61 protein-coding genes, 1 other RNA gene and 1 pseudogene are annotated in these 57,671 nt (G+C 40.5%); 6 read left to right on the forward strand and 57 right to left on the reverse strand.

All coding sequences use genetic code 11. From position 1 onward, the window contains the following. Positions 1–63 precede the first annotated feature (63 nt). The 32 genes from K1I67_RS02910 to K1I67_RS03065 form a co-directional block, all read right to left on the reverse strand. Positions 64–558: a PTS system mannose/fructose/N-acetylgalactosamine-transporter subunit IIB gene (locus K1I67_RS02910; protein WP_223338684.1), complete on the reverse strand. Its 495-nt coding sequence runs from the start codon at positions 556–558 to the stop codon at positions 64–66. Between the two features lie 14 nt (positions 559–572). Continuing rightward, complete coding sequence (locus tag K1I67_RS02915) at positions 573–1,010, reverse strand: PTS sugar transporter subunit IIA (RefSeq protein WP_000876218.1); 438 nt, start codon at positions 1,008–1,010, stop codon at positions 573–575. 140 nt (positions 1,011–1,150) lie between these two features. Beyond that, positions 1,151–2,449: an ABC transporter substrate-binding protein gene (locus K1I67_RS02920; protein WP_223338685.1), complete on the reverse strand. Its 1,299-nt coding sequence runs from the start codon at positions 2,447–2,449 to the stop codon at positions 1,151–1,153. Continuing rightward, positions 2,446–3,129: a response regulator transcription factor gene (locus tag K1I67_RS02925; RefSeq protein WP_004251853.1), complete on the reverse strand. Its 684-nt coding sequence runs from the start codon at positions 3,127–3,129 to the stop codon at positions 2,446–2,448. The genes K1I67_RS02920 and K1I67_RS02925 overlap by 4 nt, the downstream gene beginning before the upstream one ends. A gap of 6 nt (positions 3,130–3,135) precedes the next feature. Then, complete coding sequence (locus K1I67_RS02930) at positions 3,136–4,452, reverse strand: sensor histidine kinase (protein ID WP_004251849.1); 1,317 nt, start codon at positions 4,450–4,452, stop codon at positions 3,136–3,138. Beyond that, entirely contained in the window at positions 4,452–5,396 is a 945-nt protein-coding gene (locus tag K1I67_RS02935; RefSeq protein ID WP_398577643.1) for a substrate-binding domain-containing protein, read from the reverse strand. Before K1I67_RS02935 ends, K1I67_RS02930 begins: the two co-directional genes overlap by 1 nt. A 229-nt stretch (positions 5,397–5,625) precedes the next feature. Next, on the reverse strand, positions 5,626–6,021 hold the full coding sequence (locus K1I67_RS02940; RefSeq protein ID WP_006144984.1) for a single-stranded DNA-binding protein: 396 nt from the start codon (positions 6,019–6,021) through the stop codon (positions 5,626–5,628). Positions 6,022–6,096: 75 nt separating this feature from the next. Continuing rightward, positions 6,097–6,858 (reverse strand): SDR family NAD(P)-dependent oxidoreductase, encoded by a 762-nt coding sequence (locus tag K1I67_RS02945; protein ID WP_070677048.1) that lies wholly within the window; start codon positions 6,856–6,858, stop codon positions 6,097–6,099. Positions 6,859–6,899: 41 nt separating this feature from the next. Beyond that, a complete protein-coding gene (gene ytpR, locus K1I67_RS02950; RefSeq protein WP_223338686.1) occupies positions 6,900–7,526 on the reverse strand; it encodes a YtpR family tRNA-binding protein in 627 nt (208 codons plus the stop codon). 9 nt (positions 7,527–7,535) lie between these two features. Next, positions 7,536–7,853, reverse strand: coding sequence for a thioredoxin family protein (locus tag K1I67_RS02955; RefSeq protein WP_006144978.1), 318 nt, complete (start codon positions 7,851–7,853; stop codon positions 7,536–7,538). After that, complete coding sequence (locus tag K1I67_RS02960; RefSeq protein ID WP_223338687.1) at positions 7,850–8,140, reverse strand: DUF4651 domain-containing protein; 291 nt, start codon at positions 8,138–8,140, stop codon at positions 7,850–7,852. The genes K1I67_RS02955 and K1I67_RS02960 overlap by 4 nt, the downstream gene beginning before the upstream one ends. 235 nt (positions 8,141–8,375) lie before the next feature. After that, complete coding sequence (locus K1I67_RS02965; protein ID WP_004251830.1) at positions 8,376–8,630, reverse strand: DUF1912 family protein; 255 nt, start codon at positions 8,628–8,630, stop codon at positions 8,376–8,378. 9 nt (positions 8,631–8,639) lie between these two features. Further along, the gene (locus tag K1I67_RS02970; RefSeq protein WP_223338688.1) at positions 8,640–9,974 is read right to left on the reverse strand and encodes a DUF438 domain-containing protein; all 1,335 of its coding nucleotides are present in this window, start codon (positions 9,972–9,974) and stop codon (positions 8,640–8,642) included. Beyond that, complete coding sequence (locus tag K1I67_RS02975; protein WP_000368732.1) at positions 9,974–10,207, reverse strand: DUF1858 domain-containing protein; 234 nt, start codon at positions 10,205–10,207, stop codon at positions 9,974–9,976. Before K1I67_RS02975 ends, K1I67_RS02970 begins: the two co-directional genes overlap by 1 nt. 101 nt (positions 10,208–10,308) lie before the next feature. Beyond that, the gene (locus tag K1I67_RS02980) at positions 10,309–11,088 is read right to left on the reverse strand and encodes a hypothetical protein (RefSeq protein WP_223338689.1); all 780 of its coding nucleotides are present in this window, start codon (positions 11,086–11,088) and stop codon (positions 10,309–10,311) included. Positions 11,089–11,241: 153 nt separating this feature from the next. Continuing rightward, positions 11,242–11,592 carry a 30S ribosome-binding factor RbfA gene (gene rbfA, locus K1I67_RS02985; protein ID WP_004251823.1) on the reverse strand — a complete coding sequence of 117 codons (351 nt, stop codon included), beginning with the start codon at positions 11,590–11,592 and terminating at the stop codon, positions 11,242–11,244. A gap of 250 nt (positions 11,593–11,842) precedes the next feature. Continuing rightward, positions 11,843–14,596 (reverse strand): translation initiation factor IF-2, encoded by a 2,754-nt coding sequence (infB, locus tag K1I67_RS02990; protein WP_223338690.1) that lies wholly within the window; start codon positions 14,594–14,596, stop codon positions 11,843–11,845. A 16-nt stretch (positions 14,597–14,612) separates the two neighbouring features. Then, positions 14,613–14,912, reverse strand: coding sequence for a YlxQ-related RNA-binding protein (locus tag K1I67_RS02995; protein WP_045614517.1), 300 nt, complete (start codon positions 14,910–14,912; stop codon positions 14,613–14,615). Further along, positions 14,905–15,198 carry an RNase P modulator RnpM gene (gene rnpM, locus K1I67_RS03000; protein WP_006144965.1) on the reverse strand — a complete coding sequence of 98 codons (294 nt, stop codon included), beginning with the start codon at positions 15,196–15,198 and terminating at the stop codon, positions 14,905–14,907. The genes K1I67_RS02995 and rnpM overlap by 8 nt, the downstream gene beginning before the upstream one ends. Positions 15,199–15,219: 21 nt before the next feature. After that, on the reverse strand, positions 15,220–16,356 hold the full coding sequence (gene nusA, locus K1I67_RS03005) for a transcription termination factor NusA (protein ID WP_006144963.1): 1,137 nt from the start codon (positions 16,354–16,356) through the stop codon (positions 15,220–15,222). A gap of 42 nt (positions 16,357–16,398) precedes the next feature. Then, the gene (gene rimP / locus K1I67_RS03010) at positions 16,399–16,887 is read right to left on the reverse strand and encodes a ribosome maturation factor RimP (RefSeq protein ID WP_045614519.1); all 489 of its coding nucleotides are present in this window, start codon (positions 16,885–16,887) and stop codon (positions 16,399–16,401) included. Positions 16,888–17,005: 118 nt separating this feature from the next. Continuing rightward, the gene (gene trmB / locus K1I67_RS03015; protein ID WP_223338691.1) at positions 17,006–17,641 is read right to left on the reverse strand and encodes a tRNA (guanosine(46)-N7)-methyltransferase TrmB; all 636 of its coding nucleotides are present in this window, start codon (positions 17,639–17,641) and stop codon (positions 17,006–17,008) included. Beyond that, on the reverse strand, positions 17,638–18,432 hold the full coding sequence (gene ccrZ / locus K1I67_RS03020) for a cell cycle regulator CcrZ (protein WP_000362994.1): 795 nt from the start codon (positions 18,430–18,432) through the stop codon (positions 17,638–17,640). Before ccrZ ends, trmB begins: the two co-directional genes overlap by 4 nt. Before the next feature lie 225 nt (positions 18,433–18,657). Continuing rightward, a complete protein-coding gene (locus K1I67_RS03025) occupies positions 18,658–19,347 on the reverse strand; it encodes a CPBP family intramembrane glutamic endopeptidase (RefSeq protein ID WP_223338692.1) in 690 nt (229 codons plus the stop codon). 214 nt (positions 19,348–19,561) lie between these two features. Then, complete coding sequence (locus tag K1I67_RS03030) at positions 19,562–19,873, reverse strand: role in replication (protein ID WP_223338693.1); 312 nt, start codon at positions 19,871–19,873, stop codon at positions 19,562–19,564. Between the two features lie 329 nt (positions 19,874–20,202). Further along, complete coding sequence (locus tag K1I67_RS03035; RefSeq protein WP_223338694.1) at positions 20,203–20,805, reverse strand: CPBP family intramembrane glutamic endopeptidase; 603 nt, start codon at positions 20,803–20,805, stop codon at positions 20,203–20,205. 438 nt (positions 20,806–21,243) lie between these two features. Continuing rightward, positions 21,244–21,624 carry an immunity protein gene (locus tag K1I67_RS03040; RefSeq protein WP_223338695.1) on the reverse strand — a complete coding sequence of 127 codons (381 nt, stop codon included), beginning with the start codon at positions 21,622–21,624 and terminating at the stop codon, positions 21,244–21,246. Next, positions 21,621–21,773 carry a hypothetical protein gene (locus K1I67_RS03045; protein WP_223338696.1) on the reverse strand — a complete coding sequence of 51 codons (153 nt, stop codon included), beginning with the start codon at positions 21,771–21,773 and terminating at the stop codon, positions 21,621–21,623. The genes K1I67_RS03040 and K1I67_RS03045 overlap by 4 nt, the downstream gene beginning before the upstream one ends. A 188-nt stretch (positions 21,774–21,961) precedes the next feature. Then, the gene (locus tag K1I67_RS03050) at positions 21,962–22,318 is read right to left on the reverse strand and encodes a hypothetical protein (protein WP_070460213.1); all 357 of its coding nucleotides are present in this window, start codon (positions 22,316–22,318) and stop codon (positions 21,962–21,964) included. A gap of 101 nt (positions 22,319–22,419) precedes the next feature. After that, positions 22,420–23,769, reverse strand: coding sequence for a sensor histidine kinase (locus K1I67_RS03055; RefSeq protein ID WP_223338697.1), 1,350 nt, complete (start codon positions 23,767–23,769; stop codon positions 22,420–22,422). Between the two features lie 13 nt (positions 23,770–23,782). Beyond that, positions 23,783–24,520 (reverse strand): response regulator transcription factor, encoded by a 738-nt coding sequence (locus tag K1I67_RS03060; protein ID WP_223338698.1) that lies wholly within the window; start codon positions 24,518–24,520, stop codon positions 23,783–23,785. Positions 24,521–24,524: 4 nt separating this feature from the next. Continuing rightward, entirely contained in the window at positions 24,525–24,863 is a 339-nt protein-coding gene (locus K1I67_RS03065; RefSeq protein ID WP_223338699.1) for a LytTR family DNA-binding domain-containing protein, read from the reverse strand. Between the two features lie 278 nt (positions 24,864–25,141). On the opposite strand from K1I67_RS03065, the gene K1I67_RS03070 reads away from it, so the two are divergent. Further along, positions 25,142–25,471: a helicase BlpT gene (locus K1I67_RS03070; protein WP_223338700.1), complete on the forward strand. Its 330-nt coding sequence runs from the start codon at positions 25,142–25,144 to the stop codon at positions 25,469–25,471. A 150-nt stretch (positions 25,472–25,621) separates the two neighbouring features. Here the strand turns inward: K1I67_RS03070 and K1I67_RS03075 are convergent, their stop codons facing one another. Both K1I67_RS03075 and K1I67_RS03080 read right to left on the reverse strand, forming a co-directional pair. Next, on the reverse strand, positions 25,622–26,698 hold the full coding sequence (locus tag K1I67_RS03075) for an ABC transporter permease (protein WP_223338701.1): 1,077 nt from the start codon (positions 26,696–26,698) through the stop codon (positions 25,622–25,624). Continuing rightward, complete coding sequence (locus K1I67_RS03080) at positions 26,695–27,426, reverse strand: ABC transporter ATP-binding protein (RefSeq protein ID WP_049508263.1); 732 nt, start codon at positions 27,424–27,426, stop codon at positions 26,695–26,697. Before K1I67_RS03080 ends, K1I67_RS03075 begins: the two co-directional genes overlap by 4 nt. A gap of 67 nt (positions 27,427–27,493) precedes the next feature. Here K1I67_RS03080 and K1I67_RS03085 point away from each other — a divergent pair, with 67 nt between their 5' ends. The 3 genes from K1I67_RS03085 to K1I67_RS03095 all read left to right on the forward strand — a co-directional run bounded on the left by K1I67_RS03085 (position 27,494) and on the right by K1I67_RS03095 (position 28,941). Beyond that, entirely contained in the window at positions 27,494–27,904 is a 411-nt protein-coding gene (locus K1I67_RS03085) for an HIT family protein (RefSeq protein ID WP_223338702.1), read from the forward strand. A 9-nt stretch (positions 27,905–27,913) separates the two neighbouring features. After that, entirely contained in the window at positions 27,914–28,201 is a 288-nt protein-coding gene (locus K1I67_RS03090; protein ID WP_223338703.1) for a hypothetical protein, read from the forward strand. 86 nt (positions 28,202–28,287) lie between these two features. Continuing rightward, a complete protein-coding gene (locus K1I67_RS03095; RefSeq protein WP_223338704.1) occupies positions 28,288–28,941 on the forward strand; it encodes a hypothetical protein in 654 nt (217 codons plus the stop codon). A gap of 75 nt (positions 28,942–29,016) precedes the next feature. Here the strand turns inward: K1I67_RS03095 and dnaJ are convergent, their stop codons facing one another. From dnaJ to recJ, 22 genes and pseudogenes are all read right to left on the reverse strand, one after another. Beyond that, entirely contained in the window at positions 29,017–30,153 is a 1,137-nt protein-coding gene (gene dnaJ / locus K1I67_RS03100; RefSeq protein ID WP_223338705.1) for a molecular chaperone DnaJ, read from the reverse strand. Positions 30,154–30,648: 495 nt separating this feature from the next. After that, positions 30,649–31,281 (reverse strand): DJ-1/PfpI family protein, encoded by a 633-nt coding sequence (locus tag K1I67_RS03105; RefSeq protein ID WP_223338706.1) that lies wholly within the window; start codon positions 31,279–31,281, stop codon positions 30,649–30,651. Positions 31,282–31,472: 191 nt separating this feature from the next. Next, complete coding sequence (dnaK, locus tag K1I67_RS03110; protein WP_223338707.1) at positions 31,473–33,296, reverse strand: molecular chaperone DnaK; 1,824 nt, start codon at positions 33,294–33,296, stop codon at positions 31,473–31,475. 240 nt (positions 33,297–33,536) lie between these two features. Next, a complete protein-coding gene (gene grpE / locus K1I67_RS03115) occupies positions 33,537–34,052 on the reverse strand; it encodes a nucleotide exchange factor GrpE (RefSeq protein WP_223338708.1) in 516 nt (171 codons plus the stop codon). A 26-nt stretch (positions 34,053–34,078) separates the two neighbouring features. Next, on the reverse strand, positions 34,079–35,113 hold the full coding sequence (hrcA, locus tag K1I67_RS03120) for a heat-inducible transcriptional repressor HrcA (protein WP_223338709.1): 1,035 nt from the start codon (positions 35,111–35,113) through the stop codon (positions 34,079–34,081). A gap of 161 nt (positions 35,114–35,274) precedes the next feature. Continuing rightward, positions 35,275–35,787, reverse strand: coding sequence for a DUF2812 domain-containing protein (locus K1I67_RS03125; protein ID WP_223338710.1), 513 nt, complete (start codon positions 35,785–35,787; stop codon positions 35,275–35,277). Positions 35,788–35,808: 21 nt separating this feature from the next. After that, positions 35,809–36,384 (reverse strand): DUF2812 domain-containing protein, encoded by a 576-nt coding sequence (locus K1I67_RS03130; RefSeq protein WP_263284462.1) that lies wholly within the window; start codon positions 36,382–36,384, stop codon positions 35,809–35,811. Next, on the reverse strand, positions 36,384–36,704 hold the full coding sequence (locus K1I67_RS03135) for a PadR family transcriptional regulator (protein WP_000423982.1): 321 nt from the start codon (positions 36,702–36,704) through the stop codon (positions 36,384–36,386). The genes K1I67_RS03130 and K1I67_RS03135 overlap by 1 nt, the downstream gene beginning before the upstream one ends. Positions 36,705–36,976: 272 nt before the next feature. Beyond that, on the reverse strand, positions 36,977–38,323 hold the full coding sequence (glnA, locus tag K1I67_RS03140; RefSeq protein ID WP_223338711.1) for a type I glutamate--ammonia ligase: 1,347 nt from the start codon (positions 38,321–38,323) through the stop codon (positions 36,977–36,979). 35 nt (positions 38,324–38,358) lie between these two features. Beyond that, the gene (gene glnR, locus K1I67_RS03145; protein WP_000659543.1) at positions 38,359–38,715 is read right to left on the reverse strand and encodes a transcriptional repressor GlnR; all 357 of its coding nucleotides are present in this window, start codon (positions 38,713–38,715) and stop codon (positions 38,359–38,361) included. An 83-nt stretch (positions 38,716–38,798) separates the two neighbouring features. After that, positions 38,799–39,317, reverse strand: coding sequence for an FUSC family protein (locus K1I67_RS03150; RefSeq protein ID WP_223338712.1), 519 nt, complete (start codon positions 39,315–39,317; stop codon positions 38,799–38,801). A 129-nt stretch (positions 39,318–39,446) separates the two neighbouring features. Continuing rightward, a complete protein-coding gene (gene mraY / locus K1I67_RS03155) occupies positions 39,447–40,427 on the reverse strand; it encodes a phospho-N-acetylmuramoyl-pentapeptide-transferase (RefSeq protein ID WP_223338713.1) in 981 nt (326 codons plus the stop codon). 1 nt (position 40,428) lies between these two features. After that, the gene (gene pbp2x / locus K1I67_RS03160; RefSeq protein WP_223338714.1) at positions 40,429–42,684 is read right to left on the reverse strand and encodes a penicillin-binding protein PBP2X; all 2,256 of its coding nucleotides are present in this window, start codon (positions 42,682–42,684) and stop codon (positions 40,429–40,431) included. 3 nt (positions 42,685–42,687) lie between these two features. Next, a complete protein-coding gene (ftsL, locus tag K1I67_RS03165; RefSeq protein WP_223338715.1) occupies positions 42,688–43,005 on the reverse strand; it encodes a cell division protein FtsL in 318 nt (105 codons plus the stop codon). Positions 43,006–43,014: 9 nt separating this feature from the next. After that, on the reverse strand, positions 43,015–43,965 hold the full coding sequence (gene rsmH, locus K1I67_RS03170; RefSeq protein WP_223338716.1) for a 16S rRNA (cytosine(1402)-N(4))-methyltransferase RsmH: 951 nt from the start codon (positions 43,963–43,965) through the stop codon (positions 43,015–43,017). A gap of 71 nt (positions 43,966–44,036) precedes the next feature. Continuing rightward, positions 44,037–45,857 carry an excinuclease ABC subunit UvrC gene (gene uvrC, locus K1I67_RS03175; RefSeq protein ID WP_223338717.1) on the reverse strand — a complete coding sequence of 607 codons (1,821 nt, stop codon included), beginning with the start codon at positions 45,855–45,857 and terminating at the stop codon, positions 44,037–44,039. A 70-nt stretch (positions 45,858–45,927) separates the two neighbouring features. Next, positions 45,928–46,629 (reverse strand): matrixin family metalloprotease, encoded by a 702-nt coding sequence (locus tag K1I67_RS03180; RefSeq protein WP_075230641.1) that lies wholly within the window; start codon positions 46,627–46,629, stop codon positions 45,928–45,930. Positions 46,630–46,735: 106 nt separating this feature from the next. Then, positions 46,736–47,515, reverse strand: coding sequence for an alpha/beta hydrolase (locus K1I67_RS03185; RefSeq protein WP_223338718.1), 780 nt, complete (start codon positions 47,513–47,515; stop codon positions 46,736–46,738). 67 nt (positions 47,516–47,582) lie between these two features. Further along, positions 47,583–49,244, reverse strand: a complete 1,662-nt coding sequence (locus K1I67_RS03190) for a ribonuclease J (protein ID WP_223338719.1) — start codon at positions 49,242–49,244, stop codon at positions 47,583–47,585. Between the two features lie 243 nt (positions 49,245–49,487). Then, positions 49,488–49,544, reverse strand: a pseudogene (locus tag K1I67_RS09990) (hypothetical protein); the annotation flags it as partial. A gap of 225 nt (positions 49,545–49,769) precedes the next feature. Then, on the reverse strand, positions 49,770–49,931 hold the full coding sequence (locus K1I67_RS03200) for a hypothetical protein (protein WP_223338720.1): 162 nt from the start codon (positions 49,929–49,931) through the stop codon (positions 49,770–49,772). A 67-nt stretch (positions 49,932–49,998) separates the two neighbouring features. After that, a complete protein-coding gene (recJ, locus tag K1I67_RS03205; protein ID WP_223338748.1) occupies positions 49,999–52,224 on the reverse strand; it encodes a single-stranded-DNA-specific exonuclease RecJ in 2,226 nt (741 codons plus the stop codon). 207 nt (positions 52,225–52,431) lie between these two features. Between recJ and ssrA the strand changes: the two genes are divergently transcribed. Next, positions 52,432–52,779: a transfer-messenger RNA gene (ssrA, locus tag K1I67_RS03210) on the forward strand. 664 nt (positions 52,780–53,443) lie between these two features. Continuing rightward, positions 53,444–54,646 carry an IS110 family transposase gene (locus tag K1I67_RS03215; RefSeq protein WP_223338721.1) on the forward strand — a complete coding sequence of 401 codons (1,203 nt, stop codon included), beginning with the start codon at positions 53,444–53,446 and terminating at the stop codon, positions 54,644–54,646. A gap of 207 nt (positions 54,647–54,853) precedes the next feature. Here the strand turns inward: K1I67_RS03215 and ileS are convergent, their stop codons facing one another. Beyond that, positions 54,854–57,646, reverse strand: a complete 2,793-nt coding sequence (ileS, locus tag K1I67_RS03220) for an isoleucine--tRNA ligase (protein ID WP_223338722.1) — start codon at positions 57,644–57,646, stop codon at positions 54,854–54,856. Between the last annotated feature and the right edge of the window lie 25 nt (positions 57,647–57,671).

The following is a 57,671-nucleotide window of genomic DNA, read 5'->3' on the forward strand; positions in this document are numbered from 1 at the left end:
CTGACACACTTGAAAGCTTATTTGATTAACACTCCGCAACTTTACTTGAGTGTTTACACAAAATTATTGACAGAATCTAGATTTGAAATCATCCCAGTAACCAATTGAAACATCCGGCAACAATTGGAATTTAACCTTGTAACCTGCTGCCTGAATTGCCTGAAAGGCTTCTGCTTCTTCCTGGGTGATGGATTGGTTATTGCCCAATTTCACTGCACCAGGTCGATCATTTGCAGGGCCAACGATGATTTCTTTAACATCTCCTGGGACAAAACCTTGATCCACCAAAATTTCCTTCATATCGATTGGGTTTTTGGTAATCAAGAAGTACCGACTGTCAGATTCCGTTACTTTTGCTGACTTTTCTTTAAAGGCTTCTTTTGTCCATACAAAGGTTTTCTTGTCTGATGCTCCTTTGTAAGCTTGGATCAAAACCTTGTTTGATGCTGCTGCATCGTTTACGGCAATCAAACCATCACATGGTTTTTCTTTTGCCCAGCGTGTGACTGTTTGACCGTGAATCATGCGGTCATCAATCCGTACAAATGTTACTACCATAAGGTACCTCCCTATTAAATATCGTCATCATCTTCTTCAGCACTAGTGGCTGAAACTTCAAAAGGTTGTAGTGCAGACTGTGCTTCTGATAAGATAGTTGCTGACAAATCGTCTCCATCCAACACATCCTTCATCACAACTGCTGTCAAAGCCATGGTCAGGTTCATCCCACCAAGGATCAAAGCTCCATCTAGCTTTCCAGCTTCTTCTAGGACAGTGGCTGCCGTGGTTAATGGACTACCACCTACAATATCTGCCAAGACCAGCACAGAATCATCTGCTGTCAATTCTGAAATGCTCTCTCTAAAGTCAACTGCAAAGTCATCGACCGATTTTCCTTCTTTAAGTCCAACTGCAATGACCTGATTTATCTTGTCACCAGCAAACATAGCTAGCGATGTTTTTAGTCCTTCTGCCAATCCACCATGACTGACTAAAATGAGATATTTCATTTTGCTACACCTCCTTTATTTGACTCTATTGTAGAATATTTGGAAGCGCTTTTATATTGTCAAATGTCACATGATAAACATGACATTTAGCAACAAAAAAATGACATCTGTCACTTGACACAATGTCATCTTATTTTTCTTTAAACTCCTACCTGAAGACTACTTTCAATTTCCCTCTGAATTTGAGGCAAGCGATTCTCGACATCTTGATCGCGCAAAGCATTGCCAATCAAGTAGTCCAGCTTTTCCAACATTTCTTTAGAGACATTCTTGGGACTACTTTCAACAGCTTGTTCCATGATACGATTCAAGGTCTGATTGGTCAAGGAATCCGTGCCAAAATCATCTACCTGTAGAAGATCTTTACTAGATTGACTTTGGACCACCTGTGGCATAACGGAAATCCCTTGAGATTGAGCAAAGAGGAGTTGTTGAATTTCTGGATCTTCTGTCAACAATTGCATCAATTCCCAAGCTAACTTGGAATGAGGAGTCCGAGCAGACATGGCAAAAGAAGTCGTCGTAACCAAAGTCGCCTTGGTAGTTTTTGACTTAGCAGGCATAGGAATACAGGTCCAGGTGAAGTTTGAATATTTTGAAACATGGTAAGGATAAGGTTTATAGGTTCTATATTGAGCCAAAGTCATGGGATAAAAAGCGACTTTCCCCTGGTCAAAATCTTTGGAACTCACCTTATAGTTCTTATTCAACTCTTCCAATTTTTGTAAAAAAGTCAAAGACTCTTTGACTTCTGGAGCCGTAAGTTTAAGCATCCCTCCTTGAAAAAGACTACCCCCATTTGCTGCCAAAGCTTCTTTCCATGTATATTCTGTACTCCCAAACTGATCCAATTGACCATCTCCATTGGTATCTTTGGTTAGTTTTTTACAAATTGTATAGAACTCTTCCAAGCTCCAACCTTCCTTGGGAACCTCAATGCCTTCTTTGTCTAGCAAATCTTTATTGACACACATCAAAATAGGATTACTTTCATAAGGTAAGGCATAGGATTGCCCCTGATAGACGCCTGATTCAAATGCAACAGGATAAAAAGCAGCTTGGTCTTCTTGATTCATATAGCCATTTAACTTTTCTAGAACGCCACGTGCCGCCAATAAGGACAGATCTTGCTCAGAAACCATAAACACATCAGGGGTCTTTCCTGATACAATTTTTTCTGAGAGCCAGTTTGAATATTCCGACTGCGGAATTCCATTTTCATATTCCACACGGACATTAGGATGGGACTTTTCAAATTTTTGGATCGCAAGATCCAATGCATGAGAACGTTGACTGGTCGGTACATCCCAACTAGAGCCTGCATAAACTCCTATATGAAGGACGGTCGGTTGCTGTTTCCACCAATAAAAACCAGCACTCAAAGAGAGCATAAAAAGGAGACAAATCCCTAAACAAAGTTGCTTTCGCTTCAATTTCATTCCGTATTTCCTTTTGAAAAATCACGTCGGGTCACTCCTGTTTGGACTGACCAAATCGCTAATTGCGTTCGATCTCTTAGGTTTAATTTCGACAAAATCGTTGATAAGTAATTACGAACAGTTCCTTCTGATAAGAAGAGTTTAGCCGCAATCTCTTTATTTGACTCACCATAGCCAATCTCTTGGATAATGCGCCATTCCGTCGTGCTCAAATCCTTAACGTTATCCTCATCCACAGCAATAGAGAAATTTGATTTGGCCATTTGCGAGAAAATTTGAAAGACCTTGCTTGCGATATCAGGGTTGATCATTGCTCCTCCCTGATGCACCACCTTAATAGCTTCATAAAGCTCCTCTGTCGAGGCTCCTTTTAAGAGATACCCTGAAGCACCATACTTGAGCGCACTATAGATAAATTCATCATCGTCAAAGGTTGTTAAAATAATAATTTTGATATCCGGATAGTGCTCTTTTACTTCTTTTGTAGCCAAAACCCCATCCATGCCTGGCATCCGAATATCCATTAAGATTAAATCCGGATGCGAGTGTGGAATGCTAGACAAGACATGATTCCCATCTTCCACTGTGGCTACCACTTCAATATCTGAGTAGGCCGACAAAATAATTTTCAGAGATTCTCGAATCAAGGACTGGTCATCCGCCACCATTACTTTTATCATCATCTATTATCTCCCTTCTTTATATTTTGGTAAACTAACACGTGTGAAAAATCCATCGCGACTTTCAAATTGAAGCTGGCCTCCTAGAATTGAAATACGCTCCATCATCTGTTTGAGTCCGTAGCCATAGGTCAAGGTTTCAAACCCAACTCCATTATCCTGCAACTCAATCATGTAATCTTCTTCGTCCTCAAAAAAATGGAGGTCCATGTGGCTGGCATGACCGTGGCGAACCGCATTAGTCATAGACTCTTGTATCACACGAAAGATTGTATCTTCAATCATGACGTCCATATCGACATCGATCCATTCATAGTTGAGATCAACTTGCAAGTTTGAAAGAATTTGGTACTCGCGGATTGTCTTTTCTAAAGCATCTTTGAGAGTTCGCTCCTCAAGGGCTCCTGGACGAAGGCGATTGAGAGAGCCTCTCACATCCTGGATTCCTTCACGGACGACTTCTGATACGTTTTTTACCTGCTCTTTGGCACGACTTGGATTGATATCAATCAAGACCCCGACAGCATCTAAACCTGCTGAAATCCCTGTTAACGCGTGTCCCAAGGTATCGTGAATCTCCCGAGCAATCCGCTTGCGCTCCCGATCCTCTGCAATCTTCTCAGATAAGGCCATATAGTTGTTCAACTCGGTATTAACCTTGGACACCATGGCCAGCTCTTGTTCAACTTCATGGTTTTCCGCAAGGACATTCATGATATAAAATAAAAGTGAAATAATGAAGAGTACCATATTCAAGGCGTAGAGGGAATTCTTTAAGAAAAAGGCCAAAATACGGATAGATTCAGGATAAAAATGAATATAGGTATCAAGAGAAGGAATTGGGAAGAAAAGCGAAAAGACGTCTGAATTGGTTACAAGGAGCATCAAGAAGCTCACTAGGATAAAGGCAAACCAATACTTCCGATCTCTCTTGGTATTCAACTCTTTGGAGCCATAGAAGATATCTGCAAAAACCAAGAGAATGAGCCCGTTATAAGCTATGTTCTGAACCCACATCAACAGTAACATCAGGAGAATCTCTAGAAGATTCCTCTTATCAAAAATGGACCATCGACTTGTTTGAGGTCTATAACGACTCATTGAGATTAAGGCAATCCCAGCAAATAAGATTGCTGACAACCAAAAAGTCGTAGATGGAGCAAAAGGAATACGCTCTAGGCGCTCCAATAATAGAGAGGCTTGGCGTTGAGCAATGATATAGTTGGTTGCTTGAAGATAGATGATGCTGTTGAGCATAACAGCAATAAAATTCACGACCATAAGAATGGCCAAACTGTATCGAACACCTCTAAACTTTCTCATTACTGCCACCCATTCACATCAAACTGATCAATGTTTTCCTTTGTCATCATTTCAACTGGAATGATCACCTCTTTGGTATAGCTCTTCCCTTCAGAAATATCTTGGATAACTTCCATAACACGGTCTCCCATCTTCAAGGGAGATTGAGCAACGGTTCCCACTACATCATCCGTCGAGTGCAACAAGGATTTCATATCTGGTGAGCCATCGATTCCATAAATTGCAATGGACTGGCTATTTCCTTGCTCCTTAATTGCAGCTAAAGCTCCTATAGCCGAGCGGTCATTTAAGGCAACCAAGGTATCAATTTCAATCCCTGATTGTAAAAAATTCTGGACAGCCGGCATGGCAATCTCCGTTTGCCCCTTGGTTTCTAGTTCCGATACAATCTGATAAGAACTGTGCCCCTCTATAGTGTCTTTAAACCCCTGAATCCGCGTATCTGCTGAGACAGTCCCTTTATGCTCCAAAAGGAGGACTCGAGCGCTAGAAGAACGTTTCATGAGCTCTTTAGCAATCATTACTCCCGCTTGGTAGTTATCAGATACAATACTTGCATCGGGCTTAAAATTTTTCAATTGGGTATCGACTGCAATGATTTTAATTCCTTGTTTTCTAGCTTTTTCAAGAGCAGTTAAAATGGACTGGCTATCCCCCTTGACCGGATTGATCACAATCACATCAACTTTTTGAGCACAAAAATCATCAATCTGCTGGCTCTGCCTTTCTTCATCCAATTCTGGATCTCGGACGCAAACAAGAGCTCCTCTTTCATCGGAAATTCGACTAATTTCCGAATGAATACTTTTATAGAACTCATTGTTCATGGTCATATAGGTTACACCAATTTTAGTCTGATCCTTGATGCCACTTGTTTGACAACGGCCAAAAATCCAAAAGAGAATACAGACAACTGGAATCAGCAGTAATATACGCTTTATCATCCATTTCAACAATTCTTTTTTCTCTTTATTTTCCTTCAAATTTCATTCCTTTTCTGAAAATTTTGAATATATATTACTTTATTCTACTACTTTTTCAAAAAAAATGCTTGATTTTATTGTACAAGGACATTTATTTGACCTATTTTAAGAAGTAATTTCCGAACAATAAAACTAGAAACAATAGAAAAAGCCAGTCTATAAACGAACCAGCTTTTTTCTATAATTGATTCTAGAAAGGAAGCTCCTCCTCTTCCAAAACCAGATCTGCTAAGTCTTGACCAGCATTATTTTCACGCATAGCACGTTGAGCACGACTTTCCAAAAGTTGGAAGCCTGTAGCGAGAACTTCGGTCACATAGTTGGTCTGACCATTTTTCTCGAACTTACGGGTACGAAGCTCCCCATCGACAGAAATGAGACTGCCTTTAGTCGCGTAGCTAGCTAAGGTTTCAGCAAGTTTCCCCCAAACAACAATATTGATGAAGTCAGCTTCACGTTCCCCATTTTGGTCCTTGAAACGACGATTAATAGCAATAGTCGCACGAGCCACTGACTTGTCATTGTTGGTTTTGTGCAATTCTGGTGTAGACGTTAAACGTCCAATCATAATAACTTTATTATACATTTTTCATCCTCCTACTTATCTATTCGAAGGAAAAGAAAAAAAGTTACAAGATTTGTAACTTTTTTAAAAATAATATTAATCTCTATGAATCATAAATCCAGTTGCTTGTTGATTGGCCATGATGGTCATATCTGTGATTTGTACTCGTCGTGGTTGACTGGTCACATAAACTACAGTATCTGCGATATCTTGCGCCTGTAAGGCTTCAAGTCCCTGATAGACCGTCGCCGCCCGTGCCTCATCTCCATGGAAACGAACTTTTGAAAAATCAGTTTCTACAATTCCTGGCTGAATAGTGGTCACCTTGATATCTGTCGCAATGGTGTCAATCCGAAGCCCGTCTGAAAAGGTTTTGACTGCAGCCTTGGTTGCTGAATAGACTGCTGCACCAGCATATGCGTAAATCCCTGCAGTAGAACCCATATTGATAATATGCCCTTGATTAGTTGCTACCATGGAAGGCAAGAGACAGCGTGTAACCGCCATTAAACCCTTGACATTGGTATCCAGCATGGTCAATATATCCAACTCTTCATAATCCTGATAAGGAGCCAAGCCTAGAGCCAGTCCAGCATTATTGACCAAGATATCAACCTGACCAACAGTTTCTAAAATTTCTGAACAAACAGTTTTTACCATGCACATATCTGTAACATCTAACGGAAAGGTCCAGATTTTTTGATTTGGAAAGGCTTCTGTAAACTCGTTTTTTAGAACCTCGAGTCTTTCTGTTCGACGCCCTGTGAGTACAACATTCTCACCTTTTTCTAGATAGGCACGCGCAATTGCTTCACCAATACCTGATGTTGCACCTGTAATGACTACATTTTTTGCCATCTTATTTCCCTCAAGCAAAGATTATAAACCACTTTTAGTGATTAAGCAGTCCAGTGTGTAGCTGGGTCAAAGGGTGTTCCAACTACCTGGTCGTCTGATAATTCAATGACACCACGTTTTTGGGGAGCATTTGGCAAGGCAAGTTCACGAGGACTACACATCATCCCAAAACTCTTTTCCCCACGAAGTTCCCCTGGAAAAATGAGATTTCCTTTTGGCATCATGGCTCCAGGAAGAGCAACAATGGTTTTCAAACCAACACGTGCATTGGGAGCACCAGCAACGATTTGTACTGTTTTGTCATTCCCAACAGCAACTTGGCAGATATTGAGGTGGTCACTATCTGGATGCGCAACCATTTCTACAATTTCTCCAACCACAAATTTGGGTTCCTTGTCGTTGATGATTTCTTCAGCAAATCCTTGAACCTGCAATTCTTGGTTCAAACGTGCTACTTGCTCGTCAGTTAAAAAGACTTGACCGCGCTCAGCGATCTCAAACATGCTAGAAACTTCAAAAATGTTCCATGCGACAGTTTCACCAGTTTCTTTTAGGAAAACACGCGCTACATTATCTTTACGCTCAACATCTAGCTTGGCATCTCCACTGTTTTTCACGATGACCATAAGGACATCGCCGACATGTTCTTTATTATATGTAAAAATCATTCTTTTCTCCTATTTCAAACTTGCTAAAAAGTCATTGATTTGCCCCTTGGTTTTACGGTCACGATTGACAAAACGTCCAATCTCCTTGTCCTTGTCTAAAACAACAAGACTTGGAATCCCGTATACATCCCAAAGTTTAGCAAGTTCCATGTACTCATCTCGGTCTACCCGTATAAAAGTGAACTCTGGATTTGCCTCTTCAATCTCTGGTAAGGCAGGATAGATATAACGGCAATCGCCACACCAATCCGCAACAAAAAGGAAGACCTTCTTGCCATCCTGCTCTACTAGATTTGCTAATTCTTCTATATTTTTAGGAGAAATCATAAGACTTCCTCCTCGTAGATGAGATTTTCATCTTCATAGACAAAGGTATAGTGACGACCATCTTCAAAAATGACACCACCAACAAGACGTTCTAGGCTACTTTCGTACACTTGGACATAGAGAGTCCCAATCTCACCCATTTCTGAGAAATAGTCACGCACAATAGCCGTTAACTCTTCCTGTGTCTTCATGAGTTTGTGATCATCAGCTACTTTCTTAGCACCAAAGGCAAGTGCTCCAAGCCCTGCCACGACTAAACCTGTTTTAATAATATTTTTCATTTTCATGCTAACATTGTAACACAAAAAGGCTCAAGGAACAATGAAAAAGAGAGTGGGACAGAAATCGGTAATTCGTTAGAATTCGATTTCGTCGTCCCACCTCCGCACAGTTGAGTAGGGCTGTAAAAGCTGATGAAATCAGCGTAGTAGAGCCCACTCAACCACTGCGTCTTGCTCGACAATCCAAAGACAATTGAGAGGCTAGGACTTTTGTCCCAGCCTCCTTTCTAAATTCTAAACATTAATAATTTCTCTCGCCAAACAAACCTTCTGGTAAATCATGGAATCCCTTGCCTGCTTTGAAGTTTTCAAATTTACCTAGTAAGAACTGGTAGGCATCCAAGCGACTCTCGTAGCGAATCATGGCATCTTTAGCGCGCTCATCTTGATCTTCTTCATAGACCTTTTGACTTTCTTTAAGAGCCATATCGTTGATCATAATCTGGGTATTAACCCAGGCTTCAAATTCCTTCATAAATTCTTGCTCGTAACTCATTTTTTCTCCTTATTCTAATCCACGGAAATAGTCCGTGTCAATCTCACGGTAGGCTTGGATGTCCTGAACATATTCCAATACACCTTGAAACTCTCCTGCTTGATCGTGGACAGCTGCATAAGTGACATGGACAAACTTTCCACGTGATTCTGACTTGAACCACATCTCGTACTTGTCCTTTTTCCCTTCACGAAGGCCTTGCATAATCGCTTTGACTTTCTCCAAATATTTTGGTGGATGGCATAGTTCGACATTTCGTCCAACTTGAGACGGTGTCCGCTTGAAAATCATTTCATCCGCTGGAGTATTGTCATTATAATACTGGAAAATATCATCCTTATTAACAAAGGTAATCTCCATCGGCAAATGATTAAGGATAAGATTCGCCTGTTCAACTGAGAGATAGCCATTGCCAAAAGCCTGCTGGCTATTGCGATCTAGCACCGTTTCCTTTTCCTTTGGTGTAAAGGTGATTGTAAACTGACCTTCTGGTGTATCGATCACTTGCTGAACTTGCCCATCTACAGTTTCTAGCTGAGTTGGTTCTTCTACACTTTTTTCCTCAACAAAAGGTTGACGTTCAGGAACCCATTTCTCAGACGGACGGATAATAGCATATCCATAGGCATCACTTTCCTCAGCAATCTGAATCCAGTCATCCTGGGTAAAGGATTCAAGCAGAATCATGAGAAGGATTGATTCTTCCTTAAAAATCATACTTTCAAACTCTGTCGCAAAAGTTTCAAAAGCTTCCTTTACGGTGGAAATTGGCACTTCTGGGAGCGACTTAGTTGCCACTAAGGCTGTTTGAAAGAGATCCCTAATCTGATCATCAACTCCCCACATGACTTTGGGAGGTGAATCATGTCCATAACGTTCCATGATAGGAAAAAAGAGCTCTTCCTTACGCTGGTAGTGGATATCAAATTGACCAACAAGCCCCATCTGACGTACCAAGCCTTTGCGCATCTCAACCAGCATCTCCTCATCGTCCACAGATTCATAAGTCGAGAGCAATCTACGGACTCGAATCAAGGCAGCACGGAGAGCTAAATTTTCATCCTTAAAGACACGCACAGGGTGACCAGGATGCTCGGTATCCTCAACTTCTACGCCCTTAACAGCATTTTTAAAGAGATTAGCATGCACATCACATAGCTCCATGACATCTTCAAAGGTTACGCCTGAGTCAGAGTTCATCAACTCGTGCTCCATGAGGGAAATCTCGATAGCAGATACACCAGTAAAGGTCGCATCAAAGCGTTCCTGAACGGACTCTGGAGAGGCTCCATTATGCAATTCTAATAAAATATCCCGCAGGATATGAATACGTTCATCTGTCATTAGTCTAACCCGATCACTTCGTAACCATTTGCTTCAAGCGTACGCACAATCTTATCCATAGGAGTCCCTTCAAGCTTGGAACCTTGTTTGAGCGAAACTTTTCGCCCTACAGTATTACGCATCAAGGGATTTGCAAGTGGTTTGAAACCAAGCTCAACCAAAATATCTAAAACTTCTGGATGTTTATCCACCACTTCCGCAACGGGAATAGATACGTCAATAATATTATCCATCACAACCTCCATTCTGTTTTCACACTAGATTTTCTTTTTTTATTATACCACAAGGGCTAGGATAAAAAAACTAGCAGTACAAGCCTACTAGTTTCTTCCCATTACTCTACTTCGATGATTTCTGCTTCTTTTCGAATCGTTTCTACATCTCTTTGATACTGAGCTTCACTATAATTGACTAGTTTGGATAATTCTCTTTGCAAACTTTTACCCATAGGTTTCATAGTCGTATAGGTTAAACCACCTGAAACGACACCTCCTAGGATTGGGATAAATTTGCCCATTCCTTTTGCAAAGCCTCCCTTTGTCAGATTCACCCCAAAAATTTTCAAAACTTTTTCTAAAATGGGATACCACAAAGTCTTAGCCAAAGCCTTCTGGGGAACTGTCTTCATGACATGTTTAGCAACTGATACTCCCCCAGCTCGAAGGAGGGCTCCAGCACTATTGACCCCAAGCATGACCCCGAGATAGAGCAAGAGCGTATTTTTGGCTTCTTCACTCAATTCATTTCGTGAAGCCCAAAGATCATCATAGCCATAAATATATCCCAATTCTTGCGCTAGTTTTAAGGAGAAAGCATAAAACTGAGCAACATCAGTTGGAATGGTGATTGCAAGGGCTAGACCACCAGGAATACCTGCAAGAACAGAAGTTCCACTCGCCAATAGAACATTATCCTTAATACAAGAATCGGCAACTTTATCTAAAATATCCTGGGATAACAAGGCTGTTGGTCCCTCTTCTAGTAATCGAGGAATATCTTTTGGGTCTAATAGTTTGGAAAATTTATCTACTAAAAATTTTGAACGATCAACTTTAACAACAGGGAGTTTCACGACTTTTTGCAATACTTGCATAGCTAAATCTTGTTTAGACATCTAGTTTCTTCTCTTTTTCTTTCAATTTGAACTATATCATATCATATTTGCTCCATAAAAGAAATTTTAAGAACTTATTTTTTCTTTCTGATTAGCCTTTAAGTCTAGAATACCCTCCTTCTTCTAAACAAAAAAGAGGGTTACCCCTCTTTCTTATTTTTTATCCAGATTGCGTAACATTTCGTCAATCTTGTTTCCATACTCGATGGATTCGTCTTTGACGAAGGTCAAGTCTGGAATTTTATACAATTTCAAATTGTGACCAAGCTCACGTTTGATAGTTCCGGTTGCTTTTTCAAGGCCAATTTGGGCCTTTTGATTATCTGAAGCAAGATTACTCAAAATGGTGTAGTAAACCTTAGCTACAGACAAGTCACCTAGCATCTGAACATCTGTGATGGTCACTCCTTGGACACGAGGATCACGGACTTTCTTTTGTAAAATCTCATTGACTTCACGCTTGATTTCCATGCCTACACGATCCGTACGGAAATGATTTCCCATGCTATTCCTTCCTCTCTATTGAATCAAAAGCTAGGCCAGCAGACCTAGCTATTTTAAACTCATTGATTTTCAATTCAAATTGAAACGAAGTTCAATTTGAATTCATCTGCTTCTTTCGCCGTGGTGAAAGTGATTGGGCTGATAATTCAGTTCAATCACTGGGGATTTTTGAGACTTTAGGCTCAAAAATAAGCAATGAAACCATCGGTTTGCTTGCGTCCCACATCACCTAAGAAAGGAGCAAAAATAATTAGCGTTTAATTTCTTCCATGACATAGGCTTCAATCACATCATCCATCTTGATATCATTGTAGCCATCAATCATGAGACCACCTTCACGGCCGTTTGTAACTTCTTTGACGTCATCTTTATAGTGTTTCAAGCTAGCTAGAGCACCATCGTAAATAACAACACCATCACGAATAACACGGATTTTAGAGTCGCGGGTAACTTTACCACTAGTAACCATAAATCCACCGATTGTTCCCACTTTAGAGACTTTAAAGGTTTCACGGATAATCGCTTCACCAATAATTTTTTCTTTAAATTCTGGATCAAGCATACCCTTCATGGCTTCTTCCATCTCTTCGATCACCTTGTAGATGATGCTGTGGAGACGGATTTCTACATCGTCTGCTTCTGCTTGTTGACGAGCTTGCGGTGTAGGGCGCACATTGAAACCAACGATAAAGGCATTTGAAGCTTCGGCAAGAGTCACGTCAGATTCATTGATGGCACCGACAGCCGCATGGACGATGGTAACTTTCACACCCTCAACATCAATTTTTTGAAGTGAGGCAGAAAGTGCTTCAACTGAACCTTGTACGTCTGCCTTGATAATGACGTTAACAGACTTGAGTTCACCAGCTTTAAGGGTATCAAAGAGGTTTTCAAGGCTGACACGTTGTGTAGCTTGACGTTGCTTCATAAGAGCACGCTTAGCACGTTCTTCACCAGCTGCACGAGCAGATTTTTCATCTTCGTAAACAGCAAAGTGGTCACCTGCCATTGGCGCTTCGTTCAAACCAGTGATAGATACTGGTGTTGATGGTCCTGCAACCTTAACACGACGTCCAAGGTCGTTGGTCATGGCACGGACACGTCCGAAAGTATTTCCTACAACGATTGGATCTTGAACGTTCAAAGTACCTTGTTGAACAAGGAGGGTTGCAACCGCACCTTTACCTTTATCCAAACGGGCTTCGATAACAGTACCGATAGCACGAACTGTTGGGTCTGCTTTGAGTTCTTGAATTTCAGCCACAAGAAGGACAGTTTCCAAGAGTTCATCGATATTTTGGTTGAATTTAGCTGAGATTTCTACAAACTCAGAATCTCCACCCCAAGCTGTTGACATGACACCGTGTTCAGCCAATTCACCGATCACACGTTCTGGGTTGGCACCTGGTTTATCAATCTTGTTGATGGCAACGATGATTGGAACGTTAGCTGCTTTTGAATGGTTGATGGCTTCGATCGTCTGAGGCATAACCCCGTCATCTGCCGCTACGACCAAGATAGTAATATCGGTAACAGAGGCACCACGCGCACGCATTGAGGTAAAGGCCGCGTGTCCTGGTGTATCAAGGAAGGTAATCTTCTTGCCATTTTCCACGATTTGGTAGGCACCGATATGCTGAGTGATACCACCAGCTTCACCTGTTGCAACACGAGAATTACGAAGGGTATCCAAGAGGGTTGTCTTACCATGGTCAACGTGTCCCATGATAGTAACAACTGGTGGACGCTCTACCAATTCATCTTCATTGAGATAACCATCTTCAGCGAAGAAACGTTCGATATCAGCATTGTCCACTTCAACCTTTTGTTTAGCATCAATACCGTAATCAACCATGAGGAGTTCGATTGTTTCACCGTCTAAGGACTGGTTTTGTGTCGCCATCACACCCATCATGAAGAGTTTCTTAACAATCTCAGCTGGTTCGCGCTTAATACGTTTTGCGATTTCCGCAACGGTCATACCATCTGTATATTCAAATTCTGTTGGCAATTCATGGAACTTACGCTCTGTAACAGGTTTTGGTACCTGGTTACGGTTGTTTTTGTTATTGCCTTTTTTATTCTTTTTGTTATTGTTCCAGTTACTATTTCTTTGATTTCTCACTTGATTTTGACTACTTCGATTCTTTTGTTGTTTTCTAGGACCATCTTCTTCGTGATCGAAATCATCACGTTCTTTGTCTGGTCGAGCTTGTTTCTTACGACGTGTATCCACTACAGATTCTTTAGCTGCAGGAGCTACTTCAACCACTGGTTGAACTGACTGTACCTGTTCAGCCAACTTAGCGGCTTCTTCAAAGATTTCCTCAGGCTCCTTGCGTTTATTTGCTTGGGCCAAGGCTTCTTTGGCAGCTTGAGACTGCTTGAAGCGTTCCTCACTTGAACGAGCATATTCTGCATTTTGCTCTGCCTTTAGAGCAGCTGCACGGGCTTTAAAGTCAATACGTGGGCCTGCTTGATTTGGACGTTTGTCCTCTTGTTGACGGCGATCATTTCCACGATTTTGCTGACCTTGTTGTTTTTTACCTTGATCATTGAATCGGCGGTTGTCGCGATTCCCTTGACCTTGTTTACCACCATTACGGTTATCTTTTTTTTGACGATTTCCATTTTGCTGGTGGTCACGGTTATTGCCCTTATTTTGCTTGCGTCGTTCAGCCTGTTCTTTTGCACGTGCTTCACGCTCAGCCTTAAAGTTTCGACTCTGTGGTTTTGCTGGTGCCACTTTTTCTTCTTTAGGGGCAACAGGTGCTACTGTTTTTGCCTCTTCCTTAGTGACAACTGGCTTTGGGGCCACGGGTTTCGATTCTACCTTTGGAGCAGGATCAGGTTTAAAACTTGCTACAATTTTTGAAGCAGCTGCTTCCTCCACACTTGATGAGTGGCTTTTTACATCCAAGCCCAACTCTTTTGCACGCGCTACAACTTCCTTACTTTCTTTTCCAAGTTCTTTCGCGATTTCGTACAATCTTTTCTTAGACAAATCATGTCCTCCTCTTCTATTCCATAAGAGACCTCATTTTCTTTGTAAATCCAGCATCTGTTACAGCTAAAATCTTTCTTGATTTTCCAACTGCTATGCTTAATTCCAGTGTTGAAAACACGGTTACAACTTCTACTTGATAATAGTGACTTTTATCTTGAATCTTCTTGGTCAGGTTGGGAGCAGCATCATGCGCTAGAAATACCAGCTTAGCTTTCTGTTCCTGAATGGCTTTGACAACCATTTCTTCACCCGAGATAATTTTCCCTGCTCGTTGAGCAAGTCCCAAAAGATTACTTACTTTTTGCTTATTCAAGTCCTAACTCTCTTCTTTTTACTTTGTGATCAACATAGGCGATCAACTCGTCATAAAAGCTTTCTTCAACTTCCATGTTAAAGCTACGGTTAAAGACTTTTTTCTTTTTAGCCTCTAGGGCTTCTGCATTGTCTAGCTTGATATAAGCGCCACGGCCATTAGCCTTGCCTGTCGGGTCGATAAAGACCTCCCCTTCTTTGTTCTTGACAATACGGAGTAAATCTCGCTTATCAATTACTTCGTTGGAAACAACAGACTTGCGCAAAGGGATTTTTCTTGTTTTCATCTTTCCCTCCTCTTGCGGCTTTTATTCTTCTGTCAATTCGTCTGTGTCAGCAAAATCAACCTGACCTGCTTCTTCCATAGCTTCAAATTCACTTGCAGACTTGATATCGATACGGTATCCAGTCAAGTGAGCTGCCAAGCGAACGTTCTGTCCACGACGACCGATTGCAAGAGAAAGTTTATTATCTGGTACAACAACCAAGGCACGCTTGCTGTCGTTTTCATCAAAGATAACTTGGTCAACTTCTGCAGGAGCAATGGCATTGTAGATAAACTCAGCTGGATCCGCCACCCATTCGATAACGTCGATGTTTTCTTCTACAGGTACCATGCGGTCGCTCTTAGCATCGTAGCGAGCTGGGTGGAATTTGCTAGTGATTTTCTTGATGTTTGCACCACCGCGTCCTACAATTGTTCCGATAGCATCAACGTTAGGATTGTGACTACGAACTGCAACCTTGGTACGGTCACCCGCTTCACGAGCTACGCTCATTATTTCAACGGTTCCATCGTATACTTCTGGAATTTCTTGTTCCATCAAACGTTTGATCATTTCTGGATGACTACGGCTAACAAAGACGTTAACTCCACGAGGGTTGTCTTCAACTTTGTAAACATAGACTTCGATACGATCATGAGAAGCAAAAACTTCTCCAGGAATTTGGTCTTGTTTTGACAATTGGGCTTCGATGCTACCAAGGTTGACATAGATGAAACGGTTGTCAAAGCGTTCTACTGTACCTGACATGATTTCTTGTTCATGTTCTTTGTATGTATTGTAGGTAATGGCACGTGTTTGCTTGCGCATTTTTTCCATAATGGTTTGTTTCGCAGACTGAGCCGCTACACGACCAAACTCTCCTGGTGCTTCTTCAAATTTGATTTTGTCACCAAGCTCATAGGCTGAATTAATGGCAAGAGCATCTTTCAAACTGATTTCCAAACGGCTATCAAATACTTCATCAACAACTTCGCGGACAGTATAGACTGTAAAGTCACCTGTTTTTTCGTTGAAGTCAATAGCTACGCTGTCTGATTGACCATAGCGTCTACGATAAGCAGAACGAAGTGATTCTACTACTGCGTCGATGATATCTTCTTTCTTGATTCCCTTGTCTTCTTCCAAAATGCGGAAGGCCTCTAGCATTTCTTTACTCATGTTCTTTTTACTTTTGAATTTTCAAAAGCTATCCTTTCTTTTCTATAGTTTTACTGCCAAACGTGCTTTTGATACCAAACTGTATGGAATTTGGACTGTTTTCTTACGTGTCTTGTCCATATATTCCACAGTCAGCTCATCGTCTTCAAAGGCCAACAAGGTTCCCTCAAAGATTTTTTGCTTGTCGATGGCCTTATAAAGACCAACGTGAATGTATTTCCCAACTGCTCCATCTATAGCTTCCTTGGTTTTCAAAGGACGCTCCAAGCCAGGGCTAGTCACTTCTAGGAAGTACTGTTCTGGGAATGGATCTGGTTGAATCTGATCCAACAGAGGACTAATCACTTCTGTCAAATCTGCCGTATCGTTCAAAGTAATACCGCCTGGTTTATCAACAAAGATACTTAGAACATAATCTCCTACAACCTTTTCATATTCGACATCCACCAATTCAAATGGAGCTTGAATTGCCGGTTCAATAAGTTCTGTTACTAATTCAACAATTGTTGCGATAGGACAACACCTCCTCATGAGCAAGAGGCGAAGATATTTCTCCGCCTCACTTTCTCATATTCTTACTATAAGTATAGCACATTTAAGGACCTGTGTAAAGCATAAGCACTTAAACTACTTGATTTTAAGCTATTTCTTAAAATTCTGCCTCGACTCGATAGATAACCTGACCTTTGCTAGAGAATTTTTGCTCGTATTCAGTCATAACATTACCTTCAAAGTCGCTAGCATGCAAGTCCAACCATACTCCATTGAGCTTCATTCCATATTGTGAAAAACTTACTAGACTATATTCGAAGAGCCCTCGATTATCCGTTTTAAAATGAATTTCACCATGTTCTGGCAAGATTCGTTTAAAGGTATCTAGGAAACTCTTATATGTCAGACGACGCTTTTCATGGCGCTTTTTGGGCCAAGGATCCGAAAAATTCAAATAGAGGCGGTCAATCTCACCATCTTCAAAATAATTGGTCAAATCTGAGCCATCTACCCACAACAACTTGATATTGGGTACAGCAACTTCCAAGACTTTATCCAAGGCATAACTCAAAACAGACTTTTGAATATCAATCCCGATATAGTTGATATTAGGGTTTTGCTTGGCCATACCTGTCACAAAAGCACCCTTACCACTACCAACCTCAACATGGATAGGATTGTCATTTCCAAATAAATCTCGCCATTTCCCTTTGGCTTCTAAAGGATTTAAGACAACATACTGAGGATTAGCCTCTAGTAATTCTGTTGCCCCTTTACGATTTCTAACTCTCATCTCTTCTTTCCATACTTGTCACGGAAGATACGCAAGGCATAAATCTCCCGATTGACATTTTCTAGATCTTCATTTGTATAATATTTGGCAATCTGGCTCAAGAAGGATAACTGAGCATACCAAAATAGTTTGTTGATGACTGTTTGGTTGTATTTGTAACCGTAATAAGTCAACCACTCTTTCCACTGATAGTCTGGAATATAGTGACATAGCATATGCGCTACATCAAACATGCGATCCGTTAAACGAACGGAATCCCAATCCACTAAATAAACAAGACCGCTCTCTGTCTCAATCCAATTACTATGTCGTACATCTCCATGAACGATCGTTGCATAATCTTCCCTAAAGTTTGGCAAACTTCCTCGCAAATCCTCTACTACCATTCTTAGATATTGATTGTTCTTCAAGGATTCTGGAGCATCTTTTAACCAAGCCTGAAGCAAGTCAAAAGGTGTTTCTAAAGAATAGCCCAAACGAGTCAATTGCGTCATCAAAGGACGCGAACGATGCAAGCGGCTCAAAATATTGATAATCTGCTTGCGATTCATATCATAAGGGGTCAAAATTTTACCATTCAACCATTCTTGGGCACACATATCACGCCCATCCGATAAACGGCGAGTCCATAATAATTGAGGAGCGATTTGTTCCTTGGCTAAACCAGGTAGGATTGGAGAGGTGTTCATTTTAATAAAGACGCGCTTCCCATCAGGGTAGCTTCCCATATAAGCTTTTCCGCTTTTCCCAGGTATAGGGGTCAGCGTTAGCTCAATATCACCCAAGTCCATTTCTTTCCTCCGTATAAAGTTTCCTTACTATTCTACTAGTTTTTAGCTTATTCGTCAACCAGTCCCGACCTGATTCTCAAATAAAAGCCCTTTATCCAATCTTGTTAAAAGAAAAAGGCAAGCAGAGAGATCTGCCTAGCCTTGATCATTCAATTTTTTTAGCAGAAAATTGTAAGGAAAAAATCTATGCTTAATCTGATAATTCAAGCTTTTAACTGGTTCTCATCATGCAAATACCCTATGCAAAAAAGCCATGATAAATGGTAAGTTTGCAATGATATTATTAACAATATGAATCGTGTAAGATGGATAGATAGTCTTTGTATAGCGTGTCAAACCACCAAATATACATCCAACTGCTGTATAAACCAGAAGGTCTAGTAGACTAGGAAAACTTGAAAAATGAGGTAAGGCGAACAAAACTGACGGAAATAGAATATCCAGTCCCCATCTTGAATTCTTAAAGAAGGCATGTTGAAGTAGTCCTCTACACACCAATTCTTCCATCAGAGGTCCTAGTACGATTAAGGTTAGGTAAACACCGAACTCTGCAAAATTCGTCTCACTATAGACAATAAACAAATTCCAACTTTCGTTTGTCCCCTGAACGTGTTTAGCTGTCAGATAGTTAAAGCAGATAAGCACGACAGCTGCTAACACCGTCAGAACAGAATAGCTCAACCACTTTTTCCTAGGGATACAAAAGAGATAAGCATGACCCGACCTGATCAAAATCCAAACCATCAGGCCGATAAAGAGAAGGCTGATGATGTTTCGAATCCAGATGACATTTCCTACCCAAGACGAGAACTCCCAATAATTTCTCCAAAATTGGGTTGTCCAAAACAATCCGAAAAACAAAAATAAATAAGAAAGGACTGCACTTGTTTTGAAAAGAATAGAATATTTTTTCATAGAAACTCCTTCATAGCTTTGCTATCGTAACTGTCAACAATTATCATTTAATCCTCCAGCTTTCAGTCTCGGTAGCTATCACCTTGACTTTGATAAGCAAATACATCTACCCTTGTGTACTTTTGTTGCTGTTAAAAACTTTATATTTTTCATCATCTAGGCAGTCAATTCTTTTCAAAATGATAAACCATCATCTTTTTTCTAACTAATCATTTTATAAAGCTTGATAGTCTCGATGAAAAGTTGCGGCAGATACCACTCTATGATTTGTAAGGTCAAGATAATCTCCTGGATAGCCAAGGACATACATACTATAACCAGCAAAACCTCCTCCTGCCGTTCCGACTAGGCCAATTTTGAGATTGGTTGCAAGAGAAGACTGAAGTCCTGCCATTAAAATTCGGACATGATTGTCTAGCCAGACAATGTAGTTCTTTTGAAAGGCGTCTTCTACCCAACTTGGTTTCGGTGTATCTTTACCAATTTCCCAAACTTCTACTATTTGATTTTTATATTTTGCTTGCATCTTTTTAATCTTTCTTTCAGAACTCTCACAGAGTTTTTATGTTCTTCTTGCCTGGTCTATGTGTTACTAGACTATAGATCGTAACAGGAGTACTCACCAGTACAAGAACATTTCTCCAGAGTTCATTAGAAATCATGAGTACTCTTATACAAAGAACAAGCGATATCAATATCACTACAACTCGGGCAAAGCAATCTAAAAAATACACATACTTTTTCATATGATTCCTCCATCTATTGATTTCACATCTACCAGGTCAGTTCCCTAGTCACTATGATGCTAACTGACCATGCTTGATATTCCTTTGTAAATTTAACCACTGTCAACTACTAGAAAAATGATAAACAATTGTAACAGATATGCACTAAAATAGACACCGATAGATTTTGGCTCTTTTTATAAGCAAAGCCCAGCATGAAACCTCCAAATAGATAATAGATAAACGAAGGAACATCATAAGGAGCATGCAAGAAAGAGAAGAGAGAGGCAGTCAGTACAAGCCCCAACCAAGAATTATCAAAAACTGCACCTTGAAGGATTCCTCTGAAAACAAATTCCTCCAGAATAGGCCCAAAAACTGTCGCACTTGCAATAAAGGATAAGGAAATTCCTGTACTAGCAGCTTCAAGGTGTTGATATCCTGCACCAGAAGAAACTGAGAAAAAAGCATGATAGCCTATATTTACCAGCACGCAAAGAAGAAAGATTCCAATAAAAAGCAGAACTTCTTTTTTCGTTAAACTTCTAAGCGAAATCATATCAAACCACTTCGCATAAGCAACACTCAGTGAAATCAAGAAAGTATTTATTATAATAAATAAGTACTCATTTTGAAAATAATCCCCTTGATTGATGGTATAACCTACTGTAGCGACTATTACATAGGCTAAAAATCCAACAAACACGGCATGACATTTATTAAAAATGGTCATAAACACAACCTCTCTCCTATTAGAGTCATCAAAATGCAGATATTATTTTAAAATCATCCATCCAATTTAGATGATCTATTCTAAAGCCATAAAAATCCTCTTTTAAACAAGATTCAAAGTGGTTTATTCTCCATTTTTTTATTGAACTGAATGAGGATATAAACCGAAGCAAAGTATGCTAGTGCATCCATTACATAATACCACTCATTTCCCCTAAGTGGATAATGACAAGTTTGCATGATTACATACAACACAAGAATCGTAACTATTTTTTTCACCATAAGATTCACTCCTTTAGTTTTGTTTGGCTTTGATATCCTTGCAATTCTTAGTATAGCACTGCTTTTTTAGGTTTTGCATCCAAATCTTGAATGGTCATCGAGACATCTTAAATTGCAAAAACTGCGTTAGCCCCTACTTTTTATAATACTTCAAACCTCAAATGAGCAGAAGCATGATAATCAAGCATAGAACGGCACCAATATAGCCAATCAGTTGCTGATAAGATTCGGCTGCTGTCATACCTCTATACAAACAAATAATAGACATAAAACCTGTCAAGCCGATGAACATAAGTTGATTGGTTCTAGGACTAACCAAATCATCATCTTCAAACTTTCTCACTCTCATTTCCCTAGTGAGGTAAACAATCACCAAAATAGAAGCCAAGTTAACAACCACTAAAAGCAATTGAAAAACTAAGGAAAAATGCAAAAACTGACGAGAGAGAAATAAATAAGTAGAGATCAGTACAGGTAACTGACCTAGGAACAATCTCGCAAGGAAGATGTTCCGTTTTTTAGCAAGAAAAGTTTTCATTTCTTTGCTCCTTTCTTTCTCATTAAAGCAAAATAGATTATAACTGCAATCAGATAGGCTATGGTATAAAATAAATGATACCAAATACTCCCCCCAAGCGGAGACATGATTAGATACAAGATGAAAATGACAAGTATTTTTTTCTTCATAAGACTTCCTCCTAAATATTTGTTGAACAAGAACCTTTACACTGCCAGTATAGCACTCCTTTTGAACTTAATTCCTCAAAATCATAAATGGTCATCAAAACCTCCTAAATTGTAGAAAAAATGAAAAAAGCAAGCAGGGAAAATATGCTTGCCCTAATAAAACCTAACAAATCAAAATGTACTTAACTTTACTTCCCTTTTTTCTGATACATTCTCATGATAGCTAGGAGGATAAAGGCTACCCAGCTTGCTAAAACTAGAAGGGTGAGGCCTGTATGTAAGATTTCAGGTGTCCTCTCTATTCGGCTGATGAGACGGACTAAGGACACCACTGCCATCTGAATGAGGAGCAAGGATTCTGCCCTTACCAATGATGTCTGCTGATTTTCAACTGCATGTAGAAAGGCTGGCAGCAAGACACAGGTCGAAACAATTATAATCAGATTAGCTCCTGTACCTTCTCCCTCATTGACTAGAGAAAACATGAGAAGATTGGATAGGATGATCAGTACAGAACAAGCTATAAAATAAGATTTCTGGTTCATTTATTTTTCCTCGTATATTATACAAAGTCAGGCTGGATCAGGATAAATCGTTGCAATGTTTTTCAATCTAAAATGCCTAGGTCCTCTTGTTCACACATTTTCTAATCAGAAGTTGACAGCAAATGAACCGCCAAAACCTGACGAAAGACTTGATCTTGACAGGTGGTATTGAGACTGGCATTGGGATAACTTTCCACAATCTTCATGACGGTATAGAGACCAACACCTCGGTCCTCCCCTTTAGAACTAACTCCAAATGAGAAGATTTCAGAAACATCTATCCCCTCTTCTTTAATGGAGTTTTCAATGATGAAGGTCTCCTGTGCTCCATTTTTTAAAAATGCGATTGAAACATGAGGTTGACTGGCCTCTGCACTAGCTTCAATGGCATTGTCACAAAGGATAGACACAATAGTCAGAAAATCAAGCAGACTCATACTCTCGACTTGAATCTCTTCAGGAACTTCGACATTAAAGACAATATCCTTTTCTCTGGCTTTTAGAAATTTTCCTGCTAGGAGACTTTTAAGGGCACGATCCCGAATATTCACCAATCTGCCCAGGTCATATTTATTGTCCTGCAATTTCTGGCTGGAGTCCTTTAAGACGGAGTCGTAGACCTCTTTTATCTGCTCCATATCCTCCTCTTCAATGCCCAGACGTAAGCTGGTCAAGAGGTTGGTATAATCATGGCGAAAACTCCGAACTTCCTTATAAAGCTCCTCTATATGCCGACTATACCGTTCCATATCTCTGTAGCGCAATGTTTGCTCTTGGTTCAGTTTTTCCTGAAGTTTTTCCTTTAAATAGGTATCCAGCTTCTTGATAACCCCCATAAAAAAGAGCAGGTAAAATACCAGAATCAGATGGCGAACAGTCGTTGATTGGATCCCCTGTTCATATTCAAAATAAGACAGACTTTGCATCACTAGATAGTAGGCTCCCATTATCCAGTTAATCTTAGTCAAGGACTTTTGAAAATCTTTATCGAGAATCTCCTTTCTCAAGTTTGCGAAATCATAGTCCAACCATTTCAAAAAAACTAAAACTATGAAGCAAACGAAAAACATAATCAATAAAAAGGCAGGATTGCCATCTCTATCTACTATTCCTTGCCCCAAAAATGGAAACACAAAATAGGAAACGCCTCTATAAAAGAGATTCACTAATATCATTGGAAAGAGACCATAAAAGACAAGGAGTTTTTTAGGAAACCCTCTTAACAATAAGAAAGATAAGCCGATGCCGTACAAGGGTTCCATAAAATAAGATAGGTAAGTATTTCCTACTATATAGCTAATCATTACAAAAACAAAGGCCAATAGTATCTTAAAAAGAAAAGCCTTAAAAATTCTCTCAAAAGTGAGACCAATTCCATCCACCTTAAAAAAAATGACAATTTCTAGTCCCTGAGTAACAAGTGTATACAATATAATCCAAATATTATACATAAGTTCTCCTAACTCAATGCAAGTTATTGATAGCTTCAGACACTTCCCTGACCTTATAACGCGCGATCAGACAGCTTCCACCATTGGGAAAGAAAAGGAGTTTTTCTTTCTTATCCAAACGAACTACATTAGTTGGATTAACTAGAAAAGAGCGATGGCACTGCAAGAGACGGGGTTCCTGCTTGAGAACCTCCTCTAAACTAGCCGTAAATTCTAACCTGTCTGTCTTGGTATAGAGAATAACACGATGGGGTCTTGGGGACGTTTCGAGATAGTAGACCTCTTTAAAGGGATACTGAAATTGGGCAAATTTTGATTTAAAATAAAAGCAATCTTCCGCTAGACTTTTACTGTCTTGACTATTGGCATAGAGGAGGGCTGTCTCGATACGAGATTCAAACTCCTCTGCCGACAAGGCCTTATCAATGTAGTCCAAAGCTGAAACTTGGTAGCGAAAGGACAGGGGCATAAACTCTGAGTGAGTCGTCACAAAGACAATCAGGGCATAAGGATCCCGATCCCGAATCTTTCTAGCCACTTCCAGACCCTTCATCTCTTCGTTTCGAATCTCAATGTCCAAAAAGAAAAGCTGATGCGCCCCCTTCTCATGCACCTCTGCCAGCAGTTGGTCTGGTTTCCCAAAGACTTCAAAAGAACTGGGAGTGATATGATGTTCCTTCAAAAGTTTCTCAATCGTCGTTTCAATCCTAGTCTGTTGGGAAAAATCATCTTCTAAAACAAATATTCTCATCTTCTTACTCTCCTTGTTTCAACCATTTTTGGCAAATTTCTCTATAGCGACGTCTGGAATACTGAACGGCATATCGACCTTCTTCTCCAAGAAAAAGAGTCTTTGATTGGAGTTCCATGGATTTTACTCGTTCAAGGTTGACCAGACAATTTCGATGACATCTTGTTAAGGTTTCCCCATATTGTTTTTCAAGCTTGCTTAAATTTTGAAACAAATCAAAGCTAGCTTTTTCTGTAACAATTTGCACGGTATGGGCTTTACTTGGATGCGTTTGGATGTAGTAGATATCCTTTATGTTTAATTTGAAAATTTCTTTCTCTTTTTGGATGATGATATAGTTCATGGATAAAACCTCCTGAAGAGAGGATACCATAAGTCGAGAAACTATTTTTCACCAAATCCTAAACGGTTCTTAAAAATTCCTAAAGTGTCGAAGTATTTTAAAAATTAAATATGATAACCTTACAATTATTTTATCATAAAATCCTGCAATTACCATTCAGGAACTTTCAATGACAATTAAAGATTTGAAGGTAAAAAAAGAGTAAAAAGTGATAGGCTAGGATTATAGAAGACAAAGGCTTAAAACAACTTTAGAACCATCACAAAGGAGGAATTCTTATGACGGAAACAGACCCAATCAAAAGAGCTCAGACACTGATAACTGAGTTAAACAAAGCTTACCAAGTCTGCAAACAGGCAACAGCTGACGATGTCCGTTTCCAGGAGCAACTGGACAATATCCTCCGCTTTCTCTCTAAAACTGAGACAGTGGATAATCGATTCTTGATTGAGCTGGAAAAATTTTACCAAACTTCCAGTCTTCTCATGGGCCTCAGTGCTCTCAATCCAGACGCTCCTACTCGCGCCGCTTGGAGAGCCTACGACCGCTTTCACTTTGACCAAGTCAAAACCAAGTTAAGTCTCTATGGACCAACCATTATCCTGTAGTAACTAAAAAGAAGCTGAGACAGATTGAACTCAACTTCTTTTTTAGTATCATATAAGCAATGTTATACTCAATGAAAATCAAAGAGCAAACTAGGAAGCTAGCCGCAGGTTGCTCAAAGCATCGCTTTGAGGTTGCAGATGGATGCTGACCTAGTTTGAAGAGATTTTCGAAGAGGATTGGTCCTGCATCTGACGTTTCACCTGATAAGGGAGATACAAAATTTGTAAGACCAGTCCAGCTCCAAGGAGGGCTAGAAGGGCTAGTTTTTCTTGGAGGGTAATCAACCCAACTACCAGTTGAACCAATAAAACAAAACCAGTCAATCCTCGGACAACCGCCTGTAACCCTTTTTCCTTTTGCCCCTTATCTAGCGGGAAAAGTTGGGTCAAATATTGGTAGTCAAAAGCATGATAGAGGGCCAATAACTGAAAGAGCAAGAGATAGTTAAATAAAACCACCACTGCTGTCGCTATCCAAGCTTGCTCGATAAAGATCAACGCCAGCAAGGATAGGAAAAGGAGACGAAGGCTGAGGGCAAAGAGATCTCCATTTCGCAGATAAGAACGAAGATAGAGGTTCTGCCAAATCTTGCTCGGCACCTTCTGGACTGCTTTTAGGATAAAGTCTAGATAAGCTCGTCGCTTGACGCTGTTTGAAATTCCCTTGACTTGGGTAAAGAGGGCAAAGAAGCGAAGCAAGAACTGCTTGCGTTTACTTTCTTGGGCAATCACATAGTCCCAGTCCAGATGATTTGCACTAAAAAACTTACCAGCCTTTTTCTGAAACAGGAAATATTTCCCGACTCCCAAAAGAAAAACATAGACCCCAAAAACTCCTAAGCCTAAGCTCATGGCTAAAAATAGAGGGGCAAAAAGAAGCAAGAAGAGAGTCTGTACACTAACCCAAAAGATGAAGGAAACTAGACTTTGCTTCTGGATGTGTTCTCTTACTTCTTCTTCAGCTACTAAGAGAAAGAGCTTATCAGGTGCTTCCACATAGGTCGCGATTCCACCCCAAAGCATGAGTAAAACAGAGACAATCCCCACAAACAAAAGGATAGGCCAATGATTTTCAGGAAAATGCTGGAGCAGTTGACTATACTGATAGGCTAGAAAACCTACTAAGACTAGTAAAAACAAGACAAAGTGGTCATTGAGCACATAGCGCAGATAACCGACACACTCTTTACGAAAAGCCTGCTTTCGCTTTAGAAACAAGTCTTTCATCGGTCCTCCTCTTTGGTCAAAGCCAAATAGATATCATTGAGACTTGCTTCTGGCATGGCAAAAGCTTGTCTCAGCTCTTCAAGATCCCCTTTAGCTCTCACTTGACCTTTGTGGAGAATGACAAAAGAATCACACATTTTTTCAGCAGAGTCAAGAACGTGGGTACTCATGAGGATAGACTTCCCTTTTTTCTTTTCAAGATCCAAAAGCTGAATCAAATCCGAAATTGCCAGGGGATCAAGACCAAGAAAAGGTTCATCGACGATAAAGAGACTCGGATCCACAACAAAGGCACAGATAATCATGACCTTCTGTTTCATCCCTTTTGAAAAATGAACAGGAAACCAATCTAACTTCTGATCCAAACGGAACATTTTTAAAAGAGGTTCTACACGTTCAAAAGCTAGGTTTTGCTCAATACCATAGGCCATGGCAACCGTCTCGATATGTTCTCTGAGAGTTAATTCTTCGTACAAACTAGGAGTTTCAGGAATATAACCAATCTGCTGACGATATTCACGAGGATTGGCACCTAAGGTTAGCCCGTCAATGTTTATTTCTCCACTATAAGGTGTCAACAAACCGATAATTTCATTGATAGTCGTCGATTTTCCAGCACCATTGAGACCGATCAAACCGACCAACTGCCCACTTTCAACAGTAAAGGACACATCTTTCAAGACAGGGACATGAACATAGCCACCTGTCAGATTTTTAATTTCTAACATATTTTCTCCAAATCTGGTATAATGTAGCTATATTATATCAAAATTCAATACAGTAGAGGTAGATTTTATGTCAGATTGCATTTTTTGTAAAATTATCGCAGGGGAGATTCCCGCATCAAAGGTTTACGAAGATGATCAAGTTCTTGCCTTCCTTGATATCTCACAAGTGACACCTGGACACACCTTGGTCGTACCAAAAGAACACTACCGCAATCTTTTAGAAATGGACGCTGCAAGTGCTAGCCAACTTTTTGCCCAAGTACTAAAGGTTGCTCAAAAAGTCATGAAAGCTACCAAAGCTGAAGGTATGAATATCATTGCCAACTGCGAAGAAGTTGCTGGACAAACCGTTTTCCATACCCATGTCCACCTTGTTCCTCGCTATAGTGCAGATGACGATCTCAAGATTGACTTTATCGCACATGAACCAGACTTCGGCAAACTTGCCCAAGTCGCTGAAACGATCAAAAACGCTTAAGGAGTCACTATGAAACTATCAAATTTACTACTTTTTGCAGGCTCTGCAGTCGGTTCATACCTCCTCGTTAAGAATCGCCAAGCTATCACTGAAGAGGTTCTAGATACAACTGATCGTGTTGAAGCCATTAAGGATGACTTAGATATCATCCAAGATAGCCTGCAAATTATCGACCAACAAAAAGAACTCATCAAGGAATATCAAAAAGATTTGACCTATAAGTTTAAAGTCTTTGAAAAAGACCTTCAAGCAAGACTTACTGTGATAAAAGAATTACAAGAAACTGAAGAAAACTAAGGAAAAGAAAATCTCCAACTTTCCTTATTTCCCTTTTCAATCCATTTTGGGTCAGCAGATCCTAACAGACCATGGAGGGCATGAAAATGAAACAGTTTTTTAAAGTTTTGACGCGGATCATCCTGATTATTTGTGGTGGTCTCTGCCTTCTTGCAGTTCTGGCATTTCTAATACTGGCCAATCTTTTCAAGGCCTCACCTGGTGATATTCGAGAAGGAAATGAATCCTTAAAACAAATCTTTATCTCCCTTGACCTGCCTCCTGAGAAAGTAGAATCAAATGGAAGCTATCAATACGAGGGCGGAGGCTTAGATTTTTATGTGACATTCTCTGATGAGATCATCAATAGCCACCCTGTCCTAAAAGAAAGTCCTAACCTCACTAAAAACCGACTCAAAGTCTATGTCTTAAACACAGAAGAGATTTCCTACTATTCAGTAGAAGACAACTTATTCAATCATGGTTTATTCCAATTTTTAGAGGAGGAAAGCAGGAAGTATTTCCAAGAAATCGGAAAGAAATCAAATCCTTCTTACTTTATTCTCTCTTGGAGGGATCCAGAAAGCATGAAAAAGGGAATCGCATTCTATGAAAAAACTTTGACCTTGGTGGATATTCAGGATAATTCGGCGATTAAGCGCATTGATACCGTCACCGTTAAGCCTGGTAAGGAAGCAGAACTCAAGCAACTCATTCAGGAGATGGATGCGGCCGGCTTGCTAACTCAAAAATATCAATAACAGATCAGTTGGATAATGATTTCTCCGATGACAAAACACTAAAAAAGAGCCCGAAGGCTCTTTTTACTTTATGCTTTATTCTCCTTCAAAGGCATCTTTAATATGGTCAAAGAAGCCTTTTTTCTTTGGATTTACTTTCAAATCACCTGCAGCTGCGAATTCTTTCAAGGCTGCTTTTTGGCGTTCATTCAAGCCTGTTGGTGTTACGACATTGACGGTAACGTATTGGTCACCAAGGGCACCACCACGAAGGCTAGGCGCACCCTTGCCACGTAGACGGAATCGTTTACCAGTCTGAGTCCCTTCTGGAATGACTAATTCTACATCACCGTGAACTGTAGGGATGTCTACTGTATCACCAAGTGCTGCTTGAACAAAATTGAGGTTGAGATTGTAGAAGATAGTGGTTCCTTCACGTTCAAACTTATCGCTAGCTTCAACTGAAACCACCACGTACAAGTCACCATAAGGACCACCATTAAAGCCTGCTTCACCTTGACCAGCTAGGCGGATCTGTTGACCTGTTTCCACACCAGCAGGGATTTTTACGTGTACGCTATGGGCTTGCTTTTCATGACCTGTTCCATGACAGGTTGCACATGGGTCTTTGATTTCTTGACCACGGCCATGACAAACATCACAGGTTACTTGGCGACGCATCATACCGAGCGGTGTTTGAGTATCAACATTGATCACACCTGAACCATGACAGCGTCCACAAGTAACTGGACTTGTTCCAGGTTTAGCACCAGACCCATTACAAGTACGACAGCTTGCTTCACGATTGTATTTGACTTCCTTTTCTGTACCAAAAATAGCTTCTTCAAAAGTCAAATGAACGCGATACTGGAGGTCGTCACCTTGACGAGGGGCGTTTGGATTACGTGATGCACCTCCACCACCAAAGAAGCTTGAGAAGATATCTTCAAATCCGCCAAAACCACCTGCTCCATCGAAGCCACCGAAACCGCCTGCACCACCAAAACCACCATTGGCACCAGCAGCACCATATTGGTCATAGGCCGCACGTTTCTGTTCATCGCTCAAAGTTTCATAAGCTTCTTGAACTTCCTTGTACTTGTCCTCAGCTCCAGGATCCTTGTTGATATCTGGATGATATTTTTTAGATAATTTCCGATAGGCTCTCTTGATCTCATCTTGAGATGCATTTTTCGAAACGCCCAAACGGTCGTAAAATTCAGTATTGTTCATACAAGATACTAAGAGCGAACAGAAAGCGACTGAAATTTAGGAAACCGACAAGAAATCCTGATTTCTTAGGAGGTTTATCTAATTTCCAAGCTTTCCGCTCGAGTTCAATTCCCCGAACGCTCTTTGTTCCTTTCTATTGATGTTGTAAATCAAACCACGATGTAGGTCGGGTTCAATTCCTTTCTTTCATATTGAGTAAGAAACTTCAGAGCTCGGGTTCAATTTCCCGAACGCTCTTTGTTCCTTTCTATTGATGTTGTGAATCAAACCTCGATTTAGGTCGGGTTCAATTCCTTTCTTTCATATTGAGTAAGAAACTTTAGAACTCGGGTTCAATTCCCCGAACACCTTTGTTCCTTTCTATTGATGTTGTGAATCAAACCACGAATTTAGGTCGGGTTCAATTCCTTTCTTTCATATTGAGTAAGAAACTTCAGAGCTCGGGTTCAATTCCCCGAACACACTTGTTCCTTTCTATAATTTATAAGTAAATCTTTAGAGGATGTTTTCTATACTTCGCTTCACTTGATCAAACTCTTCATCTGATAGAGTAAATATCAAATCCTCTTCTGAATATTCGTTCTGTTCTTTAAAATAGTTGTCCGTATTCTCTGCCAACCCTAGACCAAGAATTACTTTTCTTGCAAACTCTTGGTGCGCAAAGCCTATAGCCGTAATGATTTGTTTATCTTGCACAAGCACTTTCGGTTGGAAATTTTCACGTGGAAGAAATTCAAAATAGTCAAAGAAGTTTTGCCAAATTCCACCTGTAAATTTCGTGTCCTTCAACAGACCTGCTTTCGCCAATAAAAGGGGCGCTGAAGAAATGGCTGCGATGAGGACATCTTGCCCACCAAGGTCCCTCAAGAACGAAATCAATTTCTCATCCTGTAGGGCAGGTCCTATGTTGACCATTCCTGGCAAAATCACGCAAGAATACTCTTCAATACGGATTTGATCTAGTGTTTTCGTTGGTTGACAGGGTAAGCCATCCTCAGAGACCACTATCGAATGATCTGAAGCGACATAATCAATCGTGACGTCAAAAGACAGAGCTAAAGTACTCGTTAAAGCGGTTATTTCATAAGGAGAAAAATTAGGATAAATCAAGCAAAGTACTTTTTTCATACGCAACATCCTCTATTTTACCGAAAAACAGAGGCTGGGTTGCAACCTCTGGATTTCTTCCTATCATTTAGTTGTTAAGCCGAATTGAGCACGCCCTAACCTCTTGGTGAAAAAGATAAATCTTCCTAGAAACTAAAGTTTCTGCGTCAGATTTCCTATTTTCACTGTGAGGTTTTAACGGGATTTGCATCTTACTTTTCAGTAAACTCTCCGTCTACGACGTCATCGCCTGCGTTTCCTGTTGCTTGTGCGCCTTCTGCTCCTGCTTGGGCTTGTTGCGCTGCTGCGGCTTGTTCGTAGAGTTTAACAGCAAGTCCTTGTGCTTTTTCGTTCAATGCTTCAAGTTTTGCTTTCATTTCGTCCAAGTTATTCTCTTCTTGGGCTTTCTTAAGATCATCAAGGGCAGCTTGTGCAGCATCACGTTCTGCATCGAAGCCTTTGCCTTCAGTTTCTTTGATTGTCTTTTCAGTCGCAAAGATAGCTTGGTCTACTTCGTTACGAAGGTCAACTTCTTCTTTACGTTTCTTATCTGCTTCAGCGTTTGCTTCTGCATCTTTCATCATACGGTCGATTTCTTCGTCTGTCAAACCTGAGTTAGATTGGATAACGATTGTTTGTTCTTTTTGAGTTCCAAGATCTTTTGCTTTAACAGATACGATACCGTTCTTGTCGATGTCGAATGTAACTTCGATTTGTGGGATACCACGAGGTGCTGCTGGGATATCTGTCAATTGGAAACGTCCAAGAGTCTTGTTATCCGCCGCCATTGGGCGTTCACCTTGAAGAACGTGGATATCAACGGCTGGTTGGTTGTCTGCTGCAGTTGAGAAGACTTGTGATTTAGAAGTTGGAATTGTAGTGTTGCGGTCGATGAGTTTTGTGAAGACTCCACCCATTGTTTCAATACCAAGTGACAATGGCGTTACGTCAAGAAGGACAACGTCTTTCACATCACCAGTGATGACACCACCTTGGATCGCAGCTCCCATCGCAACTACTTCGTCAGGGTTTACTGATTTGTTTGGTTCTTTACCAGTTTCAGCTTTAACAGCTTCAACAACGGCAGGGATACGAGTTGAACCACCGACAAGGATGACTTCGTCAATATCTGACAAGCTCAAACCTGCATCTGAAAGGGCTTGACGAACTGGAACTTTTGTACGTTCTACAAGGTCACGAGTCAAATCGTCGAATTTAGCACGAGTCAAAGTCATTTCCAAGTGAAGAGGTCCAGCCTCACCAGCAGTGATAAATGGCAAGCTGATTTGAGTTGAAGTCACTCCAGAAAGGTCTTTCTTAGCTTTTTCAGCTGCGTCTTTCAAACGTTGAAGAGCCATCTTGTCGTTTGACAAGTCGATACCATTTTCTTTCTTGAATTCTGCTACTAAGTAGTCGATGATTTTTTGGTCAAAGTCGTCACCACCGAGTTTGTTATCCCCTGCAGTTGCCAATACATCAAAGACACCGTCACCGAGTTCAAGGATAGATACGTCAAATGTACCACCACCAAGGTCGAATACCAAGATTTTTTCTTCTTTGTCAGTCTTGTCCAAACCGTATGCAAGGGCTGCTGCAGTTGGTTCGTTGACGATACGTTCTACTTCAAGACCAGCAATTTTACCAGCGTCTTTAGTTGCTTGACGTTGAGCATCGTTAAAGTAAGCTGGAACTGTGATAACAGCCTTGGTTACTTTTTCACCAAGGTAGTCTTCAGCGTAACCTTTCAAGTATTGAAGAATCATAGCTGAGATTTCTTGTGGAGTGTATTCTTTACCGTTAGCAGAAACTTTTTCAGAAGTACCCATTTTAGATTTGATAGAGATCACTGTATCTGGGTTTGTTACTGCTTGACGTTTTGCAGCGTCACCAACGATGATTTCACCGTTTTTGAATGAAACTACAGATGGAGTTGTGCGGTTTCCTTCTGGGTTTGCGATAATTTTTGATTCAGTTCCTTCAAGAATTGCTACTGCTGAGTTTGTTGTACCTAAGTCAATACCGATAATTTTAGACATATGTTTTTCTCCTTAAGTTTTATCTTCTTTTTTTCTTTTTGATATATTCCTTGCAAGCCTCCGGCTTGCTTCTTATCTTTCTTTCATAGTTTAGTGTCGTTTCGGACAAGTTTCCTATTATGTTACGACACGAGAAGTCGAAATCGATATTATTTCGACGACGAGTTAGTAAGGAGGCTAGGCAAACGCCATAGCGATTGCCGTTTTCTGACGAGTTGCTTTAGCTACCGTCAGAATTGCCTAGTTATAAACCACTACCATAGCCGGTCTTAGGATGCGATCATGGAGTTTGTATCCTTTTTGGAAGACTTGTGCGATGGTGTCTGCTGGATGCTCATCATCAGCTGGAACAGTTTGAATAGCCATATGGTAGTTATGGTCAAACTCTCCATCTGCTGGAATTTCTTCAATTCCTTCTTCTTTCAGAGCATGAATCAAGCTTTCTTGCACCATCTCCAAGCCCTTTTTCACATCATCCTTCAAACCTTCAACAGCAAGGGCACGTTCTAGGTTATCCAGTGATGGTAAGATTGCTTTTGCCAAATCTTGGCTGCGATAGCGTTGCAAGAGTTGGCGTTCTTCGTTGGCACGTCGCTGAATGTTTTGCATTTCTGCATGAGCACGAAGATATTTGTTTTCAAATTCCTCGGCACGTTCATTAGCCAAGTCCAATTCAGACTTCTCAGGAGTTGCTTCTTCTGCTGTTTCCACAACTTCCTCTTCTTTTACTTCTTCATTTTTAATATCTTGGGCCATTTTCGCCTCCTTTAATGATTTCAATCTTAATTCACTTCATAGTGATTACTGCTAAGATAGCGGTAAAAATCCGTTAACTTCATGGTCAAAACTCGATTAACAACATTGAGTTGATTGACCAATTGCTGGTAGTCCAGATTAACTGGACCAATAATCGCTAGAATTCCAAATCCACGATAGGGAATTAGAAATTTACTGCTAATCACTGCTAAGTCAGCTAAACAGGATTCTTGGCTATCCGCAACTCGGACACTTTGCATCTGGTCACCAATCAGATTTTCTCGAATCTCTAAAGCAACCTTTTGTGGTTGATCAAAGAATTGATAGGCTGCTAGATTCGCAAAATTCAAGAGATTGACTTTCCCAGAAACTACGATATTTTCATTGAACATTTCTTTGAAAATATGTTCGACAAGGTCCATAACATTGTCCGTTGTTGTAAAGTAACGTTGGATAATCTGCGGGATCTCTGTCCGAATCTTGTAGTGAATGTCCAAAACAGTCTGTTCCAGGAAACGTTCTTGAATCATGGTCTTGAGGCGATTTAAATCCTCCTGCAAGAAATTTCTCGGAATCAAAAACTGACTGGTAACTGTTCTAGACTCATCAAGCGTAAAAACAGCAAGAGCTGTATGTTGCCCGAGGACAACAATATCAAAAGCTGTTAACTTCTGCCTACTTGGTTCTACATCCAGTGCTACAACCGTACAACCACTCAAGTCTGTCAAGATTCTCGTTGCCTCTTGAAGAATATCCTCTAGCTTGAAGAATTCTTGATCAAAGGCTTTTACAATCTCATAAACTTGATTCTCGGCTAAACGGTCGAAGGATAAGGAGTGTTTGACATAGTATTGAAAACCAGCCACACTCGGCATCCGACCACTGGAAGTATGTGCCTTTTCAAGCAAACCTTGCTTTTCTAAAGCCGCCATGTCATTTCGAATGGTAGCACTACTAGAGTTGATAGACTCTTGCAAGGCTTTGGATCCAACAGGTTCGTGCGTTTTGGTAAAGATGTCAATAATCAGATTTAAAATATTCTGCTGACGTTCCGTAACCATCTCGTCACTCCTCTCTGATAGATCTTTTTAGCACTCGTAACCTCCAAGTGCTAACTTATGATTCTATTATACACCCTTAGAAAAGAATGTCAAGACAAAAACTCAAAAAATTAGCACTCTTTTGCTAAGAGTGCTAAAAATCGGTCTAAGGACCTAGAAAATCATCTTACATTCTCAAGATATTTCTTTTTAAGTCTGCAAAAACTATAGATGAGATAAGAAATCATGAGGGCATAAAGGGCAAAAATAAGGAAGAACGACTGAGAGAGACTTTCACGAAACAAGCTCATACAAATAACTAGACCGCCAGAGATAGAAACTGTAGATGTACGAAGTCTAGATTTCACATCAGCCCATCGAAGACGATTGTCCATGAAAGATTGATTATTTGAATCTATATCACAAGTTGCTTTTCGAAAAACAGTATAAGAACAATTTTCCACAAATTCCCATCCTCTATCCTTAATACTTTGTAAATCTACCTCATTCTTTCTAAGGTAGCTAGTATTCCACACACGGTACATCACATCATCTGGTCGGCATGGTTCAAAATAGAAAAAGCCAAAACGATTCGATTTAAATTTCCAACCTTTCAAATGCATCTCATGCAAATAATCTTCTACCTTATCCAAATCAAAAATGGTAAACATTCGAAATTGTACTTTGCTTTTCATTGTCTAACCTCCAAAATGGTTTTATTTATCAGATAATTCTTTCCACTTTTGAAACAATCTCCAAAAAATATAAGAAATCTGAATCGCGAAAACTATCAATAAAGTACAGTCTATGATAACAATCAAAAACATTCCCCAACTGAAAGAACTACCTCCACTGACAAACTTTGAGAAAATCGGTAGTAGAGCTGAAAAGAGAAGCAAAATAGGAAGCATCCGCATTGTTAAAATCTTCTTGACCATTGCTAACTTTCCGGCCGCGTCATTATAAATTTCAAACTCGGCATCCGACTCAACTCCAGAATAAAGCTTTCTAAAGTAGGAAAAACCATTAAAGTCTGTTATATGCTCCCACCCACAATCTTTAAATAGTTGTAAATAGGAAGCTCTCTCTGACTTTTTCATAGGATAAAAGTCCAACTGATAAACCACCTTCTCCGGTTGGCACTTTTCAAAAGTATACTTAACCGCAACTACTAAGTTAGAATAACTTACTTCCTTAAGTTTCCAGCCCTGAGCATGCATTTCTCCGAGATAGAGAGCCTCTTTATCATAATCCGCAATGGTAGCAATTCTATAAACAACTTTCTTTTCCATCAAAGCTCCTCCCGACTGTTTCTATAGAGCCGTTCAATACGTTTCAACTCAATCTCTAAAACTTTTCGGCCCAAGTCTGTTATCTGATAGATTTTACGTTTCTCCTCTTCTCGGACAAAGGAAACCAAACCATCCTTTTCCATCTTCGATAGGGTTCCATACATAGTTCCAGGACTAATGGAAACCTGTGAATCTGTCATCTCTTTAACCTTTTGCGTGATACCATAGCCATGATTCTCCTTTTGCAGACAGAACAAAATATAAAAACCCGTTTCAGTCATGGGAAGATAAACCCGCCTAATCTTATCTGTTAATTCCATTTAACCAGACCTCCTACTTAGTTCGATATATCGCATCTCGTTATATAAAATATATCACACCTCGATATAAAATGCAAGAAAAAAAGAGAGTAGGACAGAAATCGGTAATTCGTTAGAATTCGATTTCGTCGTCCCACCTCCGCACAGTTGAGTAGGGCTATAAAAGCTGATGAAATCAGCGTAGTAGAGCCCACTCAACCACTGCGTCTTGCTCGACAAGCCAAAGACAATTGAGAGGCTAGGACTTTTGTCCCAGCCTCTTCTGTTTATCATTAGTAAAGATCTAGATAATTATCAATTTCCCATTGTGAAACGAAGGTTGCATAGCTTGCCCATTCGATTCGTTTAGCTTCAAGGAAGCTAGTGTAGATGTGCTCACCAAGAGCTGCTTTGACGACTTCGTCTTCGGTCAAAGCTTTCAAAGCGTTGTGAAGAGTTGATGGAAGGTCTGTGATACCAGCCTCTTTGCGTTCTTCAGCAGTCATGATGTAGATATTTTCTTCGATTGGCGCTGGTGCTTCGATTTTGTTTTCAATACCGTGCAAACCAACTTCCAAAAGCACAGCCATAGCGATATATGGATTTGCCATTGGGTCTACTGAGCGCAACTCCAAACGAGTTCCCATTCCACGAGTAGCGGGAACGCGTACTAACGGAGAACGGTTACGACCTGCCCAAGCGATGTAAACAGGTGCTTCATACCCTGGAACCAAACGTTTGTATGAATTTACTGTTGGGTTCATGATAGCTGTGTAGTTGTAGGCGTGCTTGATCAAACCACCAAGGAAGTGATAAGCTATTTCTGACAACTGCATTCCTTTTGGATCATTTGGATCAAAGAAGGCGTTGTTCCCTTCAGCATCAAACAAGGACATATTGCAGTGCATTCCTGAACCAGCGATACCAAATTTAGGTTTAGCCATAAAGGTTGCATACAAACCATGTTTACGCGCAATTGTCTTTACAACAAGTTTAAAGATTTGAATCTTATCACAAGCACGAAGAACTTCATCATACTTAAAGTCAATCTCATGTTGACCTACGGCAACTTCGTGGTGACTGGCTTCTACTTCAAATCCCATTTTAGTCAAGACATTTACAATCTTACGACGGGTATTATCGGCAAGGTCTGTAGGCGCCAAATCAAAGTAACCACCCTTGTCATTCACCTCAAGAGTTGGGTCTCCATTTTCATCAAGCTTGAATAGGAAGAATTCTGGTTCCGGACCAAGGTTGAATGATTTGAATCCAACTTTCTCCATGTGATGAAGAGCTCGTTTAAGGTTGCTTCGAGGATCTCCAGCAAATGGCTCTCCTTCTGTTGTATAGACATCACAGATCAATCCTGCGACACTACCGTTCTCATCTCCCCAAGGGAAGACAGTCCATGTGTCCAGGTCAGGGTACAAGTACATATCTGATTCATTGATACGAACAAACCCTTCAATAGAAGATCCATCAAACATAGCCTTGTTTGACAAGACCTTGTCTAGTTGTTCATCTGTAGCAGGAATTTCGACGTTTTTCATTGTTCCCAAAATATCTGAAAACATGAGACGGATAAAGGTTACATTTTTTTCCTTAACTTCACGACGAATATCTGCAGCTGTGATTGGCATGGTTTTTCTCCTTATATATGACGACTTGCGGTTGCCTAACCGCGACCAAAAGGTGATTGTTGAGAAGCGAAGCGACTTTGCTGGAGAACTTCATTCCGAAGCGCTCTACGCACTTCAGTTTGACTCACTGGTTTTTTAGACTTCGCCTCACGTTCAGCATATTTTTTCTTGATGGCAGCAATGTTCAGACCTTCAGAGATATAATCTTTAATCTCAAGTAATCGATCCATATCATTCAAAGAATACATACGGCGATTGCCCTCGTTACGATCAGGCTTAATCAATTCCTGGTCTTCATAGTAACGAATTTGGCGCGCCGAAAGATCGGTCAGTTTCATAACACTACCAATAGGAAAAACTGCCATATTGCGACGAAATTCTTTTTCCTTCATGTACACTTCCTTCTTTCTGTCTATTATAGTCTAAAAAAATTCAATCGTCAATCAATAATGTTATATCTTGTGACATTATTTTATTATTTCTGTATGAGACTCCGCAAGCGATCAATATCATAATTGACTAGAATTGCTACAAAAACTCCCATAAAAGTCTCAAAAACTCGAGCAAACACGTACAAAACAGTCTCTCCACTCGGAATTGATAAGGTAATAATCAACATAGCCGCAACTCCACCGATAACACCTGCCTTATTGTTCATGGCAACATTTGTCATAATGGTTAACATGGTGCAAATCGGAACAACAAGAAGGGTTACCCAGAAGGCGCCGTGAAAAAGATTATTTAAGAGAAAGAAAATCAGGGCATAAAAACCACCGATACTATTTCCGAGAATACGTGATGTCCCAAAGTGGACACTCTTATCAAAGTCTTCTCTTAAACTAAAAACTGCAGTCAAGGCTCCAATCTGAAGTCCTTTCCAACCAAAAAAACCAAAAATCATGAGAACTAAAAAAACAGCGATTCCTGTTTTAAACGTTCTCATCCCTAACTTAAACTTAGATTTATCAAATCTATACTTTTTAAAATAACTCATCATTTCAACTCTCTATCTCCATTTTACCATAAATTTACCTTTTTTTGAGAAGGAGATGCAATAAACTGATGGAAATTAAAAAAGAGAGTGGGACAGAAATCCTTCTCTCTTATAATCAATATTCTATTTTTAGAATAAATACATGAAAGCCAAAGTCAAGAGACTAGCAAGTAGGCCCACTCCCCAGAAGAAGAAATCAACCTTCCACTCACTCCAAGCTTGATCTTTCCCAGAAAAACCACCCAACTCAAAATGGTGATGAACTGGTGTCATACGGAAGATACGTTTTCCTCCAGTCAACTTAAAGTAGGTGACTTGCATCATAACAGATGTAGTTTCAAAAACATACACCAAACCAATCAAGAGTAACGTCCATTCTTGGTGTAGCGCCATGGAAATAGCCGCCAACATCCCTCCAAGAGCTAGGCTACCAACATCTCCCATGAAAACTTTAGCAGGCTTGTGGTTAAAGACAAAGAAACCAAGAAGACCACCAATCATGGCAAGAATCACTAGGAGAATATCCAATTGGTTTTGTACATAAGCAATGACTCCATAGGCAGATAGGCTAATCACTACTGAGATACTTGCCAAGCCATCAATTCCGTCAGTCAAGTTAACAGCATTCGAAAAACCAACTAACCAGAAGAGAGCAAAGAAAATGTAAAGAACGCCTAGGTGCAATGGATACCCAAATACATTTAAGACATCCCCTCCTCTTTCATAAAAGAGATAGAAGATGACTCCTCCTACTAATTGAAGTAGGAACTTTTGTTTAGGATTAAGTCCTTCATTGATTTTACGGAAAACCTTGAGGAAATCATCTAAGAAGCCAACCAAACCATACAAAACGAGAATAAAGAGGATCATTCCAACATTGTTGGTTAGTTGATTAGTTAAAAGTGCAAGAACTAAACTAACTAAAACGCTTGTTACGAGGAAGACAATCCCTCCCATTGTCGGCGTCCCAGCTTTTGCCTGGTGCTGTTTAACATCCTCATGCATCTGCTGGCCTGTAATTTGCGCCTTTCTATAAAATTGGATAAAGGCCGGAATTCCTACTAAAGTTAGTAAAAATGTCACAATTCCAGCACTAATAGAAATAAACATATTAGTCTCCTAAAGTTAATTTAATTTTTTTAATGTTTTTGATAGCTGTATTAGTCCGAACATCTTGCTTCTGAACAACGGAACCTGAACCTTCAAATTCCAGTTCAATATCCAACCATTTAGCAAAGGTCTCGGCAGTCTCTTTTTTCCAGCCATACATGTCTGGAATTTCTTCTACCTTATCCGATAAAAGGAGAACTTGTTGGTTTGGTGCAAGATTGGTCCCTTCTTCTACAGAAGTCTCTTTAATCTTTGTTCCAGTACCTACAACGATTGGTTGCACAATATTTCGGCGTAAGGCTTCCGCCAACTCACCAGGTGAAATATCCTTGATGCTAGGCATTGCATAAGAAGATTCTGTCGTAACTTTATCTAAATTTTTGGCTGGAGATTGAAGATTGAGAGATTCTTTCATAGCTGAAGCCCGCTCCAAGATTGGGGTGGCAAATTCTCCCAACTGGATACCTGAATAATGCTCAGGCTGTTGAACCGTTACATACAAGATAAAATCAGGATTTTCAGCAGGATTCATAGTCACAACTGAGAAAATATAATTGGTAGAACCAACCAAGTATCCTCCATTTTTCTCATCAGCGATTTGAGCCGTACCGGATTTAACTGCTACATTTTGTCCAGGAACTGTTATAATTGGCTTTCCTGTGTAGTGATTATACATAGTTCCATATAGAGGGTCCGTCCCAACTAAGATCATGTGATTTCGAGTTGTGCTTGCTGCCTCTTTGGAAACAGGATTTCCTACTATTTCTTTTTGTGACTTACGTACAGACTGATTGTTAGTATCATAAATAGCACTTATAAATTTTGGCTCCAGCATAACTCCATCATTAGCAATAGCTGTAAAGGCACGAAGCATTTGTGTTTGTGTCACTGAAATTCCTTGCCCAAATGAGCTTTGAGCAATACTAACAATATTATCAGCTGGAAGTTGACCAGCGTATTCATCTGTCAAGCCAAAGCGAGTTGGAACCCCAAATTTAAAGCGGTTTAGATAATCCAACCAAGTAGCATCTCCCATTTTTTGTTCAAGTAGACTCATTCCAACATTACTGGAGTGAGCGAAACCTTGTAAGAAAGTCATCATCCCACCAGTAGTCAAACCTTCATTAACGTCCCAATCTCGAATCGTCGCATCTGCTATTTTTAATTCACTGCTATTGAAATATTCTCCACCTGGGAAGGTATTGTTATCAATAGAAGCAGCTAACGTCATAACCTTCATGGTTGACCCTGGTTCATAGTTACTTTGATAAAGGATATCACGCCAAACAAAGTCCTTAGTAATTCCTTCTTTAGTATCTGCATTAAAGGTCGGTCGTTGAGTGGTAGCAAGGATTTCACCAGTCTTTGCACTGACCAAGGTCGCGGTCATATACTTACCTTTTACTTTTTCCAGAAAGGCATCCATTTGGGTTTCCATGAAAGATTGGAGCGGACTAGACAATGTTGTATAAACATCCTTGCCATCCACAGTTTGTTGCGATACCAGTTCTGTACCTGGTACGATATTTCCTACACGGTCCTTTTCATAAGTAATAATTCCGTCTGTACCAGCAAGAATGGTATTCAAAGAACTCTCCAAACCAGAAGTTCCTAGCAAACTCTTGCTGCCGTCCTCATTTTCATGAAGTTGGGCTAAGCCAATAAAACTAGAAGCAAATTGGCCATTTGGGTAGCTTCTGTTAGGGCTAGTTGTGAAGTCGATCCCTTCCACACTAGCATCTTTTAAATCTTTTTTAATAGCCATCATATTGGCATAGGTAATCCCATTTCCTTTTGCACCAAAGGAAACCTGTTTGAGATTCGGTTGAGAGAGTTGGTCTTTGACGTAAGTCTCCTCCATATCCAAGTACTTATGGAAAATTTCGGCTACCTTATTGTACTGAGATTCCTCAACATATAGAATATCTCCATTCGCAGACTTATAATCCTTATCAATGACCGCATAAACATTGTAGGAGGTTGCATCTTCTGCAATCGGAGTTCCATTACGATCATAAATGGTTCCCCTCTTAGCAGGGACTGTTCGAGTTGTTTGATGAACCTTATAAGCTTCTTTGACCAGGTCAACACCAAACTTCTTTCCCGTACCAATAATCACCGCAAAGTTAACCAAAAAAACAGCAAAGAGAATGACAGCCAAGAGACTAAGGCTTTTTCCAACTCGTCTGCGGTTTTCTAGAGGAGTTCTGCGATTCTTAATGGCAAAGTGTATTATTCTTTCTTTCCAGGTTTTCATATACTACTCCGCCGATCGGATATTTTCATTATTTAACTGCAACTCTTGCGAGTCTGCAATTCCTGTCAAGCGTTCTGATCGGATCAATTCATTAACTTCTTGCTTGGCATCATCTAGTTCGGTCTTCTTTTCTTCGATTTGATTATTAACTGTTGTTAACTCACTCTGAACTTGCAGGAGTTTTGTTTGCATATAGACAACACTTACTGCTAAGATCAGGGCTGTGATAGCAATTGAAAGGTAAAAGGCCTTTTCAACACGCGAAAATTTTTTTATACGAGCTTGTAGCAATTGGCTCGTTGTTTCTCTGTTTTCTACCATGGTTTCCTCTTACTTGTGAATTTTTCTTGCCACTCGAAGCTTGGCTGAGTGGGAACGATTATTGGCTTCCAATTCTTCCTTGCTTGGTAAAATCGGTTTCCGAGAGACTAATTCCATCTTGGGCTTGAGATCGTCTGGGATGAAAGGCAAACCTTTAGGAACTTCAACTGTGGAAGCTTCCTTAAATAACTGTTTGGTCAAGCGGTCCTCCAGCGAATGGAAGGTAATCACTGATATTCTGCCATTTAGAGCCAGCATATCCATAGCCTGCTGGATTGATTCATCTGCAGCACCCAGTTCATCATTGACCTCTATACGGATAGCTTGGAAAATTTGTTTAGCTGGGTGGCCTTTTTTCTTGAGCTCCTTTGCCGGTTTGGCAGATTTAATAATCTCTGCCAATTCCGTCGTGGTCTCAATCGGTTTCTGTTCACGCGCCTGTTCAATTTTTCGAGCAATCTGTTTGGAAAACTTGTCCTCTCCATATTTGAAAAAGATTCGAACCAATTCATGATAGTCATAATGATTGACAACTTCATAAGCAGTCAAACTAGCTTCCTGATTCATGCGCATATCCAGTGGTGCATCCTTCTTATAGGAAAAACCACGTTCACGCTGATCCAACTGCGGGCTTGACACACCTAAATCATAACAAATTCCATCAATTTCAGTCACACTTAAGTCATGTAAGCGGTCCTTCAAATGACGGAAATTATCCTTGATGAAGGTGACCATTCCCTTTTCAATATAGGGAGCCAAACGTTTTTGCGCATTTTCAATGGCATTTTGATCCTGGTCAAAAGCATACAAATGCCCCTTCTCGCTTAACTTACTTAACAAATACTCGCTATGTCCTGCTCCTCCCAAGGTCGCATCAACGTAAACCCCATCAGGCTTCACATCAAGCATATCAATAGTCTCATGGAGCATGACCGTCACATGATGAAATTCTCTTGTCATATCTTATCTATTTTACCACAATTCGGCCTATCTTGCACTCACTAAAGTAAAATCATTCTACTGCTTCTTTATTATTTATAGTCAGCAGATTTCTCGGCTACCTGGGCTAATCTTTCTACTTCTGGATTCAAGTGTTCGTGAACAGCCTCTGCCACTGCTCTTGGTATGCCAACTGAGACAATCTCGTTCACACTAGCTTCCTTGATTTTTGTCAGAGATTTGAAATATTTCATCAAATTCTGCTTGCGTTTTGGACCCAATCCCTCAATCCCATCTAATTGAGAAGAGAAGGAATTTTTAGAACGAAGTTGACGATGGAAGGTGATTGCAAAACGGTGAACTTCATCCTGAATGCGTTGTAGGAGGAAAAATTCTTGAGAATTGCGAGACAACTCTACCACCTCAAGTGGGTCTCCAAAAAGCAATTCATGAGTTTGGTGCTTATCATTCTTCTGCAAACCTGCGATTGGAATATCCAACCCCAACTCTTCTTGAATGACCTGTTTGGCAATATTAACTTGGCCTTGTCCTCCATCAATGACAATCAAATCTGGCGGGGTCAAGCCATCACGCTGGACGCGCCCATAGCGTCTACGGATGACCTCACGCATACTAGCATAGTCGTCTGGTCCGACTACGGTCTTGATTTTATACTTGCGGTAATCTTTTTTGCTTGGTTTCCCGTTGACAAAAACTACCATAGCAGAGACAGGACTGGTTCCCATGATATTAGAGTTGTCGAAGGACTCAATTCGGACTGGTGTTGGAATCTTAAGCAGACGTCCTAAATTTTCAATGGCCCCTTGAGTCTTTTCAACTGATTTCTCTAATAGATTAAACTTCTGCTCCAGACTGACACGAGCATTTTTTATGGCGAGATTGACCAGTTGCTTCTTCTCACCACGTTGGGGCTTGAGAATTTTGGTATCCACCAAAGCCTTAACAGCTTCTTCATCAATATCCTGAGGAATCAAGATTTCATTAGGTACCAAGTGAGATTTTTCTTGATAAAACTGCCCAACATAGGTCAGGAAATCTTCATCCGGATCATTGTAGTAAGGAAAGAGATTGACATCCCGTTCAATCAGTTTACCCTGACGGACAAAGAAAACCTGAACACACATCCAACCCTTATCCACGTAGTAACCAAAGACATCACGGTTTTGGAGGTCTTTAGCCATGACTCGTTGCTTAGTCCGAAGGGTGCCAATAGCCTGAATCAAATCACGGTATTCCGCGGCACGTTCAAACTCCATACTTTGGGCTGCCACAGCCATCTTCTCCTTGAGGTCATCAATGATTTTATCGTCTTGTCCCTTGAGAAAATCAGAGACTTCTTGGGACTTAGCTTTAAAATAAGCTTCATCCTTGCGACAAACCGTATGAGCCATACACTGGCCGATATGGTAATAAAAACAAACCTTTGATGGTGGATTGGTACACTTGCGAAAAGGGAAAATCCGATCCAATAGCCGTTTGATTTCATTGGCTGCACCCACATCCGGATAGGGACCAAAGTAGAGACCTCCGTCTTTTTTAACCTGACGGGTGATAATCAAGCGAGGATAGCGCTCATTTGTGATTTTGATAAAGGGATAAGACTTATCATCCTTGAGCATAATATTGTACTTGGGCTTGTTCTCCTTGATGAGGTTGATTTCAAGAAGCAAGGCTTCAATATTAGACTCCGTAACAATAAACTCAAAATCTACAATCTCAGATACCAGAGCTTCTGTCTTGGTATCATGGCTCCCACGGAAGTAGGAGCGCACCCGATTGCGCAGATTTTTAGCCTTTCCTACATAAATGATAGTGCCGTTTTTATCTTTGTGAATGTAACAACCAGGGCTGGTCGGCAAGAGCTCCAGTTTTGATTTAATCAAGTTATTCATAGTTCCATTATAGCAAAAAGCTCCCCTCATTGCTTACATCAGGGAGCTCTATTTTTCGTTTGAAAATCACTTATTCTCCAGACTCATAAAGTTCTTGAACTGCTTGAACATCTTGAGCCTGAATACCATAATAAGAACCTGCTGGTTGCATGACTGACACTTCATTAGTATGTTCCAAGCCAATGGCATGTCCTAGCTCATGCTCGGCCGTATGCAAGATACGATCATAGGTATAGCCATAGTTTGGATTGGATAGATAATAATGATTCAAACGAACTGTTACTGAAGTAAATTGTTTGGTTAGGAGATTTGTCTGACTCTCCGCCTCACCGGCAACAGATGTGGAACCATCATTCATTTCAGTCGCAAAAATAGTTGCTTGGTCAGGTTCTGTCACAACTACAAAATTAAAAGCGCCGGTCTGATTCCAATTGGTAATAGCCTCAACGTAAGCCTTTTGAAAGGTTGCATCCATTTGAGGATCAATATAAATTGTCGCCTGCGCTTGGGGCCATTTTACTCCTGAATCTTGATGATGATCAGTCTGAGACAAGCCTTGCAACTTACCAGTTTCTTGCCATTGATGCCAACCTGCTTGACCAACTTGAACTAGTTGTCCCGCTTGATTGAAGACACCAGATAAATCCCCCGTCACATACCAGAGAATCCCTAAAGCAATGAGAATTAAGACTACAAGAGTCCACACAAGGCGCCAGAACATGCGCCAAATCCCTAGTAACAATCGACATAGAACACGAATAATCCAGAACATGATTTCCCGCCTTTCTAAAAAAATAAGAATCCATCTTTAAAACATGGATTCCCATTCTAAAGATAGATTCCTTATTTTACTTGAGTAAGCTGAAAGAAAACTAAAACTAGCTCAATCTCTCTTCTAAAACAAAATCAATTGGCAAGGTAGTCAAAAAACGTTCCAATTGTTTTTCCCAATAATACCACTCATGGGTTCCTGGACTATGACTATAAGAAATATCAAAACCAAGTTTCTTGAGGTTTTTCACTGCTAGGTTATTGGTAGCATACAAGAAATCTTGCTCGCCACACCAAGCCCAGAGTTTGGTCTTCTTGTCTGACTTTTTAGCAAGGCTTTCAAGTGAATAAGGACTAGTTTCCCAGTTATCAAGCTTCCCAAAAACACCTCGCCAGTAAGCACGCGTTCCTAAATCTTGACTCTCAGGAGAAAAGTCCTCGAAGCTAAGTGCCCCAGAAAAGCTAGCGGCATGTGAGAAACGGTCAGTTGACAGTGCTAACTTAAAGGAACCGTAACCTCCCATTGATAAACCAGCGATAAAGGTCTTTTCTCGTTTGTTGGTCATATTGGGGAAGAAGCGTTTGAGCACCTGAGGCAATTCTTCTGCTAGAGCTGTATAGTAGTTATAGCCATACTGAGTATCTGTATACCAACCGTTGCTTGTATTAGGCATGATAACAATCAGATTGGTCCCTCGCAACAAGCGCTCAACATTGGTCCGTTTGAGCCAACTGTTGTGGTTCCCTGACATCCCATGAAGGAGATAGAGGACAGGAATATCTGTGCAATCCGGTTCCTTAACCCGAGATGCATCAGGGTAGAGGACATTTACTCCCCACTCCATATCTAAAACTTCTGAGTAATACTCAATCTTCATTACTGCCATAACTTGCTCCTTATTCGTTTGAGATAAGAAAAAGCCGAAACTCGACTTTCTCTCTTGCTATTTGATCCTATTTTGCTTCCATGACTACTGGCAAGATAGCTGGGCGACGTTTGGTTTGATCAAAGAGGAACTTGGCCAAATTGTCACGTACTTTACCTTTAAGATCAGCCCAGTCAAAGTCCTCACCTTGAAGATAGTCCTCAACTGTTTGGTTTACCAACTCTGTACTTTCGCGCAGAATATCTCGACTCTTCTTGAGGTAGACAAATCCACGTGTATGCACTCGAGCTTTGGCAATGATTTTCTTCTCGCGACGGTTAACAGTGATAGCCACAATGAAAATACCATCTTCTGACAAGACCTTGCGGTCACGAAGAACGACATTGCCCACATCCCCAATAGCATTTCCATCAATCAAGACATCTCCTGCAGCAACTGCACCAGATGGAACGAAATCCCCATGTTCATAGGACATGGTACTTCCTTTTTTAGGGATAAAAATACGTTCTGGTAACATACCAACAGCCATAGCAGCCTTGGCATGAGCATCCAATTCACGGTATTCTCCTTGGATAGGGAAAAGATACTTGGGTTGCAAGAGGTTAATCATCAATTGCAGATCACGCGCATTTCCATGTCCTGATACACGCAAGTTTTGAGTAATCGGTTTAACGATACCACCTGCTTGGTAGACCATATTTTCTACACGTGCCATGACAGCTTCTTTAGCGATTGATGGTGTTGTAACGATATAAACCAAGTCACCATCTTTGATTTCAACATAGCGGTGACGGCCAATTGACATTTTACGGAGTCCATTAATCGGTTCTCCCATACGACCAGTTTCAAGGATAATCAACTCATGATCTTCAAAACGAGACATATCTTTTGGTTTGATCAAGAGACTTTCATTTGCCAGAGACAATTTCTTCAAGCGAATGGCTGTACGAACGATATTTTCAATATCGAAGCCAGTCAAAACAACGCGGCGCCCAGTCTCTGCAGCGGCGTCAAAGACCTGCTGGATACGAGAAAGGTTACTTGCAACCGCAGCTACAATGATGCGTCCATCCCAGTCAGAGATGGTTTGCGTGATTTCTACACCAACTTCATTTTCACTAGCTACTTGGATATTGCTATCTGCATTCGCAGAATCACTTAGAAGAGCCAGGACTCCTTCACGACCAATTTCGGCTAAACGTCCAAAGTCAGTGGCATATGATTCACTAGCTGTTTGGTCAAACTTGAAATCTCCTGTATAGACGATGTTGCCTTCAGATGTTTTCAAAACCACACCCAAACTTTCTGGAATAGAGTGGGTTGTACGGAAGAAGGACACTATCGTTCCACCAAAATCAATCTCTGTATTTTCATCAATCACATGGAAATCATCAAATTTCTTGACGCTGTCATTTCCCTTAACAAAGAGTTTAGCCAGTTCGATGGTCAACTCTGAGCCAAATACAGGAACCTTAGCTTCTGCCAAGAGATAAGGAAGGGCGCCAATCGCATCCGCATGCCCGTGTGTTAAGAAAACCCCAGCAATACGGTCGCTATTTTCAAACAAATAGTCCATATTGGGAATAACGACATCGACACCCAACTGTTCATTTTCAGGATATTTCAAACCTGCATCTAATACAAAAATCGAGTCGTTAATTTCTGCGATGTACATGTTTTTACCATTTTCACGCACACCCCCAAGTGTTGTTAATTTAATAGTATTCATTTTCCCTCCGAATAGTCACTTCAACTTGTTTGTAGAGCTTTAAAAGCTCTCTTTTTCTGAAAGTTCAATTCACTTTCAGCCGAATCTTTTCCATTCATTATACCATTTTTTTACTAATTTTCAAAATGAATCTCACAGATAATCGCACTTCAACTAACTCTTTCCGTTCAATAACGGACAAAGCATCACTAATAAGTGAGACAAATGAGACAAATGAAACAATTGTTACTCCCATCATCCTGTCTAATCTTCAAAGAAGTCAGCAACATTATAAAGCACTCGGCAGTCACAGTAGGTTCCATTTGCTTCTAAAAATTCTAATACTCTTCGAAAATCTCTTCAAACCACGTCAGCTTCCATCTGCAACCTCAAAATAGTATTTTGAGCTGACTTCGTCAGTCTTATCTACAATCTCAAAGCAGTGCTTTGAGCAACTTGCGGCTAGCTTTCTAGTTTGCTCTTTGATTTTCATTGAGTATAAAATAACTTCAAAATCTACATCACCCTCTTTTAGAAATGACCTGGTCAAGAAAAATCGGCGGGACAAGCAAGCGACTCTAACTCCTGATCCAAAAAATCAAACAAATCTAAAAAAGTCTCCCTTGGCATCAGTAAACTATCCTCAAATTCTTTCTTCTGTTGTTGCTTATAATCTGCCAGTAATTTCTTTTCCACTTCTTTCTCCATTTTCTATTTAGACTAACTTCCACTTGATAGCAAACAAAAAGAGTCAGCAAGCCAACTCTTTCTATTCCTATTCATTTTTTTCCATCAAGAAATCATAGATTTCCTGAACTGTTCCAAGCGCCATTATTTCTTGCTCTTTGACAGTTTGTTTCAATTTTTGATAAATCTGACTTTCAGCCATATCACGCTTTTCAGCCTCTTTATTTACCCTCATGACACCATTTTCAATGGTCACAAAGCCAAGCTCTTCAAATATCTGAATCATTTTAACTAATAGAATTTGCTCAATCTTGAGATAGGCCGCCAAATCCTTGAGTTTATAGCGAATGTCAAACTCTGGGAACTGATAGATGGTTTTATACAATTTTGCAAACTGCTCTCTTGTGCCATAGCCCGTCAAATAGTAAGCCTTGGCTATATCATTTTTAAAGTAAATAGCAGAAAATTCCTGCTCCTGACAGATTTTCTTAAGGAGAGATATATCCTCAGGGATATTTTTTATGACAATAGCTGAACAAGAGGTCACATCAGGCAACTCTTGCGTAAAGTCCAAAACAGATACACCTTCTGGTAACAGGGCATTCTTACCACGGATGTTAAAGAGCTGGATACCTTCAACACGGGCGTCAACCATCATCAATTGCAAGGTTGTTTGTCCATTCCATTGGTTGACAGAGAGAGTCACCGCTAATTCCAGTTGTTTAGTCTGCGAAAACTCAGTCGCCCATTTTCCTTGACCAAAAGCGACCACCTCAAAACTGGATTCACCTTTGGAAATCTTCAGCTTGAGATGAGCATTACCAGCCCCCATAACGCGAGCATTTTCAACTTGAAAATCTCGAATATAGAAGACAGGTTTTTGGTTATCCATCCCAAAAGGAGCTAGACGTTCAAAACTTTTCACCGTCTCCAGACTCAAGGTCTCTAAATCCAGTTCTTCATCTAAAAATAGATTGTTTTTCCCTTGGACATCAGCACCTTTTTCTCGGATATAGGCTTCCAAAAGATCAGATAAGACTTCCAACTTATCCACTTCAAGGGTCATACCTGCAGCGCCTGCATGACCACCAAAGGCGATAAAAAGTTCGCGATGCGGGTCCAAAGCTTCAAAGATATCGACCGCTTCTATGCTGCGAGCACTACCCTTGGCGCGACCATCTTCGATATTTAGCACAATGACTGTCTGACCCAGTTCTTCAAGCAAGCGCCCAGCTACAATTCCAAGAACTCCCGGATTCCAGCCTTCCTTAGCCAAAACTTGGACACTTTTCTCAGGGTCCACCATGCCTTTAGCTTCATCGTAAATCGACTGAACAATTTCCTTACGTTCTTCATTCTTTTGATGAATCAAAAGAGCGATTTCATGCACTTCCTCATCGTCAAACCCAGTCAACAAATCAATAGCTGGATTGGGATCATCCAAGCGTCCTAGGGCATTTAAACGAGGTGCCAACTGAAAACCAACCGTCTCTTCTGTCACATCGCTACTTGAAATCCCAGCGATTTCAAACATTTCTTGCAGACCCATTCGTTGGGTATTGCGCAAGACTTCAAGACCATACTGGACCATGATGCGATTTTCGTCCGTCAAGCTGACCATATCGGCAATTGTACCGATAGCAACCAAGTCTAACAACTCAACCTGCACTTCTTCCAAAAGGGCACAAGCTAGCTTAAAAGCAACTCCACAACCCGCTAGATGTTTGAAAGGATAGTCCGCCCCTGGATGTTCAGGATGAATAATAGCATAGGCATCTGGTAAAACTTCAGGCATAGAATGGTGGTCGGTCACAATAACGTCCACCCCCATAGACTGAGCCAAATCAATAGCTTCATGTCCCGCCACACCATTGTCCACCGTCACAATCAAAGACACACCCTGCTGTTCGATAAAATATTTGTAGACACTGGCATTTGGACCATAACCATCCGTAAAACGATTGGGAAGATAAACCAGACACTCCGCCCCTAACTGTTCTAAACTCTCCTTGACAATGGAAGCCGAAGTCATCCCATCCGCATCGTAGTCCCCGTAAATGAGAATCAACTCCCCTTGCTCAATAGCCTGACGAATCCGCTCTACTGCTTTTTCCATATCATGCAGAAGGTAGGGATCATGCAAATCATCCAAAGAAGGTTCTAAAAATTTTTTCAGACTGGTCTCATCTTTGATACCTCGTTCAAATAACAAACGAGCTACTTCAGGGCCCAAACCAGCTTTCTTTGCTATCTTTGTAAAATCCGCATCCTCAACTTGCGGAGCAAATTGCCAATTATAAGTAGGAATTATCAAAAAAATCATCCACTCTTTCTTACGATTCTATCTTTTTATTATAACATGATTTCCAGTTTTTCTCTTGATTTTCTTACTAACTTGATGACTCTTAATCGCTCTAAATAGCCACTTATAGCACATATACATGCCAAAACGTCATTCCATTCTTTTACTTGACTTTTGCATTTTCCACTCAGATAAGGTATAATAATTGTATTGTCTTTTGGGGTCGTTACGGATTCGACAGGCATTATGAGGCATATTTTGCGACTCGTGTGGCGACGTAAACGCTCAGTTAAATATAACTGCAAAAAATAACACTTCTTACGCTCTAGCTGCCTAAAAACCAGCAGGCGTGACCCGATTTGGATTGCTCGTGTTCAATGATAGGTCTTATTATTAGCGAGATACGATCAAACTTTGTCTAGCAGTTTGATAAGAGATTTATAGACTCGCAGTTCCTAGGCTTGAGTTATGTGTCGAGGGGCTGTTAAAATAATACATAACCTATGGTTGTAGACAAATATGTTAGCAGGTGTTTGGACGTGGGTTCGACTCCCACCGGCTCCATTATATTTTAAAAAGGCGGTGGGACAGAAATCGATAGACAAAGTCTCGATTTCGTAGTCCCAGCCCCGCGAGGATGATTAGGAGCTTTTTGGAGTCTAAAAGACGAACAAAAAGTTCAATCAGCTACCGCGTCAAAGTTTGATTGCTAATAAAAAGTGAGGTCGGGATCTTTTTTGTCCCAACCTCTTTTTTGTTTGCTTAGGTTACAAGGCTCTATCTCGATATTTTAAAAATAAAGAGTCAACTTTTATTTTATAGTAACTACACTAATGATACTCAATATAAATTCCTCCACTTCAATTAACGACCTTTTGAACAGTTTAATCATTGACTATTTACCACATTTTCCATTAAACAGTCCAATCAAAAAAGGCTCTATAATTTCTGTAGTGGGTAAAACCACCATAGGAATTATAGAGTCTATTTTGTTGTAGAAAACATACTAAGATTAGTAGTGAGAAAATCTCCGACGGGAGAGAGTACTCACTACTTTTTCTTTATTGTCTTGTAAAGTCGTAGGGCTCTTTGGCGCTAGACGTCGCTTGACAAACTGGCAAGACACCTGTTTTAGGTGGAATTTGATCAAAGTATGTGGGACGCTAGACGTCGCGTATTGAAAATAAAATCACTAAAACACAGAGTTATTCAAGACAAAAGAGGTAATATCATGCGTACAGTATTTGGGATCGATGTGAGTAAGGCAAGTTCTGAGGTGGCAATTTTAGTCAACGGTGAGAAGATTCATGGATACACTATGCTCAATGACGCCATTGGCTTCAATCGTCTTTTGAATGACTTGAAAACTGTTCATAACCCTGAGATTATATTTGAAGCTACTGGTGTCTATTCTCGGCGTCTTCGAGCCTTTCTTGAGGAATACGGCTACGCTTATACACAGCTGAATCCTCTGGAAGCTAAGAAGCAACTGGACAGTCTGCGAGTTCGTAAAACAGACAAAATTGACGCTGAAAAGTTGGCTCATTCTCAATTTATACTCAATCGTAAACCAACTTATGCGCAGGAAGAAGTTTATCAACACCTGCGTAATTTAAGCCGTTTCTATCAAAATCTTACAGAAGACATTGTTAGAGCTAAAAACCGTCTACACAAGGTCTTACAAGTCACCTTTCCTGAATTGGATAATCTCTTATCCACACCAACTGGAGAGCAATATTGGAATTTAGTGATGGCTTTTCCATGCAAAGAGTTTGTATTAAGCCTATCTCAAAGTAACTTGTGTGAGATTATCCGTCAATCTACCTCCAAACGCATCTCTGAAAAGCGTATTGCTTACCTGACTGATAAACTTATAAAACTCGCTAAACAATCTTTTTGTGCGGTCAAGAAAATCTCCCCAATGCTTGAAGAGGTTCGTTACTATGCAAAAGAATGGCTTCGTCTTTCTGAGCACAGACAGGTTGTCTTAGACGACATGGTAGCTCTAGCTCAGCCTTTACCAGAGTATGACATCTTACGGTCAATTCCTGGAATCGCAGAAATCACAGCGACATCTATCATTGGCGAATTGGGAGATATTCGTCGCTTTCAGTCTACCAATCAAATCAACGCTTTTATTGGCATTGACCTGAGACACTATGAATCTGGGAACTTTCTCGCCAAGGAACACATTACTAAACGAGGTAATCCCTATGCCAGAAAAATATTGTTCAAGTGCATTCATAACATCGCTTCAGCTAGTCATACTAATCCCTGCCATATCGCCGACTTTTATGAGAAACGAAAAAGACAATCGAAAATAGCTTCAACCAAGCCACATGCGATTGCCTCTATACATCGTCTCATTCGAACAATGTATTACCTCATTACGCATAACAAACTTTACGATTACTCTTTGACCCAAAATCGATAAGGCTATCTATGCCGTATTATTATAATACCTTGTTTCAAAAAATACCAGATGAGGTGGTTTTTTAGCATGCCCTTTTATGGATCAATAAGTGGTAAAAATAAGACAGTAACCTCAGAATAGCTACTGTCTTATCTCTTTTTTTACTTAAAGCCCTTGATATACTTGACAAATGGTAGAAAAGAGCCTAAAAAAATCTCTTATATAAAATTATTTGACTTCAAAGCCTTCTGCGACTGCGTCTGCAAAGTTTTCTTCTACGACACTTGCACAGTGGTCACAGATGACCGCCTGGTAGCTGCGTTCTGATGTTGTTGGATCGATACGACGGCAACGGTCACAAACTTCACCTGCAGCGCGTTCAACTGTGAAGGCTACATCTTCGAAGCTAACGGCAGATTCTGGTGCTGGTCCTTCAGCGATGGTCAAGTCTGACACGATCAAAAGTTGAGCCACATTGCTGTTTACTGCTTCAAGCAGAGTTTTCACCACTTCGTTTGGATAAACCGTCAAGTGAGCTTCAAGGGATTTACCAATTACTTTGGCATTACGAGCTTCTTCCAAGGCTTTTTGAGCTTGACCACGGAAGTCCATGAAGGCTGCCCATGCATCCAAGATTTCTTCTTGGTTAGCAAATGTTTGAGCTTCTGGCAATTCTGACAATTGAACAAAGTCTTCGGCTTCAAACTCAAGATATGACCAGATTTCTTCCGCAGTGTGAGGAAGGATTGGTGTCAAGAGTTTGGTGATTTTTACAAGGATATCGTAGAAGACAGTTTGCATTTGACGGCGTTCAAGTGATTTTGTACCTTCGATGTAGACAACATCTTTGGCAAAATCAAGGTAGAATGCTGACAAGTCAACATTGATAAAGTTAACAAGTGCTTTATAGATTGTCAAGAATTCAAAGTCAGCATAAGCATCACGAATGGTCTTAACGAGTTGGTTAAAGCGAATAGTCATGTACTTGTCAACTGAACGTAATTCTTCGTAAGCCACTGCATCCTCAGCTGGGTTAAAGTCAGATGTGTTAGCAATCAAGAAACGAAGGGTATTACGGATCTTACGGTAAGTCTCAGAGACTTGGCTCAAGATATCCATAGAGATACGCACGTCGTTGCTTGAGTCAACACTGGTTACCCAGAGACGCAAGATTTCCGCACCGAATTGTTTTTCAACATCACTTGGAGCAATGGTATTTCCAAGTGATTTAGACATCTTCTCACCTTTACCATCTAATGTGAAACCTTGAGACAAGATTTGCTTGTAAGGTGCTACGCCATGATTAGCAACAGATGTGATAAGTGATGAGTTAAACCAACCACGGTATTGGTCAGAACCTTCAAGGTAAAGGTCAGCTGGATAAGTCAGATTTGGACGATTCACCAAAACACCATTCCATGATGAACCTGAGTCAAACCAAACGTCCATGATGTCTGTTTCTTTCTTAAACTCACCATTTGGTGAACCTGGATGGGTAAATCCTTCTGGCAAGAGGTCTTTGGCATCACGTTCCCACCAGATAATTGAACCATGTTCTTCAAAGAGTTGAGCTACATGCTCGATGGTTTCAGCTGTCATGATTGGTGTTCCATCTTCTGCATAGAAGATTGGAAGTGGCACACCCCAAGCACGTTGACGAGAGATAACCCAGTCACCACGGTCACGAATCATATTGTAAAGACGGACTTTACCCCATTCTGTATGGAATTTCACTTTATCAATAGCATCCAGGATTTCTTGACGGAATTTTGAAACAGAGGCAAACCACTGTGGCACTGCACGCCAGATGATTGGTTTCTTAGTACGCCAGTCAAATGGGTAGGAGTGAGAGATTTCTTCTTGAGCAAGAAGAAGGTTTCCAAGTTTTTCAATAACCGTTGGCACAACCTTGTCGTAGAATTGACCTTCGAACTCTGCACCAGCATTGGCCATCATGATCCCGCGTTCGTTAACAGTCACTGCGACTTCAAGACCATTAGCAATACCGACATTGTAGTCATCCTCACCAAAACCAGGGGCTGTATGGACAATACCTGTACCAGAGTCTGTTGTAACGTGGTCACCAAGGATAACGAGTTCATCTACTGCTGTATCCCATGGGTGCTCTGTCACAATTTGGTTCAATTCTGAACCACGGTAAGTAGCCAAAACTTGAACATCCGACCAACCGAATTTCTCAGACAAACTGTTCAACAATTCTGCAGCAACAACAAACTTACGAGCTTCACCAGCAGGTTGAACTAAAACGTAATCAATATCTGCTCCAACAGTCAAACCACGAGAAGCTGTGATGGTAAATGGTGTAGTTGTCCAGACAACGATGTAAGTATCTGTATCTAGGATACCTTTGCCATCTTTTACCTTATTAGCATAGTAAAGGGAAGTTGAAACCAAGTCATGGTATTCAATCTCAGCTTCGGCAAGGGCAGACTCAGATGACCATGACCAGTAAACTGGCTTGGCACCACGGTAGATATAACCCTTATTAGCCATCTCACCAAAGACACGGATTTGGGCTGCTTCATAGTCTGGAGTTAAAGTCACATATAAATTTTCCCAGTCACCTGACATCCCCAAGCGCTTGAAATCATCACGTTGTTTATAAACTTGAGAAAGAGCGTACTCACGGCAAAGTTTTAAGTACTCAACCAAGTCCATTTCTTTGCGCTTAACACCTTGCTTTGCCAAAACTTGCTCGATTGGCAGACCATGAGTATCCCAACCTGGGATATAAGGTGCGTTAAAACCTGACATAGACTTAGAACGAATGATAATATCTTTTGAGATATGATTCATGGCATGTCCAACGTGGATATTTCCGTTTGCGTATGGAGGGCCATCATGCAAGACAAAATGCGGTTTCCCCTCATTTAGTTCTTGACGACGTTGGTACAATTTTGCTTCTTCCCATTCTTTTTGCCAGACTGGTTCTTTGGTTGGAAGGCCTGCACGCATTGGGAAGTCAGTTTTCCCTAGATTTAAAGTTTCTTTGAGTTTCATGATATCTCCTTTTTTATATAGACAA

This window comes from Streptococcus infantis (assembly GCF_019929575.1).
GTDB lineage: Bacteria > Bacillota > Bacilli > Lactobacillales > Streptococcaceae > Streptococcus > Streptococcus infantis_L.

Coding starts and splice junctions, on each gene's coding strand:
- K1I67_RS03035 (WP_223338694.1), bottom strand. CDS start 20,805: ATGACCATTTTTAATAAATGTCATGCCGTGTTTGTTGGATTTTTAGCC.
- K1I67_RS03025 (WP_223338692.1), bottom strand. CDS start 19,347: ATGAAAAAATATTCTATTCTTTTCAAAACAAGTGCAGTCCTTTCTTAT.
- ccrZ (WP_000362994.1), bottom strand. CDS start 18,432: ATGGACTTGGGTGATATTGAGCTAACGCTGACCCCTATACCTGGGAAA.
- K1I67_RS03055 (WP_223338697.1), bottom strand. CDS start 23,769: ATGTATAATATTTGGATTATATTGTATACACTTGTTACTCAGGGACTA.
- K1I67_RS03180 (WP_075230641.1), bottom strand. CDS start 46,629: ATGTTCTGGATTATTCGTGTTCTATGTCGATTGTTACTAGGGATTTGG.
- dnaJ (WP_223338705.1), bottom strand. CDS start 30,153: ATGAACAATACTGAATTTTACGACCGTTTGGGCGTTTCGAAAAATGCA.
- K1I67_RS02940 (WP_006144984.1), bottom strand. CDS start 6,021: ATGTATAATAAAGTTATTATGATTGGACGTTTAACGTCTACACCAGAA.
- K1I67_RS02925 (WP_004251853.1), bottom strand. CDS start 3,129: ATGATAAAAGTAATGGTGGCGGATGACCAGTCCTTGATTCGAGAATCT.
- uvrC (WP_223338717.1), bottom strand. CDS start 45,857: ATGAATAACTTGATTAAATCAAAACTGGAGCTCTTGCCGACCAGCCCT.
- K1I67_RS03080 (WP_049508263.1), bottom strand. CDS start 27,426: ATGTTAGAAATTAAAAATCTGACAGGTGGCTATGTTCATGTCCCTGTC.
- K1I67_RS03085 (WP_223338702.1), top strand. CDS start 27,494: ATGTCAGATTGCATTTTTTGTAAAATTATCGCAGGGGAGATTCCCGCA.
- K1I67_RS03070 (WP_223338700.1), top strand. CDS start 25,142: ATGACGGAAACAGACCCAATCAAAAGAGCTCAGACACTGATAACTGAG.
- K1I67_RS03040 (WP_223338695.1), bottom strand. CDS start 21,624: ATGAAAACTTTTCTTGCTAAAAAACGGAACATCTTCCTTGCGAGATTG.
- K1I67_RS02970 (WP_223338688.1), bottom strand. CDS start 9,974: ATGACAGATGAACGTATTCATATCCTGCGGGATATTTTATTAGAATTG.
- hrcA (WP_223338709.1), bottom strand. CDS start 35,113: ATGGTTACGGAACGTCAGCAGAATATTTTAAATCTGATTATTGACATC.
- K1I67_RS02935 (WP_398577643.1), bottom strand. CDS start 5,396: ATGATAAAGCGTATATTACTGCTGATTCCAGTTGTCTGTATTCTCTTT.
- K1I67_RS02960 (WP_223338687.1), bottom strand. CDS start 8,140: ATGAAAATGAAAAATATTATTAAAACAGGTTTAGTCGTGGCAGGGCTT.
- pbp2x (WP_223338714.1), bottom strand. CDS start 42,684: ATGAAAACCTGGAAAGAAAGAATAATACACTTTGCCATTAAGAATCGC.
- glnR (WP_000659543.1), bottom strand. CDS start 38,715: ATGAAGGAAAAAGAATTTCGTCGCAATATGGCAGTTTTTCCTATTGGT.
- K1I67_RS02915 (WP_000876218.1), bottom strand. CDS start 1,010: ATGAAATATCTCATTTTAGTCAGTCATGGTGGATTGGCAGAAGGACTA.
- rsmH (WP_223338716.1), bottom strand. CDS start 43,965: ATGACAAGAGAATTTCATCATGTGACGGTCATGCTCCATGAGACTATT.
- K1I67_RS02975 (WP_000368732.1), bottom strand. CDS start 10,207: ATGGATAATATTATTGACGTATCTATTCCCGTTGCGGAAGTGGTGGAT.
- rimP (WP_045614519.1), bottom strand. CDS start 16,887: ATGAGGAGGTGTTGTCCTATCGCAACAATTGTTGAATTAGTAACAGAA.
- K1I67_RS03095 (WP_223338704.1), top strand. CDS start 28,288: ATGAAACAGTTTTTTAAAGTTTTGACGCGGATCATCCTGATTATTTGT.
- K1I67_RS02965 (WP_004251830.1), bottom strand. CDS start 8,630: ATGAGTTACGAGCAAGAATTTATGAAGGAATTTGAAGCCTGGGTTAAT.
- K1I67_RS02920 (WP_223338685.1), bottom strand. CDS start 2,449: ATGAAATTGAAGCGAAAGCAACTTTGTTTAGGGATTTGTCTCCTTTTT.
- K1I67_RS03045 (WP_223338696.1), bottom strand. CDS start 21,773: ATGAAGAAAAAAATACTTGTCATTTTCATCTTGTATCTAATCATGTCT.
- trmB (WP_223338691.1), bottom strand. CDS start 17,641: ATGAGAGTTAGAAATCGTAAAGGGGCAACAGAATTACTAGAGGCTAAT.
- ileS (WP_223338722.1), bottom strand. CDS start 57,646: ATGAAACTCAAAGAAACTTTAAATCTAGGGAAAACTGACTTCCCAATG.
- K1I67_RS03135 (WP_000423982.1), bottom strand. CDS start 36,704: ATGGAATTAACAGATAAGATTAGGCGGGTTTATCTTCCCATGACTGAA.
- dnaK (WP_223338707.1), bottom strand. CDS start 33,296: ATGTCTAAAATTATCGGTATTGACTTAGGTACAACAAACTCAGCAGTA.
- K1I67_RS03185 (WP_223338718.1), bottom strand. CDS start 47,515: ATGGCAGTAATGAAGATTGAGTATTACTCAGAAGTTTTAGATATGGAG.
- K1I67_RS03090 (WP_223338703.1), top strand. CDS start 27,914: ATGAAACTATCAAATTTACTACTTTTTGCAGGCTCTGCAGTCGGTTCA.
- K1I67_RS02930 (WP_004251849.1), bottom strand. CDS start 4,452: ATGAGAAAGTTTAGAGGTGTTCGATACAGTTTGGCCATTCTTATGGTC.
- K1I67_RS02910 (WP_223338684.1), bottom strand. CDS start 558: ATGGTAGTAACATTTGTACGGATTGATGACCGCATGATTCACGGTCAA.
- K1I67_RS03200 (WP_223338720.1), bottom strand. CDS start 49,931: ATGGAGAAAGAAGTGGAAAAGAAATTACTGGCAGATTATAAGCAACAA.
- K1I67_RS03215 (WP_223338721.1), top strand. CDS start 53,444: ATGCGTACAGTATTTGGGATCGATGTGAGTAAGGCAAGTTCTGAGGTG.
- K1I67_RS02945 (WP_070677048.1), bottom strand. CDS start 6,858: ATGGCAAAAAATGTAGTCATTACAGGTGCAACATCAGGTATTGGTGAA.
- K1I67_RS03125 (WP_223338710.1), bottom strand. CDS start 35,787: ATGAAAAGCAAAGTACAATTTCGAATGTTTACCATTTTTGATTTGGAT.
- ftsL (WP_223338715.1), bottom strand. CDS start 43,005: ATGGTAGAAAACAGAGAAACAACGAGCCAATTGCTACAAGCTCGTATA.
- K1I67_RS02955 (WP_006144978.1), bottom strand. CDS start 7,853: ATGATTTCTCCTAAAAATATAGAAGAATTAGCAAATCTAGTAGAGCAG.
- grpE (WP_223338708.1), bottom strand. CDS start 34,052: ATGGCCCAAGATATTAAAAATGAAGAAGTAAAAGAAGAGGAAGTTGTG.
- K1I67_RS03190 (WP_223338719.1), bottom strand. CDS start 49,244: ATGAATACTATTAAATTAACAACACTTGGGGGTGTGCGTGAAAATGGT.
- K1I67_RS03105 (WP_223338706.1), bottom strand. CDS start 31,281: ATGAAAAAAGTACTTTGCTTGATTTATCCTAATTTTTCTCCTTATGAA.
- rnpM (WP_006144965.1), bottom strand. CDS start 15,198: ATGAAAACAAGAAAAATCCCTTTGCGCAAGTCTGTTGTTTCCAACGAA.
- K1I67_RS03150 (WP_223338712.1), bottom strand. CDS start 39,317: ATGAGTTATTTTAAAAAGTATAGATTTGATAAATCTAAGTTTAAGTTA.
- K1I67_RS02980 (WP_223338689.1), bottom strand. CDS start 11,088: ATGTCTAAACAAGATTTAGCTATGCAAGTATTGCAAAAAGTCGTGAAA.
- K1I67_RS03130 (WP_263284462.1), bottom strand. CDS start 36,384: ATGGAAAAGAAAGTTGTTTATAGAATTGCTACCATTGCGGATTATGAT.
- K1I67_RS03065 (WP_223338699.1), bottom strand. CDS start 24,863: ATGAACTATATCATCATCCAAAAAGAGAAAGAAATTTTCAAATTAAAC.
- rbfA (WP_004251823.1), bottom strand. CDS start 11,592: ATGGGAAATCATTTCCGTACGGATCGTGTAGGCATGGAAATCAAGCGT.
- K1I67_RS03075 (WP_223338701.1), bottom strand. CDS start 26,698: ATGAAAGACTTGTTTCTAAAGCGAAAGCAGGCTTTTCGTAAAGAGTGT.
- ytpR (WP_223338686.1), bottom strand. CDS start 7,526: ATGATTTTTACATATAATAAAGAACATGTCGGCGATGTCCTTATGGTC.
- nusA (WP_006144963.1), bottom strand. CDS start 16,356: ATGAGTAAAGAAATGCTAGAGGCCTTCCGCATTTTGGAAGAAGACAAG.
- K1I67_RS03050 (WP_070460213.1), bottom strand. CDS start 22,318: ATGAACCAGAAATCTTATTTTATAGCTTGTTCTGTACTGATCATCCTA.
- glnA (WP_223338711.1), bottom strand. CDS start 38,323: ATGCCAATCACAGCTGCAGATATTCGTCGTGAAGTTAAGGAAAAAAAT.
- mraY (WP_223338713.1), bottom strand. CDS start 40,427: ATGTTTATTTCTATTAGTGCTGGAATTGTGACATTTTTACTAACTTTA.
- K1I67_RS03030 (WP_223338693.1), bottom strand. CDS start 19,873: ATGCAAGCAAAATATAAAAATCAAATAGTAGAAGTTTGGGAAATTGGT.
- K1I67_RS03060 (WP_223338698.1), bottom strand. CDS start 24,520: ATGAGAATATTTGTTTTAGAAGATGATTTTTCCCAACAGACTAGGATT.